53 protein-coding genes and 1 pseudogene (2 of these 54 only partly in view) are annotated in these 56,831 nt (G+C 69.9%); 19 read left to right on the top strand and 35 right to left on the bottom strand.

Going from position 1 to position 56,831, the window contains the following annotated elements; translation table 11 throughout:
* The 3 genes from JOD67_RS17815 to JOD67_RS17805 all read left to right on the top strand — a co-directional run.
* Window positions 1–402 carry the 3' portion of a pyridoxamine 5'-phosphate oxidase family protein gene (locus tag JOD67_RS17815; protein ID WP_205118728.1) on the top strand. 42 nt of this gene lie to the left of the window's left edge, so 402 of the gene's 444 nt are visible here — the last part of the coding sequence; its start codon lies off the left edge, out of view; it ends in the stop codon at window positions 400–402.
* 103 nt (window positions 403–505) lie between these two features.
* Window positions 506–2,203 carry an FAD-dependent oxidoreductase gene (locus tag JOD67_RS17810; protein ID WP_205118727.1) on the top strand — a complete coding sequence of 566 codons (1,698 nt, stop codon included), beginning with the start codon at window positions 506–508 and terminating at the stop codon, window positions 2,201–2,203.
* A gap of 10 nt (window positions 2,204–2,213) precedes the next feature.
* A complete protein-coding gene (locus tag JOD67_RS17805) occupies window positions 2,214–3,110 on the top strand; it encodes a phosphotransferase family protein (RefSeq protein ID WP_205118726.1) in 897 nt (298 codons plus the stop codon).
* A gap of 145 nt (window positions 3,111–3,255) precedes the next feature.
* On the opposite strand, the pseudogene JOD67_RS17800 reads toward JOD67_RS17805, so the two are convergent.
* From JOD67_RS17800 to rimO, 4 genes and pseudogenes are all read right to left on the bottom strand, one after another.
* Window positions 3,256–3,489, bottom strand: a pseudogene (locus JOD67_RS17800) (helix-turn-helix domain-containing protein); the annotation flags it as partial.
* Between the two features lie 125 nt (window positions 3,490–3,614).
* Window positions 3,615–4,094 (bottom strand): CinA family protein, encoded by a 480-nt coding sequence (locus tag JOD67_RS17795; RefSeq protein WP_205118724.1) that lies wholly within the window; start codon window positions 4,092–4,094, stop codon window positions 3,615–3,617.
* Window positions 4,091–4,663: a CDP-diacylglycerol--glycerol-3-phosphate 3-phosphatidyltransferase gene (pgsA, locus tag JOD67_RS17790; protein ID WP_205118723.1), complete on the bottom strand. Its 573-nt coding sequence runs from the start codon at window positions 4,661–4,663 to the stop codon at window positions 4,091–4,093. The genes JOD67_RS17795 and pgsA overlap by 4 nt, the downstream gene beginning before the upstream one ends.
* Entirely contained in the window at window positions 4,660–6,111 is a 1,452-nt protein-coding gene (rimO, locus tag JOD67_RS17785; RefSeq protein WP_205118722.1) for a 30S ribosomal protein S12 methylthiotransferase RimO, read from the bottom strand. The genes pgsA and rimO overlap by 4 nt, the downstream gene beginning before the upstream one ends.
* Window positions 6,112–6,230: 119 nt before the next feature.
* Here rimO and JOD67_RS17780 point away from each other — a divergent pair, with 119 nt between their 5' ends.
* Window positions 6,231–6,815, top strand: coding sequence for a DUF2975 domain-containing protein (locus JOD67_RS17780; RefSeq protein WP_205118721.1), 585 nt, complete (start codon window positions 6,231–6,233; stop codon window positions 6,813–6,815).
* Window positions 6,815–7,039: a helix-turn-helix domain-containing protein gene (locus JOD67_RS17775; RefSeq protein WP_205118720.1), complete on the top strand. Its 225-nt coding sequence runs from the start codon at window positions 6,815–6,817 to the stop codon at window positions 7,037–7,039. Before JOD67_RS17780 ends, JOD67_RS17775 begins: the two co-directional genes overlap by 1 nt.
* 1 nt (window position 7,040) lies before the next feature.
* On the opposite strand, the gene JOD67_RS17770 is transcribed toward JOD67_RS17775, so the two are convergent.
* The 5 genes from JOD67_RS17770 to JOD67_RS17750 form a co-directional block, all read right to left on the bottom strand.
* Complete coding sequence (locus tag JOD67_RS17770; RefSeq protein ID WP_205118719.1) at window positions 7,041–9,578, bottom strand: FtsK/SpoIIIE family DNA translocase; 2,538 nt, start codon at window positions 9,576–9,578, stop codon at window positions 7,041–7,043.
* Between the two features lie 52 nt (window positions 9,579–9,630).
* Window positions 9,631–11,055: an outer membrane protein assembly factor BamB family protein gene (locus JOD67_RS17765; protein ID WP_205118718.1), complete on the bottom strand. Its 1,425-nt coding sequence runs from the start codon at window positions 11,053–11,055 to the stop codon at window positions 9,631–9,633.
* Window positions 11,056–11,384: 329 nt separating this feature from the next.
* The gene (locus JOD67_RS17760; protein ID WP_205118717.1) at window positions 11,385–12,068 is read right to left on the bottom strand and encodes a permease prefix domain 1-containing protein; all 684 of its coding nucleotides are present in this window, start codon (window positions 12,066–12,068) and stop codon (window positions 11,385–11,387) included.
* On the bottom strand, window positions 12,065–12,736 hold the full coding sequence (locus JOD67_RS17755) for a permease prefix domain 1-containing protein (RefSeq protein WP_205118716.1): 672 nt from the start codon (window positions 12,734–12,736) through the stop codon (window positions 12,065–12,067). Before JOD67_RS17755 ends, JOD67_RS17760 begins: the two co-directional genes overlap by 4 nt.
* A complete protein-coding gene (locus tag JOD67_RS17750) occupies window positions 12,733–13,056 on the bottom strand; it encodes a helix-turn-helix transcriptional regulator (RefSeq protein ID WP_205118715.1) in 324 nt (107 codons plus the stop codon). The genes JOD67_RS17755 and JOD67_RS17750 overlap by 4 nt, the downstream gene beginning before the upstream one ends.
* A 172-nt stretch (window positions 13,057–13,228) precedes the next feature.
* Between JOD67_RS17750 and JOD67_RS17745 the strand changes: the two genes are divergently transcribed.
* Window positions 13,229–13,678: a hypothetical protein gene (locus JOD67_RS17745; RefSeq protein WP_239553899.1), complete on the top strand. Its 450-nt coding sequence runs from the start codon at window positions 13,229–13,231 to the stop codon at window positions 13,676–13,678.
* Window positions 13,675–15,228 carry a multicopper oxidase family protein gene (locus tag JOD67_RS17740; protein WP_205118714.1) on the top strand — a complete coding sequence of 518 codons (1,554 nt, stop codon included), beginning with the start codon at window positions 13,675–13,677 and terminating at the stop codon, window positions 15,226–15,228. The genes JOD67_RS17745 and JOD67_RS17740 overlap by 4 nt, the downstream gene beginning before the upstream one ends.
* 86 nt (window positions 15,229–15,314) lie before the next feature.
* Here JOD67_RS17740 and JOD67_RS17735 read toward each other — a convergent pair whose 3' ends face one another.
* Window positions 15,315–17,006, bottom strand: coding sequence for a ribonuclease J (locus tag JOD67_RS17735; protein WP_205118713.1), 1,692 nt, complete (start codon window positions 17,004–17,006; stop codon window positions 15,315–15,317).
* Complete coding sequence (gene dapA / locus JOD67_RS17730) at window positions 17,003–17,920, bottom strand: 4-hydroxy-tetrahydrodipicolinate synthase (protein ID WP_205118712.1); 918 nt, start codon at window positions 17,918–17,920, stop codon at window positions 17,003–17,005. Before dapA ends, JOD67_RS17735 begins: the two co-directional genes overlap by 4 nt.
* A gap of 235 nt (window positions 17,921–18,155) precedes the next feature.
* Between dapA and thrS the strand changes: the two genes are divergently transcribed.
* Entirely contained in the window at window positions 18,156–19,370 is a 1,215-nt protein-coding gene (thrS, locus tag JOD67_RS17725; RefSeq protein ID WP_205118711.1) for a threonine--tRNA ligase, read from the top strand.
* 77 nt (window positions 19,371–19,447) lie between these two features.
* On the opposite strand, the gene JOD67_RS17720 is transcribed toward thrS, so the two are convergent.
* The 3 genes from JOD67_RS17720 to JOD67_RS17710 all read right to left on the bottom strand — a co-directional run bounded on the left by JOD67_RS17720 (window position 19,448) and on the right by JOD67_RS17710 (window position 22,529).
* Window positions 19,448–20,305, bottom strand: coding sequence for an SCO6745 family protein (locus tag JOD67_RS17720; protein ID WP_205118710.1), 858 nt, complete (start codon window positions 20,303–20,305; stop codon window positions 19,448–19,450).
* The gene (thyX, locus tag JOD67_RS17715) at window positions 20,302–21,027 is read right to left on the bottom strand and encodes an FAD-dependent thymidylate synthase (protein ID WP_307782436.1); all 726 of its coding nucleotides are present in this window, start codon (window positions 21,025–21,027) and stop codon (window positions 20,302–20,304) included. Before thyX ends, JOD67_RS17720 begins: the two co-directional genes overlap by 4 nt.
* A 152-nt stretch (window positions 21,028–21,179) precedes the next feature.
* On the bottom strand, window positions 21,180–22,529 hold the full coding sequence (locus JOD67_RS17710) for a glycoside hydrolase family 18 protein (RefSeq protein ID WP_205118708.1): 1,350 nt from the start codon (window positions 22,527–22,529) through the stop codon (window positions 21,180–21,182).
* Window positions 22,530–22,825: 296 nt separating this feature from the next.
* On the opposite strand from JOD67_RS17710, the gene JOD67_RS17705 reads away from it, so the two are divergent.
* The 3 genes from JOD67_RS17705 to JOD67_RS17695 all read left to right on the top strand — a co-directional run bounded on the left by JOD67_RS17705 (window position 22,826) and on the right by JOD67_RS17695 (window position 24,884).
* A complete protein-coding gene (locus tag JOD67_RS17705; protein WP_205118707.1) occupies window positions 22,826–23,953 on the top strand; it encodes a C1 family peptidase in 1,128 nt (375 codons plus the stop codon).
* A gap of 12 nt (window positions 23,954–23,965) precedes the next feature.
* Window positions 23,966–24,424 carry an RAD23 family protein gene (locus JOD67_RS17700; RefSeq protein WP_205118706.1) on the top strand — a complete coding sequence of 153 codons (459 nt, stop codon included), beginning with the start codon at window positions 23,966–23,968 and terminating at the stop codon, window positions 24,422–24,424.
* Between the two features lie 286 nt (window positions 24,425–24,710).
* Window positions 24,711–24,884, top strand: a complete 174-nt coding sequence (locus JOD67_RS17695) for a hypothetical protein (RefSeq protein WP_205118705.1) — start codon at window positions 24,711–24,713, stop codon at window positions 24,882–24,884.
* A gap of 7 nt (window positions 24,885–24,891) precedes the next feature.
* Here JOD67_RS17695 and JOD67_RS17690 read toward each other — a convergent pair whose 3' ends face one another.
* Window positions 24,892–25,848 carry a LacI family DNA-binding transcriptional regulator gene (locus JOD67_RS17690; protein ID WP_205118704.1) on the bottom strand — a complete coding sequence of 319 codons (957 nt, stop codon included), beginning with the start codon at window positions 25,846–25,848 and terminating at the stop codon, window positions 24,892–24,894.
* An 88-nt stretch (window positions 25,849–25,936) separates the two neighbouring features.
* Window positions 25,937–26,512, bottom strand: coding sequence for a CGNR zinc finger domain-containing protein (locus JOD67_RS17685; RefSeq protein WP_205118703.1), 576 nt, complete (start codon window positions 26,510–26,512; stop codon window positions 25,937–25,939).
* Between the two features lie 274 nt (window positions 26,513–26,786).
* Between JOD67_RS17685 and JOD67_RS17680 the strand changes: the two genes are divergently transcribed.
* From JOD67_RS17680 to JOD67_RS17665, 4 genes are all read left to right on the top strand, one after another.
* Window positions 26,787–28,010: a cysteine desulfurase-like protein gene (locus JOD67_RS17680; protein ID WP_205118702.1), complete on the top strand. Its 1,224-nt coding sequence runs from the start codon at window positions 26,787–26,789 to the stop codon at window positions 28,008–28,010.
* Between the two features lie 50 nt (window positions 28,011–28,060).
* Window positions 28,061–28,372 (top strand): protease inhibitor I42 family protein, encoded by a 312-nt coding sequence (locus tag JOD67_RS17675; protein WP_205118701.1) that lies wholly within the window; start codon window positions 28,061–28,063, stop codon window positions 28,370–28,372.
* Window positions 28,373–28,503: 131 nt separating this feature from the next.
* On the top strand, window positions 28,504–29,076 hold the full coding sequence (locus tag JOD67_RS17670; protein ID WP_205118700.1) for a GNAT family N-acetyltransferase: 573 nt from the start codon (window positions 28,504–28,506) through the stop codon (window positions 29,074–29,076).
* A 67-nt stretch (window positions 29,077–29,143) separates the two neighbouring features.
* A complete protein-coding gene (locus JOD67_RS17665; protein WP_205118699.1) occupies window positions 29,144–29,929 on the top strand; it encodes a Calx-beta domain-containing protein in 786 nt (261 codons plus the stop codon).
* On the opposite strand, the gene JOD67_RS17660 is transcribed toward JOD67_RS17665, so the two are convergent.
* The 5 genes from JOD67_RS17660 to rpsO form a co-directional block, all read right to left on the bottom strand.
* Complete coding sequence (locus JOD67_RS17660) at window positions 29,922–31,067, bottom strand: glycoside hydrolase family 64 protein (RefSeq protein WP_239553897.1); 1,146 nt, start codon at window positions 31,065–31,067, stop codon at window positions 29,922–29,924. The genes JOD67_RS17665 and JOD67_RS17660 overlap by 8 nt on opposite strands.
* 134 nt (window positions 31,068–31,201) lie before the next feature.
* Complete coding sequence (gene dapB, locus JOD67_RS17655; RefSeq protein WP_205118697.1) at window positions 31,202–31,948, bottom strand: 4-hydroxy-tetrahydrodipicolinate reductase; 747 nt, start codon at window positions 31,946–31,948, stop codon at window positions 31,202–31,204.
* 4 nt (window positions 31,949–31,952) lie between these two features.
* Window positions 31,953–33,308, bottom strand: a complete 1,356-nt coding sequence (locus tag JOD67_RS17650) for a M16 family metallopeptidase (RefSeq protein WP_307782435.1) — start codon at window positions 33,306–33,308, stop codon at window positions 31,953–31,955.
* Window positions 33,305–35,515, bottom strand: a complete 2,211-nt coding sequence (locus JOD67_RS17645; protein WP_205118696.1) for a polyribonucleotide nucleotidyltransferase — start codon at window positions 35,513–35,515, stop codon at window positions 33,305–33,307. The genes JOD67_RS17650 and JOD67_RS17645 overlap by 4 nt, the downstream gene beginning before the upstream one ends.
* Window positions 35,516–35,843: 328 nt before the next feature.
* Window positions 35,844–36,113 carry a 30S ribosomal protein S15 gene (gene rpsO / locus JOD67_RS17640; protein ID WP_205118695.1) on the bottom strand — a complete coding sequence of 90 codons (270 nt, stop codon included), beginning with the start codon at window positions 36,111–36,113 and terminating at the stop codon, window positions 35,844–35,846.
* Window positions 36,114–36,285: 172 nt separating this feature from the next.
* Between rpsO and JOD67_RS17635 the strand changes: the two genes are divergently transcribed.
* A complete protein-coding gene (locus JOD67_RS17635; RefSeq protein WP_205118694.1) occupies window positions 36,286–36,438 on the top strand; it encodes a hypothetical protein in 153 nt (50 codons plus the stop codon).
* 12 nt (window positions 36,439–36,450) lie between these two features.
* On the opposite strand, the gene JOD67_RS17630 is transcribed toward JOD67_RS17635, so the two are convergent.
* Entirely contained in the window at window positions 36,451–37,179 is a 729-nt protein-coding gene (locus JOD67_RS17630; RefSeq protein ID WP_205118693.1) for a TetR/AcrR family transcriptional regulator, read from the bottom strand.
* Window positions 37,180–37,356: 177 nt separating this feature from the next.
* On the opposite strand from JOD67_RS17630, the gene JOD67_RS17625 reads away from it, so the two are divergent.
* A complete protein-coding gene (locus tag JOD67_RS17625; protein WP_205118692.1) occupies window positions 37,357–37,914 on the top strand; it encodes a hypothetical protein in 558 nt (185 codons plus the stop codon).
* On the opposite strand, the gene JOD67_RS17620 is transcribed toward JOD67_RS17625, so the two are convergent.
* From JOD67_RS17620 to rimP, 11 genes are all read right to left on the bottom strand, one after another.
* Window positions 37,911–38,732 carry a discoidin domain-containing protein gene (locus tag JOD67_RS17620; protein ID WP_205118691.1) on the bottom strand — a complete coding sequence of 274 codons (822 nt, stop codon included), beginning with the start codon at window positions 38,730–38,732 and terminating at the stop codon, window positions 37,911–37,913. The two genes, JOD67_RS17625 and JOD67_RS17620, sit on opposite strands and share 4 nt — an antisense overlap.
* On the bottom strand, window positions 38,732–40,348 hold the full coding sequence (locus tag JOD67_RS17615) for an alkaline phosphatase D family protein (RefSeq protein ID WP_307782434.1): 1,617 nt from the start codon (window positions 40,346–40,348) through the stop codon (window positions 38,732–38,734). The genes JOD67_RS17620 and JOD67_RS17615 overlap by 1 nt, the downstream gene beginning before the upstream one ends.
* A 1,442-nt stretch (window positions 40,349–41,790) precedes the next feature.
* A complete protein-coding gene (locus JOD67_RS17610) occupies window positions 41,791–42,729 on the bottom strand; it encodes a bifunctional riboflavin kinase/FAD synthetase (protein WP_205118689.1) in 939 nt (312 codons plus the stop codon).
* A gap of 54 nt (window positions 42,730–42,783) precedes the next feature.
* On the bottom strand, window positions 42,784–43,890 hold the full coding sequence (locus tag JOD67_RS17605) for a hypothetical protein (protein WP_205118688.1): 1,107 nt from the start codon (window positions 43,888–43,890) through the stop codon (window positions 42,784–42,786).
* A 27-nt stretch (window positions 43,891–43,917) separates the two neighbouring features.
* The gene (gene truB / locus JOD67_RS17600) at window positions 43,918–44,802 is read right to left on the bottom strand and encodes a tRNA pseudouridine(55) synthase TruB (RefSeq protein WP_205118687.1); all 885 of its coding nucleotides are present in this window, start codon (window positions 44,800–44,802) and stop codon (window positions 43,918–43,920) included.
* Window positions 44,803–44,867: 65 nt separating this feature from the next.
* On the bottom strand, window positions 44,868–45,320 hold the full coding sequence (rbfA, locus tag JOD67_RS17595; RefSeq protein WP_205118686.1) for a 30S ribosome-binding factor RbfA: 453 nt from the start codon (window positions 45,318–45,320) through the stop codon (window positions 44,868–44,870).
* A 29-nt stretch (window positions 45,321–45,349) separates the two neighbouring features.
* On the bottom strand, window positions 45,350–45,643 hold the full coding sequence (locus JOD67_RS17590) for a DUF503 domain-containing protein (protein ID WP_205118685.1): 294 nt from the start codon (window positions 45,641–45,643) through the stop codon (window positions 45,350–45,352).
* A 65-nt stretch (window positions 45,644–45,708) separates the two neighbouring features.
* The gene (infB, locus tag JOD67_RS17585; protein WP_205118684.1) at window positions 45,709–48,891 is read right to left on the bottom strand and encodes a translation initiation factor IF-2; all 3,183 of its coding nucleotides are present in this window, start codon (window positions 48,889–48,891) and stop codon (window positions 45,709–45,711) included.
* Between the two features lie 83 nt (window positions 48,892–48,974).
* The gene (locus JOD67_RS17580) at window positions 48,975–49,268 is read right to left on the bottom strand and encodes a YlxR family protein (RefSeq protein ID WP_307782743.1); all 294 of its coding nucleotides are present in this window, start codon (window positions 49,266–49,268) and stop codon (window positions 48,975–48,977) included.
* A gap of 322 nt (window positions 49,269–49,590) precedes the next feature.
* Window positions 49,591–50,598: a transcription termination factor NusA gene (gene nusA, locus JOD67_RS17575; protein WP_205118682.1), complete on the bottom strand. Its 1,008-nt coding sequence runs from the start codon at window positions 50,596–50,598 to the stop codon at window positions 49,591–49,593.
* Between the two features lie 4 nt (window positions 50,599–50,602).
* Window positions 50,603–51,106, bottom strand: coding sequence for a ribosome maturation factor RimP (rimP, locus tag JOD67_RS17570; protein WP_307782433.1), 504 nt, complete (start codon window positions 51,104–51,106; stop codon window positions 50,603–50,605).
* Window positions 51,107–51,234: 128 nt separating this feature from the next.
* Between rimP and JOD67_RS17565 the strand changes: the two genes are divergently transcribed.
* Both JOD67_RS17565 and JOD67_RS17560 read left to right on the top strand, forming a co-directional pair.
* Complete coding sequence (locus JOD67_RS17565; RefSeq protein ID WP_205118681.1) at window positions 51,235–51,750, top strand: hypothetical protein; 516 nt, start codon at window positions 51,235–51,237, stop codon at window positions 51,748–51,750.
* Window positions 51,740–52,234, top strand: a complete 495-nt coding sequence (locus tag JOD67_RS17560; RefSeq protein WP_205118680.1) for a ferritin-like domain-containing protein — start codon at window positions 51,740–51,742, stop codon at window positions 52,232–52,234. The genes JOD67_RS17565 and JOD67_RS17560 overlap by 11 nt, the downstream gene beginning before the upstream one ends.
* A 298-nt stretch (window positions 52,235–52,532) precedes the next feature.
* Here the strand turns inward: JOD67_RS17560 and JOD67_RS17555 are convergent, their stop codons facing one another.
* Entirely contained in the window at window positions 52,533–55,166 is a 2,634-nt protein-coding gene (locus JOD67_RS17555) for an ATP-binding protein (protein WP_205118679.1), read from the bottom strand.
* Window positions 55,163–56,831: the 3' portion of an ATP-binding protein gene (locus JOD67_RS17550; protein ID WP_205118678.1), read on the bottom strand. The gene runs 1,034 nt beyond the window's last position; 1,669 of the gene's 2,703 nt are visible here — the last part of the coding sequence; its start codon lies beyond the right edge, outside the window; its stop codon occupies window positions 55,163–55,165. Before JOD67_RS17550 ends, JOD67_RS17555 begins: the two co-directional genes overlap by 4 nt.

The following is a 56,831-nucleotide window of genomic DNA, read 5'->3' as shown; positions in this document are numbered from 1 at the left end:
CCCCACCGCATCGCCACGATCACGATCGCCCGCACCAGCCGGGCGCCGCTCGCGGTGCCGATCTGGTACGACTACACGCCCGGCGGCGACGTCAGCCTGTGGATGGACCGCGACTCCCGGAAGGACCGGTTGCTGCGGGTTTCGGGCCGGCTCACGGTCGCGGTGCACACCGACGACCTGCCGTACCGGTATGTCACGGTCGAGGGACCGGTGACCTGGAACGAGAACCCGACGTTCGAGGACGGCGTCCGGATCGCCGCGCGATACCTGCCGCCGGAGCTCGTGGACACGTACGTACGGCAGGCGCTCGGGCCGCACTCGCTGATCGTCCACGTCCGCCCTGAGCAGTGGCTGAGCGCCGACCTGACCGAGGACTGGGTCCAGCTTCAGGCGGCCACCTAACCCTGGTTAGGTGCCAAAACCCAACTCTGGGTAGAGGCCAATGAGGCGAATGTCTGGGATCCTGGCATAAGATCACGCAGGGTTACTGGGAGGGCAAACGGGAATGGCCATCACTCGACGCTCGGTGCTGCGGTCTGCCGTGGCCGCTGGGGCGGTCGCCGCGCTCGGCGTCGACCGTTCGGCTGCCGCGTCCGCCATGCCGCAGAAGGTGCCGGGTGTCGACGTCCTCGTGGTCGGCGGCGGCACCGGCGGCGTCGCGGCCGCACTCGCCTTGCTGCAGGGCGGACGGACCGTCGTTCTCACCGAGCCGACCGGCTGGGTCGGTGGCCAGCTGACCTCCCAGGCCGTGCCGCCGGACGAGCACAGCTGGATCGAGGAGGGCATCGGGGCGACCCGGCTCTACCTCGACATGCGCGAGATGGCCCGGCAGTACTTCAAGGACTACTACCCCGTCACGAAGAAGGCGCGGGACGCCGCGCGCCTCGACCCGGGGCAGCACTGGTCGCTGCGGCTGTCGTTGGAGCCGTTCATCTGGCACGAGGTGCTGCGCGGCATGCTCGAGCCGTACCTGGCCAGCGGCCGGCTCCGGCTCCTGCTCAACTCCCGCCCGATCAGCGCGACGCGGTCGGGCAAGGTCGTGACCGAGGTGCGGTTCGCGACGCCGAAGGGCGAGCAGGTGGTCCGGCCGCGGTACGTCGTCGAGGCGACCGAGCTGGGCGACCTGCTGCCGCTCGCGAACATCCCACACATCGTGGGGCGCGAGAAGGGCGGCGCCGGCAACGGCGGGACCGGCGAGCTGCACAACCCGTGGGACTACGCCGACCCGATGTGCCAGCAGGCGTTCACGGTGGTCGCGGCCGTGGGATACACACCGACCCGGCTGGGCGAGCCGGTGCGCAGCCCGCTGTTCAAGGAGTTCGAGCCGATCTATCGCACGTTCGGGCGCAACGGCCGGGACGTGTTCGACCCGAGCCGCAACTGGCTGTGGAACGAGGGCCGCAACTTCTGGCAGTACCGTCGCGCCCGGTACGCGGGGCACCTCGTCGACCGCGGGTTCGGCGACATCACGCTGCTCAACCAGCCGGAGAACGACTGCCTCGACCTGCTGCTGCCCGCCGCGGGGCCGACGGACCCGCGCGCGTTCGCGGCGACGGTCACGCGCGGGGAGGAGCAGACGCGCGGGCTGGTGGAGTACTTCCAGCGGGCGCATCCGCGGCCAGACGGCAAGGGGAACGGCTGGTCGCGGCTGTTCCTCGCGCCCTCGTCGGTGGGCTCGGCGACCGGGCTGGCGCTGTACCCGTACATCCGCGAGTCGCGACGGATCCTGTCGCACCGGCCGATCCTCGAGTTCCACGTGGGCGTCGACGCGCGACAGGCCCGCTTCCCGGGCGCGAAGACCGCGCACACGTTCTCCCAGTCGGTGGGAATCGGCGCCGGCCCGATCGACATCCACACCACGGCGGCTTATCCGCACGGGCTGCACATCCCGACCTACCCGTTCCAGATCCCGCTCGGGGCGCTGGTGCCGCGCGAGGTGACGAACGTGCTGGTGGGCGGCAAGGCGATCGGGACGACGCACATCACGAACGGCTGCTACCGGTACCACCCGGTGGAGTGGAACATCGGCGAGTCCGCCGGCCACGCCCTGGCCTTCGCACTGAACCGCAACCTGCAGCCGACGTCGCTGCTGACGAGCGCGCCGACGTTCGCGCAGTTCGCGACCTACCTCGACCGCCGCGGCGTGCAGCGGAACTGGCCGACCTCGATCCGTCCGAAGCTGGTCGCCTCCCTGGCGGACTGAGCTCTGCCCCATGGCCGACGGTAGCGCCACCGGGGTCGCGGATCAGGTGCTCGCTCGGTTCGGGAGCGGTGTGGACCGGGCCGTGCGGGTCGCGTTCGCCTACTCCAACGAGGTGTGGCTCACCGACGACGTGGTGGTGCGCATCGGCCACTTCGACCGCGAGATCGCCCTGGCACCGCTGATTCCACCCGGTGTGGGCTATCCGGCCCTCGTCGATCATGGCGAGGTCGACGGGTGGAGCTGGATGGCGAGCGAGCGCATCCCTGGCGAGAACCTCGGCCAGGAGGCTTGGCCGCAACTGTCCGACGACCTGAGTACCCGCGCGGTGCTCGACCTGTGGGCGCGAGTACGCGTCCTGCATACGACCGAGCTCGCCGCGGCGCGGCGGGCGGGCTGTACGACCACGCCGTTCTATGCGCTCGACCCGGCCGATGCCGCGCGGCAGCTCGAGGAGGTGGCCGGCGTCCTGGGTGGCCGACTGACGGCGCGGCTCCGATCGATGCTGGACGACCTGTTCGCCGCGATGGCCGGCCAACCTCTCGTGCTCGCGCACACCGACGCGTCCGTGTCGAACGCGGTGTGGACGCCCGACGAGCGAGCCATCCCGGTCGACCTGGAGTTCGCCTGCGTCGCGCCGGAGGATCTCGACCTGGAACACCTGTTCCGCACGCTCGATGAGGTCAACGCTCCGACCACATCCGCGGCGTTGGCTGAGGTCACGTCGGACCTCCTCGCCCGTCCCGGTGCGGGAACCCGGCTACGCGGCTACGCCGTTCTGCGTGACCTGTGGTCGCTGCGGGCCTGGGTACGCAGTACCGACTTCCGTACGGAAGCGGACGCCGGCTTCCCGCTGACCCAGCTTCGCCGGCATGCCGCGGGCACGAGCTGGCTCGAGGAGGTGCTCTAACGTGGCCGGATCAGGCCGCGGCGACGACGTCTTCGGCGTGGCGGTCGGAGCGCTCGGAGCGGACCGGAGTCGGCCGTACGCTGACGCCCACGCCGGCGGGGGTGAGGATCTGGGGCTCGGGCAGGTCTGGAACGGTGACCGGCGTTTCGGCCTCCGCCAGCTCCTCGCTGACCTCGCGCAGCACGCGGGACAGAGGGATGTCGAGCGCCATGCAGATCGCGGCGAGCAGCTCGCTCGACGCCTCCTTCTGACCGCGTTCGACCTCGGAGATGTAGCCGAGGCTCACCCGAGCCTCCGCGGACACCTGGCGCAGGGTACGACCCTGGCGCATGCGCTGGCGCCGTAGGACGCCTCCCAGCAGGTGACGAACCAGGACCATCGAACGCTCCCCTCACGCCAGCTCGTGCGCTCGCGTTCGCGAGCGTCTACCCATACTGCCGGACCGGGTGGCCCGACACACCGACTGCCCCCAACCGTACCCGTCCGGGCGCTTTGATGACGACATCACCGCGCGAGGCACAGCCGCAACAGGTCTAGAGCAGTGTGGACCGTACGGGCACGAATCTGTTCCCGATCGCCGTCCAGCCGCAGCCGCCGCAACACCGGCCCACCAGGCCCAACGCAGGCGATATCCACCGTTCCGGCCGGCTCTCCCCCGTGCGGCAACGGGCCGGCGACGCCGGTTGTGGACAGGCCGTACGTCGCGCCGAGCAGCCGACGCACGCCGGTGGCCATCGCGGCCGCCGTGTCGGGGTGAACGGGTCCGTACCGGTCCAGCAACGCCTGCGGGACGCCGAGCACCGCGGCCTTCACGTCCACCGCGTACGCGATCACGCCGCCGCGGTAGACCGCCGAGATCCCCGACACCGACGTCAGCGCGCCGCCGAGCAGGCCTCCGGTCAGCGACTCCGCGGTCGCCACCGTCTCGCCGCGGGCGAGCAACGACTGGTAGCAGCCCTCGGCGAGCTCGTCCCGTTCGCTCACGGCTTACCGCGGCGGAGCTTGACCGCGCGGATCACGTAGTCGGCGCCGGTGAGCACGGTCAGGGCGACCGCGGCGCCCATCACGATCTGCGCCCCGAGGTGGAACCAGCCGCCGAACGGGAGCAGGTACATCGCGATCGCGATCACCTGCAGCAGCGTCTTCGCCTTGCCGCCGGGGCTCGCGGAGATCACGCCGTACCGGATCACCCAGAACCGCAGCAGCGTGATGCCGATCTCGCGGACCAGGATCACCGCGGTGACCCACCAGGTCAGCTCGCCGAGCAGGGACAGGCCGACGAGCGCCATGCCCATCAACGCCTTGTCCGCGATCGGGTCCGCGATCTTGCCGAAGTCGGTGATCAGGCCGCGTCGCCGGGCCACCTCGCCGTCGAACTTGTCGGTGAGAGCGGCGATGCCGAACGTCACGAACGCGGCGATCCGCATGGTGAGGTCGTCGCCACCCTCGCGGAGGAGGAACCAGCCGAACAGCGGGACGAGCAGGACGCGAAGGATCGTGAGCCCGTTCGCGATGTTCCAGGTACTCGGCTGCGCCACCGGTCCGTCCGTCACCCGCGTGCCTCCGCCTTCGCGATGAGGTCAACCCCGTCCGCATCGATCGCGCGGGCGCGGACGAGGTCGCCGACTGCTGCCGTGGTGTCGAGGATGCGAACGGTGCCGTCGACGTCCGGGCCCTGGTGCTCCGCGCGGCCCTCGATGGTGCCGTCCTCGTCGACGCTTTCGATCAGAACGGAGAGCTCCTGGCCGATCCGGTCCTCGGCCCGCTGCGCGGTGAGCTCCTCGCAGAGCTCGGTCACCCGCGCGTACCGGGCGTCGATCTCGTCCTGGTCGAGCTTGCCGTCGTACGTCGCCGCCTCGGTGCCGTCCTCGTCGGAGTAGCCGAACACGCCGACCACATCCAGCCGGGCCTCGGTGAGGAACCGGCACAGCTCGTCGACGTCGTCCTCGGTCTCGCCGGGGAACCCGACGATCACGTTGCTGCGGATGCCGGCCTCGGGCTGCTGGGCGCGGACCTGCTCGATCAGCGCGAGGAAGCGTTCGGTGTCGCCGAACCGCCGCATCCTGCGCAGGACTGAGTTGCTGGCGTGCTGGAAGGAGAGGTCGAAGTACGGCGCGACGTTCTCGGTCTGGCACATCGCGTCGATGAGACCGGGGCGCATCTCCGCGGGCTGCAGGTAGGAGACGCGGACGCGCTCGATGCCGTCGGTCGCGGCGAGGTCGGGCAGGAGGCGCTCGAGCAGGCGGAGGTCGCCAAGGTCCTTGCCGTACGAGGTGGAGTTCTCGCTGACGAGGAAGAGCTCCTTGACGCCGTGGCGGGCGAGCCAGTCGGCCTCGGTGAGGATGTCGGCGGGCTTGCGGGAGACGAACGCGCCGCGGAATCTCGGGATCGCGCAGAACGTGCAGCGCCGGTCGCACCCGGACGCGAGCTTCAGCGGGGCGAGCGGTCCGGAGCCCAGCCTCCTTCGGTGGACGCGCGGGCCGGCTGCCGGGGCGAGGCCCTCGGGGAGGTCGGGCTCGGCGTTCGCGTGGCCGGGGATCGCCTGGGTGCTGGCGGCGCGGTCAGCCGGGGAGATCGGGAGCAGCTTGCGGCGGTCGCGCGGCGTGTGGGGAACGTGCTGCTGGCCGTTCAGGATCGACTGGACGCGGCTGGCGATGTCGGGGTAGTCGTCGAAGCCGAGGACGGCGTCGGCCTCGGGCAGCGCCTCGGCGAGCTCGTTGCCGTACCGCTCCGCCATGCAGCCGACGGCGACGACGGCCCGCGTCTTGCCGTCCTCCTTGAGGTCGGAGGCGGCGAGGAGCTGGTCGACGGAGTCCTTCTTGGCGGTCTCGACGAAGCCGCAGGTGTTGACGAGTACAGCCTCCGCGTCGGCCGCGTCGTCGACGAGCTGGAACCCGCCGTCGGCGAGGCGGGCCGCGAGTTCCTCCGAGTCGACCTCGTTGCGAGCGCAGCCGAGCGTGACGACGGCGACAGTCGTGGGCGCGGTGGGGGTGGTGGTCATGTCGGTGCCCATCCTCCCGTACTCCCGTGGCAGTGGCGAAATCCGGCTGGGGTCTTGCGTATCGAATTTCGATATGCATATCGTTTCTCGATACGTTCTGTCGAGATCGGGGGATGCGGATGAAGCAGTTCATGGGCCGGCCCGAGACGATGGCGCTGGAATGGTTCGCCCGGCTGGTGTCCCTGGGCGCGGCCGGCGTGGCGGTCGGTGTGCCGATCTACCGGCTGACGCAGCCGGGCAGCACGGTCGAGGCGACGCTCTCGGTCAAGGGGGCGACGCTCGATCCGGGCGTGCACTTCGCGGCGACGCACGCCCCGATCCTGTTGGAGGCGGCCGAGCTGCCGTGGAAGCTGCGCCTGTGGGGCGAGGCGGGGTTCGCGGTGACCTGGCTCGCGATCGGCGTCGGAGCCCTCATGGTCGCGCAGGTGCTGAGCACGGTCCTCGCCGGCAACCCGTTCGACAGCCGCAACCCGCGCCGGATCGCCGTCATCGCGGGCAGCGTCCTCGTCGGCGGAATGCTCGCTCCGCTGATCCAGGACGAAGCCACCTCGGCGATCCTCTCCCACCTGCAGGTCGCCGGCCAGGTCAGCACGCTGGGCACCTTCGAGCTCCTCCCGTTCCTCGTCGCGGCCCTGATCTTCGTGGTGGCGGGGGCTTTCCAACGGGGCAGTCAGCTCACCGCTGACACCGAAGGCCTGGTCTGATGCCCGAGCAGGGCGAACGGATCGTCTGCCACCTCGACAAGCTCCTCGCCGACCGCGGCCTCACCCTGGCCGAACTGGCCAGCCAGGTCGGCATCACCGTCGTGAACCTCTCGATCCTCAAGAACAACCGTGCCAAAGCGATCCGCTACTCCACCCTGGCAGCCCTCTGCGACGCCCTGGCCTGCCAACCCGGCGACCTGTTCTCCTACGACGAGACCCGCTGAGTCACTCGCCGCCGCGGATCATGGTGAGGGCTTCTTCGAGGTCGTCGGCCTTGACGTACACCTCGCGGGGCTTGGAGCCCTCGGACGGGCCCACCACTCCGCGCGACTCGAGGATGTCCATCAGGCGGCCCGCCTTCGCGAAGCCCACCCGCAGTTTCCGCTGCAGCATCGAGGTGGAGCCGAACTGGGTGGACACGATCAGCTCCGCGGCCTGGATCACGAGGTCCAGGTCGTCGCCGATGTCGTCGTCCAGCTCCTTCTTCGGGCCCGCCGCCGCGGTCACGTCTTCGCGGTACGAGGGTGTCAACTGCGTCTTGCAGTGCTCGACGACCTGGTGGATCTCCGCCTCGGTGACCCACGAGCCCTGGATGCGGACCGGCTTGGACGCGCCCATCGGGAGGAACAGGCCGTCGCCCTGGCCGACGAGCTTCTCCGCGCCCGGGCCGTCCAGGATCACGCGCGAGTCGGTCATCGACGACGTCGCCAGTGCCAGGCGGGAGGGGATGTTCGCCTTGATCAGACCCGTCACGACGTCCACCGACGGGCGCTGGGTCGCGAGGACGAGGTGGATGCCGGCGGCGCGCGCCAGCTGGGTGATGCGGACGATGGCGTCCTCGACGTCGCGCGGCGCGACCATCATCAGGTCGGCGAGCTCGTCGACGATCACCAGCAGGTACGGGTACGGCGTCAGCACGCGCTCGCTGCCGACGGGCGGCTTGGCCTTGCCCGTACGCACGGCCTTGTTGAAGTCGTCGATGTGCCGGAAGCCGAACGCCGCGAGGTCGTCGTAGCGGCGGTCCATCTCCGCCACGACCCACTGCAGCGCCTCGGCCGCCTTCTTCGGCGCCGTGATGATCGGCGTGATCAGGTGCGGGATTCCCTCGTACGCGTTGAGCTCCACGCGCTTCGGGTCGACGAGGATCATGCGTACCTCGTCCGGCGTCGAACGCATCAGAATCGACGTGATCATCCCGTTGACGACGCCCGACTTGCCGGCACCGGTCGCACCCGCCACGAGCAGGTGCGGCATCTTCGCGAGGTTCGCGACGACGAAGCCGCCCTCGACGTCCTTGCCCAGCCCGACCACCATCGGGTGGTGGTCCGACCGTGCGTTGTTCGAACGGAGAACGTCGCCGAGCGACACGATCTCCTTGTCCTTGTTGGGGATCTCGACACCGATCGCCGACTTCCCCGGGATCGGCGACAGTAGCCGGACGTCGCCGGACGCGACCGCGTACGAGATGTTCTTCGTCAGCGCCGTGACCTTCTCGACCTTGACCGCCGGCCCGAGCTCGACCTCGTACCGCGTCACGGTCGGCCCACGCGTGTAGCCCGTCACCTGCGCGTCGATCTCGAACTGCTCCAGCACCTCGGTCAGCCGGTCGACGATCGCGTCGGACGCCTTGCTCCGCGGCTTGTGCGGCGAACCGGGCGCGAGCACCTCGTTCGCCGGCAGGACGTATGTCACGTCGCCGGACAACGCGAGCTGCTCCACCCGCTGCGGCAGCGGCGTGTGCGGCGGCGGTTCGATCGCCTTCGGGTCGTCGTCCGGCGCGTCGGCGACCGGCTCAGGAGCCGGGGCGGGAGCCTTCTTGCCCCGCTTGGCGATCTCGCGGTTCTCGAGGATCGGGCTGTCGTACGCGACCGGCCCGCCGTCCTCGTCCGTCTCGTCGGCCTTGCGCATCGACCCGACGCGGCGCCGGGACTTGCCGCGCTTGACGACCACGGTCTCTTCGGCGTCCTGGTCGACCGACGTCTCGTCCGTCGCCTCCGGCTTGTGCAGCAGCTTCGCCCATGCCGAACGGGCCTTCTCCGGGATCGCGTGGATCGGCGTCGCCATGATCACGAGCAGCCCGAACAACGACAGCAGCACGAGCAGCGGCACCGCGACGTACGGCGTCAGCAGATCCGACGGGATCGACGACATCACGTAGCCGATCGCTCCCCCGGCGTCCGCGAGCGACTCGCCCGCCTGGCCCGGCCGCGGAGTGCCGTGCGCGATGTGCACGAGCCCGAGGACGCCGCCGAGGACCGCGACCCAGCCGATGAACTGGCGCCCGCCGGGTCCGTTCTTGTCCGGGTGCCGCAGCGTCCGCCACGCGACCAGCAACAGCAGCAACGGGATCGCCCAGCCGAGGATGCCGACGCTGCCGGCGAGCGCCTTGCGGATCCCGTCGAACACCGCGCCGGGCAGGTCCCACCAGACACCGGCGGCGACGACCACCGCGAGACCGATCAGCAGCAGCCCCACGCCGTCGCGGCGGAGCTCCGGATCGAGCTCCTTCGCGCCGGACCCGATCTTGCGGACGATCGCGCCGAGGAAGTGGGCGATGCCGAGCCAGATGCCGACGATCACGCTGCCGAGGCCGGTGACGGCTCGACCGATCACACCAGGGCCAGTACTCGGCGGACGGCGAGCGGCCGGGCGCCTGGTGGTCGCGCCGGACGCGCGCGAACGGGTCGTCGACGAGCCCTTACCGCGCGTGCTCGTCGTACGCGAGTTCGTCCGCCGCGCGGGGGAAGTCGCACGGGGCGCCATGGTCCACGAGGGTACGGGATCTGGAGGCCCAGGACGGGCCTCCCACGCCGGGCTAGCCCAGCCGGAAGAGTGCGGGCCGGTGCGACGCGATGGACCACGTGGCGCCGTAGACGGCGCCATCTGCCCAGATCAGCCGGCTCTCGTCGACCGCGTAGTTCAGCCCGCTCCCGGCGAATCCGTTCGCTATCGGCGTGACCTTTCCGTTGGCCAGCGACACGCGAACGAGCGGCAGCGGGTCCTCGTCGCTCGCTTTCCGTCCGATCGCGATCACAGATTGTCCATCGATCCCGACGATCACCGGCGCGATGCCCTTACCGAGCGTCGTCTCCCACACCTGCCGCCCGTCGACGAGGTCGAACCCGATCAGCTTCGCCGAGCCGTTCCGTTCCGTCATCGTGGGCGCGACCAGCACCTGGTCGCTCACCGCGACCCGCCGGAACTGGTGTCCGCCGTTGTCGAACGACTGCCACAGGTGGTTGAGGTCGTCGCTCGCCGCCTTGCCGCGGATGATCTTCGCCCGCATGCGGTTCTGGTCGTCGTACACGAGGTACCGGCCGGCGACCTTCGACTGCTCGGCGCGAACGGCGACGACCAGCGGCGAGGACGCGACGATCGTTCCGCAGCAAGGGACGACGCCGGCCACGTCCTTCGGGATGTCGGTCCGGCCGGGAATCCCGTTGTCCGGGATGATCTCGACGACCGACAGCGTGTCCGACAGCCCGCACTGCGCCAGCCCGTACCCGCCGTCGGGGCTGGGCAGGAGGTCGTTGAACACGCACACGCGGTCGGGCCGGCCCGGCACCAGTACCTGGCCCATCCACTTCCGCTTGCCGTCGGCGACCCCGTACCCGACGAGCTGGGTCGTGGTGCGAACGGTGACGTTGGTCCCGGTGATCTCGACCTGCGCGGTCGGCGAGAAGAGCTGAGGCGGCGGGCCGCCGGCGCGCAGGTCGGAGGTCCAGACGGCCTTGCCCGTCTTGACGTCGACCAGCGCGATGCCGGTGCAGGTGAACGTGGTGACCGTGCCCTGCTTCAGTCCAGCGCCGTACGTCACCGCGACCTTGCCGTCCTGCACGGTCGAGCTCGCGCCGCAGACCTTCTGCGTGCCCGTGCCCTTGTCGATCAGCGGTGCGGCGAACCGCCAAGCCTGCTTGCCGTTCTCGGCGTCGAACGCCATGACGTCATAGTCGGTCGCGTGGATCGCGAGGCCGTCGGTGACCCAGAACGCGAGCGTGTTCCTCGGCTTGCCGCGCGTCTTCTGGTCGATCTGCCAGGTGATCTTGCCCGAGGCGTCCGCGGTCGGCGACGGCGACGCGCTGCCGGTGGGTTCAGGGCTCGGATCGGACGGGTCGGAGGTGGGCGCCGTGGTCGGCTGGTCCTTGGGCCCGAAAAGCTTGTCGTAGTTGAGCGCGACTGCCGTACCACCGCCGGCGACCGCGAGGACGACGAGCACGATCGCGAGGACGATCGGAAGCACCGGCGAACGCCGCGGCGGCGGTCCCTGCGGCGGCGGCCCCACTGGACCCCTCGGCCCGCGACCAGGCGGCGGTCCCATGGGCGGAGGACCCTGCGGAGGTGGCTGTTGCCGCGGCGTCCACGGGGGCGGACCTTGCGGCGGCGGTGGCTGCTGCGGCGGCGGCTGCTCGAGCGGCGGAGGCGGCTGCTCCCCCGGCTCGCGGCGCGGCGGACGCCCCCACGGAGGCTCCCGTCGCGGCGGCTGCTGCGGCGGCTCGTTCGGTGTGGTCATCGGTACTTGCTCTCCCCGTCAGACGACCACGGCAGCTTAAGCGGTGCCGACCAGACGGGTTACGCCACCAGGGCGGCGCGTCGCGGCATCGCGGAGTACGTACGCCACAGCGCCCGCGCCTGCAGGACGAGCGCGGCGACCGTGAGCAGCCCGACCACCATGACGGGTGTGCCGACGGTCCGCACGGCGTCCTGGGTCTGCCCGGGGTCGATGAGGTTCATCCAGACCGCCGCCCCGACCGTCCCGGCGATCATGACGGCCTCGGCGCCGACCAGGCCGCGCACGACCCGGTCCGAGTCGCGTCCGCGACGCGCGAACCACACCAGCATCAGCAGGCCGACGATCGCGACACCCCCGCTCGCCAAGCCCAGCAGGTCGACCGTCTCGGACAGGAACCGGTAGAGGGCACCCGGCTCCCAGGTGAGCGAGCCGTCCTGGCGCCACAGCAGGTTCCAGACGAGGTAGTTCGCCGGCATGATCAGCCCGAGCAGCATCGCCATCCGCTTGCCCTGGTCCGCCGCGAGCTCGGCCTGGTAGGCGGGCGCGAGGTCGGCGACCGTTCCCGAGTCGGCGACCGCTCGGCGCTCCGCCTCGTCGGCCGTCAGACCGGCGGCGACGTACGCGGCGGCCGTGTCGTCGAGGCCGTCGCGCAGCTCGCCGAGCAGGTCCGTACGACGGCGACGCGGTCCGCGCAAGGCTGAGTTGACAGCGGCCACGTGGTCGGCGATCGGACCGCGGCTCATGACGGCACCACCTTGATCGAGCGGACCACGGAGAACGTCAACGCCGGCACGGCCAGCAGCGTCGCGGTCATCACCGACAGGCCGATCCAGGAGGACATGAACGCGCCCATCGCCTCAGCGGGGTTGGCGAAACCCATACCGACGGACGCGACCATCGTGAACGCGAGCGCGGCCGCGCCGAGCACGCCCAGCGAACGCGTCACCACAGCGGTAGGGATCGAGAGCCGCGCGCCGAGCGAGAGCCCCAGAACGGCGAGGAGGCCGACGACTCCGACCGAGAGACCAATCCAGGTGACGATGTCGGACAGCAACAAGGTCGCCGGAGGCGTCGCGGTGCTCCACGGACCGCCGATCTTCCACGGTACGTCCCACAACAGCACCAGGCCGGGCATGCCGAGCGCGAGCAGCATCGCCGTGCGGCGGCCCTGCTTCGCGATCAGTTCCGGCTGGATCGCGGCAGCCACCTCGGCGACCGTGCCGCTCTCGGCGACCGCACGCTGCTCGGCGTCGACGCGCGTCAGGCCTGCCTGGCGATGCGCCTCGGCGGCGTCGCGCAGGCCGTCGGTGAGCTCCTCGATCAGGTCGATGCGCGCTCGCCGCGGACCGTGCAGGGAGCGCCGCACCGCATAGACGTACGCGGTGATCGGGCTGGTCTGCGTGCTGATCATGCGTTGCCGCCGAGGACACCGTTGATGGCGGAGGTGAACTGCGACCATTCGGCCCGCTCCCCTGCCAGAGCTTCCTTGCCGGCGCGCGTGAGCTGGTACGTACGGCGCCGCCGGCCACCGACCGTGCTCCACTTGCCGCTGACGTAGCGCGCCCGCTCGAGCCTGCGCAGTGCCGGGTACACGCTGCCGGTCGGCAGGTCGAGTACGCCTCCGCTGCGCGCTTGTAGTGCCTCGATGATCGCGTACCCGTGGAGCGGCCCGTCCTCGAGCGCCGCGAGAAGCAGCGCGTCCAGGTGCCCACGAATGCTGTCGGCCTTCATAGGTAGCGAGCCTATCGATGGGACGGATGGCGCGACAGCGTGCGGAGCAGGTCTGGGGGTCGGTCCCGGGTGACCCTGAGGCAGGTATCCGGGGTCATTCCCGATGGATATGTAGACAGACGACATATAGAGTCGCCATCGGCCGCGAATCGTGCACCGTACTGGAGGAGTCGTGACAACTACTGCCGGCATCGCCGAGTCGGCGCCCCCACCGCCCGTGGCGAGAAGGCCGCGAAAGTCGCTGTGGGCTTTACGGATCCTCGCGCTGCTGCACGCCGTCGCGACGATCATGCAGCCGATCCTCGCCGGCTCGTACCTGTCCGGATCGGTCGACGCACTGGGCTTCCATGAGATGAACGCGCACATCGTCACGTTGTTCGCGATGTCGATGTTCGTCGCGGGGCTGGTCTACGCGATCGCGGGCCGCGGCCGGTGGTGGGTGGCGTTCGCTCCGCTCGGCATGTTCGTGCTGGAGTTCGTGCAGGAGATCTTCGGGTACTCCCAGAGCCTCGCCGTCCACATCCCGCTCGGCGTGACCGTTGTGTTGGTCAACGTGTTCTTCGCGATCTGGACGTTCACGTCGGGCGCTCGCAAGACGCGTCGGGTGAAGGCGAAGTCATGAGCCGACTGTCCCGACGCGGGCTGCTCGGGTTGGCCGGTGCCGCCGCGGTGGCCGGGTCGCTCGCGGGCTGCCAGTTCCTGAACGGGCAGACCGGGCAGGTGCTGCGCAGCGAGGCGCCGCTGCCGAAGCCGTTCACGGTGCCGCTGCCGATTCCGCCGGTGAAGAAGCCGATCCGGACCGACGGCGCCACCGACTACTACGAGATCGTGCAGCGCGAGGCGACCGCGGAGATCCTGCCGGGGCTGAAGACGAAGATCTTCGGGTACGACGGGGTGTTCCCGGGGCCGACGATCGAGGCGCGGAGCGGCCGGAAGATCTCCGTACGGCACCGCAACGACCTGCCTGTTCCGACCGCGGTGCACCTGCACGGCGGTCACACGCCGGCCGAGCACGACGGCAGCGCGATCGACCTGTGCCTGCCGAACGACGGGTGGAAGCCGTCCGTCGGACATGACGGGGAGCCGGCGATGCTCGGCAAGCTCACGACCGGCGAGCGCTCGTACGTCTATCCGTCCGACCAACGAGCAGCGACGCTCTGGTACCACGACCACCGGATGGACTTCACCGCTCCGCAGGTCTATCGGGGGTTGGCGGGCTTCCATCTCGTCCGGGACGACGAGGAGGGCGCGCTGTCGCTGCCGTCGGGCTCGCGCGAGATCCCGTTGATGATCACCGACCGGTCGTTCGACGCCGACGGGACGTTCCTGTATCCCAGCTCGGACGCCTCGCTGCGGGGCGAGCCGGGGATCGCCGGCGCGTACATGGAGGGGCTGCTCGGCGACGTCGTGTTGGTGAACGGCGCACCGTGGCCGGTGCTCGAGGTCGACTCCGCGCGGTACCGGTTCCGGCTGTTGAACGCGTCGAACGCGCGGCGCTACCGGCTGATGCTCAACGCTGGTGGGAAGAACGTGCCGTTCGTCCAGATCGGCTCGGACGGCGGGCTGCTGGCGCAGCCGTCGGAACGCACGTCGATCGACCTCGCGGCGGGCGAGCGCTTCGACGTGGTCGTGGACTTCTCCTCGTTCGCGGTGGGCACGGAGGTCACGCTGACGAACGGGTTCGGCGAGGCGCCGGGGACCGTGAACGTGATGCGATTCCGCGTCGCGAAGAAGGTGCGCGACGACGCGCGGGTACCGGCGCGGCTCAGCACGGTAGAGACGCTCGACCCGGCGAAGGCAGTGCGGACGCGGGAGTGGAAGTTCCAGCGCGGCAACGTCGGGGACCACAAGGGCTGGCGGATCAACCAGCGCTCGTACGACCCTCGGCGGGTCGACGCCGACCCGAAGCTGGGTGAGATCGAGATCTGGCGGTTCGTGTCGGACCTGCACCATCCGGTGCACGTCCACCTCGACCCGTTCCAGGTGGTGAGCCGGCGGGGCAAGGGTCCGGGCGACCTGGACGCGGGGTGGAAGGACACGGTCGACGTGAAGCCGACGGAGATCGTGGACGTGGCGGTGCGGTTCAGCGACTACACCGGCCCGTACCTGATGCACTGCCACAACCTCGAGCACGAGGACATGGCGATGATGGCGACGTTCCAGACCACGTGATCATGTCCGTGATCATGAAGGCAAACCCGGCGTATACGACGGCTACGCCTTCATGATCACGTTCATGATCACCCGCGTCAGGTGCGTCAGACCTCGATCACCACGGGGATGATCATGGGGCGGCGGCGGTGGGAGTCGCTGACCCACTTGCCCATCGTCCGGCGGATCACCTGCTGCAGCTGGTGGGCGTCGTCCACGCCGTCCTTCGCCGCCGTGGCCAGCGCGTCCACGATCCGCGGGCGTACGTCGTCGAACGCCGCGTCGTCCTCGACGAAGCCGCGGGCCTGGATCTGCGGGCCGCCGGTGATCTTGCCCGTCACCGAGTCCATGACGACGATCACCGAGATGAAGCCCTCCTCACCGAGGATCCGCCGGTCCTTGAGGTCGGCCTCGGTCACGTCACCCACCGACGAGCCGTCGACGTAGACGTACCCGCACTCGACCTTGCCGACGATCCGCGCGACCCCGTCGACGAGGTCGACCACGACGCCGTCCTCGGCGACCACGACCTGGTCCTTCGGTACGCCGGTGAGGTACGCCAGCTCGGCGTTCGCGCGCATGTGCCGGATCTCGCCGTGCACGGGCATCACGTTCGACGGCCGGACGATGTTGTAGCAGTACAGCAACTCGCCCGCCGACGCGTGGCCGGACGTGTGCACCAGCGCGTTGCCGCGGTGGACGACCTTCGCGCCCCAGCGGGTCAGGCCGTTGATCACCCGGTAGACCGCGTTCTCGTTGCCCGGGATCAACGACGACGCCAGCACGACCGTGTCGCCCGGCTCCACCCGGATCAGCGGGTGGTCGCGCCCGGCGATCCGGGACAGCGCCGAGAGCGGCTCGCCCTGCGAACCGGTCGAGATCAGCACGACCTCCTCCGGCCGGAGGTTTTCCAGGTCCTTGGGATCGACCAGCGTGTTGCCGGGAACGTTCAGGAACCCGAGGTCGCGCGCCACGCCCATGTTGCGGACCATCGAGCGGCCGATGTACGCGACCTTCCGGCCGTGCGCGACCGCCGCGTCCATCACTTGCTGCACGCGGTGCACGTGCGAGGCGAAGCAGGCGACGATGATGCGGCGCTCGGCGTGGCTGAAGATGCGGTCGAGCACCGGGCCGATGTCGCGCTCGGCCGTGGTGAAGCCGGGCACCTCGGCGTTCGTCGAGTCGACGAGGAACAGGTCCACGCCCTCCTCGCCGAGCCGCGAGAACGCGCGCAGGTCGGTGAGCCGCCCGTCCAGCGGCAGCTGGTCCATCTTGAAGTCGCCGGTGTGCAGCACCAGCCCGGCCGCCGTACGGATCGCGACCGCGAGCGCGTCCGGGATCGAGTGGTTGACCGCGACGAACTCCAGGTCGAACGGCCCGAACGAGGCGCGCTCGCGTTCGCGGACGACGACCTGCGGCACGTCTCGCAGCCGGTGCTCGCGCAGCTTCGCCTCGATCAGCGCGAGCGTGAGGCGCGAGCCGACGAGCGGGATGTCAGGACGTTCGCGCAGCAGGTACGGAACGCCGCCGATGTGGTCCTCGTGGCCGTGCGTGAGCACGATCGCCTCGATCTGGTCGAGGCGGTCCCGGATCGGCTCGAAGTCCGGGAGGATCAGGTCGACGCCGGGCTGGTGGTCCTCGGGGAACAGCACGCCACAGTCGACGATCAGCAGCCGGCCCTCGTGCTCGAAGACCGTCATGTTGCGGCCGACCTCGCCGAGGCCGCCGAGCGGGATGATGCGGAGGCCGCCGGAGGTGAGCTCCGGGGGCGGGCCTAGTTCGGGGTGCGGGTGGCTCATCGAATCAGCCCGGACTCCTGGAGATCGGCACTGAGCTGGCCTATCTGTTCCTCGTTCGCCGGGACGAGCGGCGGACGTACGGACCGGGTCGACAGCACGCCGGTCAGCTCCAGCGCGGCCTTCGCCATGATCGCTCCCTGCGTCCGGGTCATGATCGCCTTGAACGCCGGCACCAGCTTGCGGTCGAGGTCGCGGGCCGTCGCCAGGTCGCCTTCGTCGATCGCGCGCAGCATGGCCGCGTACTCCGGGCTGGCGACGTGCGAGACCACGCTGACGATGCCGGTCGCGCCCATCGCGAGCAGGGCCAGGTTGTTCTCGTCGGAGCCGCTGTAGAAGGCGAGGTTGGTGCGGGCCAGTACCTCGGTGATCCCGCTGAGGTCGCCCTTGGCGTCCTTGACGCCCTGGATCCGCTCGTGATCGGCCAGCTGGACCAGCGTCTCGGTCGCGATCGGGGTGCCCGTACGGCCGGGGATGTCGTACAGCATCACCGGCAGGCTGGTCGCGTCGGCGACCGCGCGGAAGTGCGCGAGCAGGCCCTCCTGCGGCGGCTTGTTGTAGTACGGGGTGACGGTGAGGATCCCGTGCGCGCCGGCCTTCTCGGCCTGCTGGGTCATCTCGACCGCGTGCCGGGTGTCGTTGGTGCCGGCGCCGGCGACGATCGTCGCCCGGTCGCCGACGGCCTCGAGAACGGCACGGAGCAGGGACTCCTTCTCGGCGTCACTCGTCGTGGGCGACTCTCCCGTGGTGCCGGAGACGACGAGTCCGTCGTTGCCGTTGTCGACGAGGTGGGTGGCCAGCCGTTGCGCGGCGTCGAGGTCGAGTGCCCCGTCCGCCGTGAACGGGGTCACCATCGCCGTGAGGACGCGCCCGAACGGCGCTGGCCTCCCGGCTGCGTGCTGAGTCGTGGGAGCCATGGGTGTCACGCTACCGCTCGCGACACGGAGTGATCGACCCTGCTCAAAGACGTCGCGCCGCCGGGGTGTTCTGGCATAGGGTTTACGGCATGTACGCGTTGCAGCAGACGACGACGCCGCCCGCCACTTCCGGCGGAGCGGCTCGCTGACGCTGCCGCACCGACGCCCGGGAGTGACTCCCGGGCGTTTTCTTTGCCCTGGGGTCGCTCCACCCCATTCTTAGGAGCCTTTCGACATGGACGTTCAAGATCACCGCCAGCTGGGCCGCGACCTCGGCATCTACGCCACCGACGAGCTCGCCGGCGCCGGCTTCCCGCTGTGGCTGCCCGACGGCGCCGCGATGGTGTCCGAGCTGGAGCGCTACATGATCGACGCCGAACGACGAGCCGGTTACAAACACGTCCGCACCCCTCCCGTCGGTAAACGAGAGCTGTACGTACGGTCCGGGCACTGGGAACACTTCAGCGAGGACATCTTCCCGCCGTTCCCGGTCGGCGGCGACGAGCTCGTCCTCCGGCCCGTGCTGTGCCCGCACCACATCCTCGTCTACGGCTCTCGCGGACGGTCGCACCGTGAGCTGCCGCTGCGGCTGGCGGAGTACGACCAGATGTTCCGCAAGGAGCGGTCCGGGTCTTTGGGCGGGCTGCTCCGGGTGCGGGGCATCACCCTGAACGACGGGCACGTGTTCTGCACTGTGTCTCAGGCGGCGGAGGAGGCCGCGCTGGCGCTGCGGATGATCCAGGAGGCGTACGCGGTCCTCGGGATCTCGCCCGCGTACGTGCAGGTCGCGGTGCGCGGGCCGGGCAAGTCGTACCCGGGCTCCGACGAGGGCTGGGAGAAGGCCGAGGCTCTGCTGTGGGAGGCCTTGTCTTTGGCGGGCATGGACGCGAAGCGGGTGGAGGGCGAGGCGGCGTTCTACGGGCCGAAGATCGACATCCAGGTGTACGACGCGTCCGGCAAGGAGTTCTCCCTGTCGACCGTGCAGATCGACCTGGTGCTTCCGGAGCGGTTCGACCTGTCGTACATCGCGCCGGACGGGTCGCGGCAGCGGCCCGCGATCGTGCACCGCTCGGTGCTGTCGTCGATGGAGCGGATGGCCGCGTACCTGCTCGAGCGGCACGCCGGCGCCATGCCGCCGTGGCTCGCGCCGGTGCAGGTCGTGGTGGTGCCGGTCGGGTCCTCGCCGTACGGGGCTTCGGTGGAGCGGTCGCTGTTCGACGCGGGGCTGCGGGTGGAGCTGGACGACCGCGACGAGTCGCTCGGGGCGCGGATCCGTTCCGCTCAGCTGCGGAAGGTGCCGTACCTCGCGGTCGTCGGGGCACGCGAGGAGCTGAACTCGTCGGTGGCGGTGCGGCTCCGGGACGGGCGCAAGCTGGACCTCGGGCTCGACGCCTTCGTCTCGGGCGTGTCCGCGGTCGTCCATGCCCGCAGCGGAGCCCTCGACCTCTAGGCCCGGGGTTTGAATGAAGGGCACCTTCATTCAATAGGTTCGAATGAAGGTGCCCTTCATTCAAACGGGCCGGCGGGCTAGAGCTCTAGTGGGTTGGGGAGGCCGACGGGGTTGGGGAACGGGAGAGCGCCGGTCTCGACCACGGCCTGTACCGCTGGCCGCAGGGCCTGGACGAGCTCGGTGACACCGTCCTCGCCGAGTTGGTCCAGGCCGCCGGCCCAGGCGTTCTCGTCGGTGAGCTTCTCGATCTCCGCGACCAGCTCGCGGCCGGTGTCGGAGAGGGCGCCGGCGGCGACCAGGCCGCGGTCGGTGAGCTCGGTCTCGACCGCGTTCCACTCCTCCTCCGACCAGCCACGGGCGGCGCGCTGCTTCTCGTGCGGCGTGCCCTTGGCGTACGTCTGCAGGACGTGCGCCTCCGGTCCGCTGACCCCGCCCGAGACCAGGGCGGCGACGTGGCCGTCGCCGCGGTGCTCGCGGAACGTCGAGGTGAGCTGCCAGAGCGCCTTGAGTGGGTCGCCGTGCAGCTCCTGTGCCGCGTTCGCGGCGCCGAGCGGGCGGCCGGTGAGGTCGAGGCCCGCGACGATGGCGCTGAGTCGTTCGGCACCTGTCCCGGCCGCCTCCTCGCCGACGCCGGCCCGTTCGTACGCCTGGCGGGCGACATCGAGGCGGGCCTCCAGGCAGGCGTACGGCGTGGTGAGCGTCCAGGCGTCCGGGAGCGCGCGGCGGACCAGGCGCGGGTGGAAGCTGGCGAACGTCGCCTCCACCACGCTCGGCGGCACCGGGCCCATCGGGGCGGCGCGGAACGCGAAGTACGTCATCCAGTAGCCCTTGAGCCCGATCGCCTCACCGGCCGCCTTGAACTCGGGCGCGAAGTAGACGATCGCGTGGAGCGCCTCGGTGGTGGCCCAGAACTGCCTGGCCGGATGAGTGCTCATGGCGCCACGCGCCCGTTCTTGTTGAACGCCGCGTACGTGACCGGCATCAGCTTCGCCCACTCGGCTTCCATCTTCTCCGCGACCATCTCGATCTCACGCTGCGGATACGACGGGAAAGCGGAGTCCTCGCGCTTGGTGCGCAGGGAGAGGAAATTCATCAGCGACCTCGCGTTGACGGTGACGTAGAGCGAGGAGTAGATCGTGAGCGGGAGCACGATCCGGGCGACCTCGCGGGCGATGCCGGCCTCGAGCATCCGCTGGTATGAGGCGTACGCCTCCTCACAGACGCGCTTGGTCTCCTCCTCGACGAGCTTGTGCTGCTCGGCCGTGCCGTCGACGAAGTTGTAGTGCCCGGGCTTGCCCTCCTGAACGAGCATCCGATCGGTGCCGGGCACATAGAAAACGGGCCGCAGCTCGCGGTAGCGCCCGGACTCCTCGTTGTACGACGCGATCCGGTGCCGCAGCAGCTCGCGGAAGACGAAGATCGGCGCCTGCACGTAGAACGTCATCGAATTATGTTCGAATGGGGATCCGTGTCTCGCCCGGACGAGGTAGTTGATCAGGCCTTTCGACCGCTCAGCGTCCCCCTCGACGTCCTCCAGGGACTGCTCCCCCTTGGTCGAGACGCGGGCGGCGAAGAGGACGTCGGAGTCGTGGGCCGACGAGCGCACGATCTCGACCGTGACGTCGCTCCGGAACTCGATCTTGTCTACGTCCACCACGGCCGCGTCCTCCTTCACCGCACACTTCCAGGGGTCTGCCGGCCAGCCTAGAGCCGGCGGCCGACAGACCCTGGACGCGGCTCACCGAAGAACGTTGTGCTGCGCTGAATCGATCGTGAGGCTGCTCTGCCGCACCCGACCAGCTCGCGCCACTATCGCTGAGCGATCGGGTTCAGCGCCATGTGCAAGGCCGACATCAGCTCCCCGTCCGGCGTGTCACCGTCCAGCGACCAGATCATCACACCGCCGAGGCGTTCGCGTTCGATGTAGCGCGCCTTGGTGCGCATGACCTGCGGGTCGTCGTAGGTGTAGAACGTCGACCCGTTGTAGCGCCACGCGAAGCCGGCGTCGCGATCCCGGTAGGTCGTGAATCCCGGCAGCGCCTTGATGTCGCGGTAGTTCAGGCTGCCGCAGCCGACCGGGCACAGCGTCGCCGGCTGGAACAGGCCGTGGTTCACGTCCGGTACGCCGGTCCAGCCCTGCCCGTAGAACGGCACGCCGACCACGAGCTTGCTCCGAGGCGCGCCGCGCGAGCGGTACGCGTCCACGACCAGGTCCACGCTGAACGCGCCGGCCGACGTGTCGCCGTCGGGCAGGAAGAGCGCCGACTGGTGGTTGGTCGTCGGTTCCCAGGTTCCGTGCAGGTCGTAGCCCTGGATCGTCGCGAAGTCCATGTACTTGAAGATCTTCGGCACCTCGTAGTCGACGTCGATCTGGGCCGGGTTCGCCGCGAGGAACGAGGTCAGCAGGTAGTGCCGATGCGTCTTCTTGCCGTACGCGTCGAGCTGCTTGCGGAACTCCGCGAGCAGCAACGTGAAGTTGCGCTTGTCCTCCGGCCGCACGATGTTTCCCGGCTCGCCCGGCGTCGACGGCCACTCCCAGTCGAGGTCGATGCCGTCGAAGACGCCGTACCCCGAGCCCGGGCCGCCCTGCGCGGAGTCCAGCGTGGGCAGGTTGCCCTTCAGGTACAGGTCGATACAGCTCGCGACGAACGTACGACGCGACTGCGCGGTGAGCGCGGCGTCGGAGAAGTACGTCGACCAGGTCCAGCCGCCGAGCGAGATCAGCGTCTTCAGCTTCGGGTGCTTCTTCTTGAGCTTCAGGAGCTGATTGAAGTTCCCGTTCAGCCGCTGGCCGGCGACGTCGGCCTTGCCGTCGACGGACTCCTCCGCGCTGTACGGGCGCTGGTAGTCGGCCCACGCGTCGCCGCCGTTCTCCCCCGCCAGGTTGGCCTCGAAGCACTTCCCGTCCGCGGAGACGTTGCCGAACGCGTAGTTGATGTGGGTGAGCTTGCGTGCCGTGCCCGACGTGTGCACGTTCTTCACGAGAAAGCCCGAGTAGTTACTCCACTGGGTGTAGTAGCCAACGGCGCGCGGCCGGTCGTTGCCGTCGTTGCCGTGGTTGCCGTGGTTGCCGGACGCGTTGGCGACGGGTACGAAAGCGACGGGTACCAGCACCGCGGCCGCGACGACCGCTGCGGCCTGACGCAAGCGTGACGACATGACGCTCCCCCCTCGATGGGTGTGTTGCCGACACTCTGTCGGGACGGAAAGCGCTTGTCTAGAAGGGCAATCTTCTTCATTGCTTGCATACAACGCCGCCGTCTGGCGATTACCCTCCGCGCGACTCTTGCAGCGGGTGGTGAACAGGAGTAATCAGAGGGCGGGCCTGGGATACACGTAATGGTGAGGTGACGTCGATGACGTCCGGTATCAGGACCCCCGCGCTCGCGCGGGCTCCTCCGGGACATGGATGAATCCGCCGTCCATCGTCCGACAATTCCCATGGGGGGGAGCCCATGCCTGTCAACGATTCACTCGATCTCACCCAGTTGCGCGCGACGCTCGAGAGCGAAGGCGCACCGTGGGACATGGCGTACACGACGATGACCGCGCTCACCGAACAGGAACGCGTCATCCGACTGGGCGTCCCGTTGCCCGACGGCGATCTCGACGCCCTCGAGGCCGACCGCCACGTCCGCGCGGCCGCCGTCCGTGCGGCCACCGCGGAGACCGTGGGCGCGCCGACCGCGTTCGACGTGCGAAACGTCGGTGGCATTGACTATTCGACCTCCGTGAAGGACCAACGGGGCTGTGGGTCCTGCGTCGCTTTCGGAACGGTGGCCGCGATGGAGCACGTCGCCCGCTACACGCGACGCGCGCCGAACCTGGCTCTCGACCTGTCCGAAGCGCACGCTTTCTACTGCTATGGAAGGGCAGACGGCGCGACCTGCGGTACCGGCTGGTGGGTGCACCGGCTGTTGCCGTCGACGCAGAACAGCGGCGTCACGTTCGAGGACTACTACCCCTACACCGATGTCGACCAGAACTGCTCGAACCTCAACGCCGACTGGCCGAACCGGTTGGCGAAGACGACCGGTTTCGCCAACATCGGTGGAAATGCCGCCGCGATGAAGGAGTACATCTCGACATACGGCTCGATCACGTCGTGCTTCATCGTGTACCAGGACTTCTTCAGCTATCGGTCCGGTGTCTATCGGCACCTGTCCGGCGGCGTCGCCGGCGGGCACTGTGTCGTTCTGATCGGCTACGACGACTCGGAGGGATGCTGGATCGCCAAGAACAGTTGGGGAACTGGCTGGGGTGACGGCGGCTTCTTCAAGATCGCGTACGGCGAGGCGAACATCGAGTCGTACCCGTCGCCCGCCGGCCTGGAGGTCTATGGCATCCAGGGTGTCGCCCTGAAGACCTGGCTGCCCGACCAGCAGATCATCGGCCTGTGGAGCAGCGAGCACGACGCCAACCAGTGGGCGTACGGCTCCACCCGTGGCTGGCTCAAGATCGATGGCGGCAACGTCACGACCAACCAGGCGATGGCCGCGGAGCTCGCCGCTTCGAAGGCACTCGCCCGTCCCGTCGGCCTCTTCGAGGACAACGGGTCGATCAAGCAGATCTACGCCTGGTAAGGGGGCACTGCGATGGCAGGACGTACGAGGTCCACGAACGGGCCGACCCGCACTCGCGCGAACGCCCCTTCGGCGACGGCTCCGACGACCGAGGAGTTCCCCGGTCTCTCGGCGCCGAGCCGGGTGGCCCCGGACGACATCGCCTCCGTGGTGATGGCGCCGGAGACGGCGACGATGCCGACACTGATGCCGCCCACGCTGCGCGATCCGTCCTCGATGGCCGAGGCCGATCTCGCCGCGGTGACGGCGACCTGGCGTTCGTCGCAGTACATCGACGCGATGTGGTCGATCGACCAGACCCGCAACGCGTTCATGCTGGTACGGGGGCTGGGATGGCGGAAGATCTACAACGGCCGCGACGGCGCCTTCACGGCGTTGGTGTCGTTGGCCGCGCAGGCCCGGCAGACGGGGCGTCAGGTCAGCTTCCGTGAGGAAGCGGACGGCATGGTCTACGAAATCTATCTATGGTGACTGTGGCCTGGGTCGTGTCTGGCAAATAGCGCCGGTCATCGCGCGTAGCGCGATGGCGCGCGGCGCCCCGCGCCCGTATGGGCGTGGTGCAGGAGGAACTCATACTGGTTGTATGGGTGACGATGTGCACCGCGGCCAGACGGGATGTGGGGTGTCGCGCGCCAGGCGATCTTTGCCAGACACGGCCGAAGCCATCCACCGGCACGGCCGGGCCCGGGAGAGCTCCAACCCCCCAACTCTCTCCGGACCCGGCCGTCGTCCGTGTCCGTTCGAGGGAGCACCGCTGATGGGACTCTTGGACGTGTTCAAGCGGCGCTCCGGGGTGCTGGATGGCGAGCTCGAGGGCGACCAGCCGGTCGTGCTCGCCGACCGGCTGGTCGACCCACCGACCTCGGGTCAGGTCACGGTGCGGCTGCGTACTCCGGACGCCCTCCGGATCGAGGCGGCCCTGGTCGCCTGATCGGTGCTCACTTCGCCGGCGGGGCCGTCGACTCGCGGACGACGAGCTCGGGCAGCAGGCGGACGGGCGGGCCTGGGGGCTGTTTGTCCAGCCTGCGCTGGAGAACGTGCCACGCCTGCACGCCCAGGTCCACCAGCGGCAACCGCAAGGTCGTCAGCGGCGGACGCAGGAAGCCCGCACTGGGGATGTCGTCGAAGCCCGCTACCGAGATGTCGTCCGGCACCCGGATCCCGAGCTCACCCAACCGCCCCAGCACACCCAGGGCAACCAGGTCGTTGAACGCCACGATCGCCGTCGCCCCGGTCTCCAGTGCGGAGGGCAGCGCCGCGTAGCCGTCGGCCGACGCCGAGCCCGCGGGGATCACCTCCACCTTCAACCCCTCGAACCGCGACAAGGCCAAGCGGCGTTGCTGGTTCGACCACGACGACGCCGGCCCCGCGAGGAACGCGACCTTCCGGTGCCCGAGGTCCGCCAGGTGCGACGCCAGCAACCGCGCCCCGGTGATCCAGTCCGCCGCCACGATGCCCAGCTCCGGCGCCCGCACCACCCGGTTCGTGCACACCACCGGGATCCCGCGGTCCACCAGCGACCGCAACGCAGCCGTGGGCATCCGCGGCGAGCAGAGGATCAGCCCGTCCGTCAGCCGGGCCAGCTCGTCGGCGAGCCGCACCTCCTCGGCGATCCGCTCGTTCGACTCCGCCACGACGATGCGAAACCCCGCCGTACCCGCGGCGAGCCCGATGCCCTTGAGCATGGTCGGGAAGAACGGGTTCGCCAGGTCCGGCACCACGACGCCCACCGCGTGGCTGGTCCCCAACGCCAGGCCCCGCGCGATCGCGTTCGGTACGTACCCCAGCTTCGCGGTCGTCGCCCGCACGCGCTTGGCCAGCGACGGGTCGACCGTTCCGTGGCCGTTGAGCACGCGCGAAACCGTCGCCGGCGACACCCCCGCTGCGCGGGCCACGTCGGCGATCGTGGGCGCGTTGCCGGCAGAGCCCAACCGTCCTCCAAACCGTCAGATGACCGCATGCTATCCGGGCGCGTTCCCAAGGTCAGGGATCTTCAGGCGAACGGTGCCGCGCCCTGTAACTGCGGGTCTTCTGCCGGTTGCCGCAGATCTCCATCGAGCACCACGCCCGCGACCGGTTCTTCGACACGTCGAAGTACGCCCACTGGCACACCTCCGACCGGCACAGCTTCAGCCGCCGCCAGGTGTCGTTGGAACGGCATTCCGCGACCGCCACCAGCAGCAGCCCGAGCCCGCCCGCCACGCCCGAGCCGGCCGAGGTGAGTCGGGGCAGCGACTCGTCGAACGCCACCCGCAGCGGCAGCGCCCGGGCGACCTCGTCCAGCGCGGGAACGGGTGCCAGCACCCGGTCGTGGTGGAGCGCGAACGCCTCCCGCAGGCCGTTCCGGATCGCCAGCGCCCGCGTGAAGTCCCCCGACCGCGCCGCGGCGTCCTCAGGGACGAGCCCGTGCTCCCGCAACCACGCGGTCACCTCGGCGGCACCGGACAGCGTGTCGTACACGTCCACGGCGCCCGGCTCGGGCTCGTTGAACTGCAGCGTGTTGGCGAACGCGCACAGCAGCTCGGTCGACCCCGTCGCCCCGGCCATCCGTGCGGTCACCTCCCAAGTCTCGACACCACCATGCATGGTATGTCGGTTCTGCCCTCGTGGAGGGGAGGGTCCAACCTCGATCGTTCGTTCGGCGATTCGTTCGACCTGTCCGGCTCCACCCTGGGGCCAACGATCATGTTGACATGATCATTGGCCCCTTGACGTGGGGTGGACGCCAGGTAGAGCGGTTGCTGGCCGGGTAAGGCGGCCTCTGCTGACTTCTGGGAGGTGTCGCGCGTCAGGCGATCTTTGGCAGACACGGCCCAACCCGTAGCGTGGCGGGGTGACCTACGACGTGAGCAGGATTCGGGCCAGCTATCCGGCACTCGCCGACGGGAGTGCCTACCTCGACGGAGCCGCGGGCACCCAGGTGCCACAGAAGGTGATCGACGCCGTCGTCGACACCTACCGCGGCGGGATCAGCAACATGGGCGGAACGTTCCCGTCCAGTCACCGCGCGAACGAGCTCGACGCCGCCTGCCGCGAGGCCGTGGCCGACCTCGTCGGCGGCGTTCCCGAGGGCGTGGTCCTCGGCGCGAACATGACCACGCTGACGTACCGCCTCGCCATGACGCTCGCCGCCACCTGGCAGCCAGGGGACGAGATCGTCGTCTCACGACTCGACCACGACGCGAACGTACGGCCCTGGGTCCAGGCCGCCGAGCACGCCGGCGCCACCCTCCGCTGGGCCGAGTTCGACACCGCGACCGGCGAGCTGCCGGCGGAGCAGTACGAGGCGCTGCTCACCGAGCGGACCAAGCTCGTCGCGGTCACGGCGGCGAGCAACGTCCTCGGCACCCGCCCGGACGTTCCCGCGATCGCCGCCAAGGCGCACGCGGTGGGTGCCCTCATGTACGTCGACGGCGTCCACGCGACCCCCCACGGCCCGGTCGACGTCGACGAGCTCGGCGCGGACTTCTACGCCACCAGCGCGTACAAGTGGTCCGGTCCCCACATCGGCACGGTCGTCGCGCGCCCCGCCGTCCTCGAGGCACTGCGGCCGGACAAGCTCGCGCCGTCGCCGAACGAGGTGCCGGTGCGGTTCGAGACCGGCACCCCGCCGTACGCCGACTTCGCCGCCGCGATCGCCGCCGTCGACCATCTCGCCGCCCTCGACCCGGACGCGACCGGCTCGCGGCGCGAGCGCGTGGTCGCGTCGATGACCGCGGCGGAGGCGTACGAGCAGGCGCTGTTCGCCGACCTGTTGAAGGGGATCGAGGCGATCCCTGGCGTCACGACGTACGGGCGCCCCGCCCGCCGTACCGCCACGGCCTTCTTCAACCTCGCCGGCATCGCTCCCCGCGACGTCGCGCAGCGGTTGGCCGACCGCAAGGTGAACGTGTGGAGCGGCATCGCGTACGCCTGGGAAGCCACCGGCGTGCTGGGGATCCGCGACACCGGCGGCGCGGTACGGGCCGGTTTGGTCCACTACAACGACGCCTCCGACGTCGAACGGCTGCTCGCCGGTCTCGCCGAGATCGCCGAAACGCCTTCGGGGGTGGGCTGAACCGTCCTACGCTGGCTTGCGGGTGAGGACGGCGAGGGCGGTGGGGCACCATGTCCGAGATCGAGGTCACCGAGAACGGCACCGTGGCTTCAGTCAAGCCTGGCGACGAGATCGTGCTGCGGCTACCGGAGAGCGCCACGACCGGGTACCAGTGGATGGTCGACAGCATCGCCGGCCCGATCGACGTGGTGTCGTCCGACGTCTCTCACACGTCCAGTCGCCCCGGCGCTGCCAGCGAACGCGTCGTGCGCCTCCGCGCCGCGGGCCCCGGCACCGCGGCGGCGAGGCTCGCGCTCAGTAGGGCTTGGGAGACCGAGCCGGTCGAACGGTTCGAGGTCCGCCTCGACGTCCAGGCCAACTAACGGGTCGGTGTAAGGACGGCCGGGTTCGGAGAGCGTGGGGGAAGGGGAGGAGCGCCCACGGACCCGGTCGTCCCGAACCGTCATCGAGCCCGTAGCGGTGGGCTGCGGAACCGGCCTGGGAGGATGGGGGCGTGACTGGTGCGGACAAGCCGACAGCTGATGCTGAGGTACGGGTGGGGTGGGCGGCTGATGCTGCCCCGATCGCAGCCATCCAGATCGCGTCGTGGCGGCGGACATATGCGGGCGTCTTTCCACAGTGGTTGCTCGAATCGCTCGAGGAGAGCGAGTTCACCGAGCGGTGGCAGCACTCGATCGTACGGCCGCCGGACGCGCGCAACCGGGTGATGGTGGCGCTCGACCACGGCACCGTCGTCGCATTCGCCACCACCGGCCCGGCCGACGACCCGGACTCCGATCCGGGCAAGGACGGCGCGATCGCCGAGTTCCACGTCGACCCTGACCGCACTCGCCAAGGGCATGGCTCCCGGTTGCTCAACGCCTGTGTCGACACGCTGAGGGCGGACGGGTTCCACCTCGCCCAGCTCTGGGTGATCGCCAGCGACGACACCATGCGTACGTTCGTCACCGACGCCGGCTGGGAGCCGGACGGCGCCCATCGCGAGCTCGACCTCACCGGCGACGGCAGCATCCGGGTCAAGCAGGTACGGCTGCACTGCTCGCTCGCCGAGGACGAAGTGCAGTAACACCTACGGACGCGCCGAGCCGCGTCGCTCCCCCACGGTGAAGAGCATCAACCACCAAGGGGGAACCATGCTCAGACGACTCTTCGTCGCAGTCCTCGTCGCCATCGCCGCCGTGCTCGTCGGAGCGGCGCCGGCGTCCGCCGACTGCTGGTACTGCACGGTCAGCATCGATGACAACGCCCGTTCGGAGTACCGGTCCTCGGCGCACGACCTCGGCTGGCTGAGATTCACCGTCAGGCTCGGCTTCGTGCCCAGCACCGACGTCGTCGTCGGCTACCAGACCGCGAACGGCAGCGCGACCGCCGGCGACTACACGGGCAAGACGGACACGGTCACGGTCCAGCAAGGCCAGACCACCGCCAGCATCTACATCACGGTTGCCCAGGACGCCTGGGTCGAGAGCAACGAGTGGTTCCGGGTCAAGCTCACCTCGACCTCGTCCGGCCATGTCGACAACGGCGACCAGCATCACGACGCGTACGGCACCGGCTGGATCCTCGACGACGACCCAGCCCGGCTCAGCATCGTCGACGCCAAGCCGGCGAACGAGTACGCCAACCTCGACTTCACCGTGCGGCTCTCCGCACCCCTCACCAGCGCGGTCACGGTGAAGGCGTCGACCGCCCCCGCGGCGGGCACGGCGTCAGCCGGTGCCGACTACTACCCGACGACGAAATGGCTGACGTTCGCACCCGGCGAGACCACCAAGACGTTCACGCTCGACGTCTTCCACGACCAGTCCATCCACGAGCCCACCGAGAACCTCAGGATCACCCTCTCCAGCGCCAGCGGCGCACCGATCGCCGACAGCCAAGCCTGGGGAACGATCTACGAGGTCGACTTCATCAGCTGAGCGGATCGAGGATCAGCGAGGCGGACTGCGGGTTCCCGTCGTGCACCAGCGACTCGTGGTGGCCCACGTCGTCGAACGGGAACCCGTACGCCTTGCCGTCCACCATCTGCGCGTGGATGATCCGCGAGAAGTGGTTCGTCACCGCGTCCGCGTAGAACGCGCCGGCGTCCGGGTCCGGCTGCGACGCGTTCACCAGCAGCGTCGAACGGTTGAAGCAGGCACACAGCGTTCGCGAGATCGGACCGCGCACCTCGTCGTTCGGCGCGTCCAGGTGCTTGTAGCAGCGCAGCACGCTGTCGGAGTCCGGCTTGACGAACGTCGTCGCCACCCCGCCCGAGGTGTTCCGGAAGACGAACGTCTCCCCCTCCACCCGCCCCGTGTACCGGACGTCCGGCCGGTCACCGAACGGCGTCACGGTCAACGTCGCCGACCGGTAACGGGCCCAGACCCGATCCACGAAGTCCCCCATCACCGAAGCGGGCAGCGCCCCGGTCTCGATCCCGTACCCCGGAGCCAGCGCCCGCAGCACCGTCCCGTCGCCGCGTGTCTGGATGAGCCCGCCCCAGCCACCGGGCTGGGCGCGCAGCCCCGCGTAGACGGCGGAGTACCCACCGGGCTTGAGATGTCCCGTCTCCGCGGTGCTCCCGTCCGCACGTCGCACTCCGACCGCGTACGGCACCGAGTACATGTCGACCTGGGTGCTGTTGATCCAGATCCCGTCGTCGTTCAGCGTGTACTCGGACCAGTTGAACAGGATGTCCCGGTTCGGATCCGACGGGTTCTGCACCGCCGGCTGCACCAGCCCGCCCGGCGCGAGCCGGAAGACGAGCTTCGACCCGTACGAGAAGTAGATCCGCCCGGACATCTTCGGGACCTGGATCGTGGTCGACTGCCCGGCCGCAGGCCCGGGGATCGAGGCGTCCGGCGCCGGCACGGGCGGATCGCCGCCACCTGGCCAGGGATGGAACGTACCCGCCCCGTCCACCCAACCCTGCTGCCCGGTCGCGAGGAAGGTGCCCAGGTTGTAGATGTACACAGGCCCGGACTGCCCGGAGTTGTTGGTGATCGTCAGTGGAATCGTCGCCGGCACAGCTTCCGCGGCAGGCGCCGCGATCACCACCGCGGCAAAGGAGAGCATGGCAAGAAGGCATGATCGTACGCGCATGGCACCGCCCCGTTCCTTCAATGTATGAAGACAATTCGGGCCCTAGACGACGTCTCGCAACGACCATGACACCGCCCAAAGAGCGGTGTCAATGCGTACGGATTCCTTTAAGCGTTGAAGAGAAGATGCTCCAGGCCCACTGTCAACCCGGGCTTGTCAACCACCGCGCGCAGCGCGAGCAGGATGCCGGCGTCGAACGAGGAGTAGCTCATCGAGTCGTGCCGGAGCGTCAGCGTCTCCCCCGTGCCGCCGAACAGCACCTCCTGGTGCGCGACCAGACCGGGCAGCCGCACGCTGTGCACGTGCACGCCCGACACCACCGCTCCACGCGCACCGTCCAGCGACTTCTCCGTCGCGTCGGGCACCGGGGCGAGCCCGGCCTCGGCACGAGCGGCACCGAGCAGCTCGGCGGTCCGCGAGGCCGTTCCCGACGGCGCGTCCACCTTCCGCGCGTGGTGCAGCTCGACCACCTCGACCGACTCGAAGTGCCGAGCCGCCTGCGCGGCGAACGTCATCATCAGGACCGCGCCGAGGGAGAAGTTCGGCGCCACGATCACGCCGATCCGGGGCGCGGCGGCGAGCAGGTCGGCGATCTCCGACCGCTGAGACTCGTTCACGCCTGACGTTCCCACCACCACCGGAACGCCGGCCGAGACGCAGAACGACACGTTCGCCAGCACCGCGTCCGGCCGGGTCACGTCCAGCGCCACGTCGGCGCCGGCGTCAACGACAGCTTGCAGCGAGTCCTTCGACCCGATCCGCGCGACTAGGGACAAATCCGAGGTAGCCTCGATCGCCAAGCAGGATTGGGATCCGAGCTTCCCGTACGCCCCGATGACCGCGACCTTCAGCATCGCGCTACCGGAGAGCGCCGGCGAACCGGTCCGGATCCGCGAACGGCCCGACGACCGCCAACGTCGGCGTCGCGTCCAGGATCTCGCGCGCCACCGAACGTACGTCGTCCAACGTCACGCCGTCGATCCGCTGCAGCACCTGGTCGACCGACAGCAGCTCGCCATAGACGAGCTCCGCCTTCGCCAGCCGCCCCATCCGCGAGCCGGTGTCCTCCAGCCCCAGCACCAACGAGCCACGCAGCTGCCCCTTGCCACGCTCGAGCTCGTCGTCGGTGATGCCGGCGTCGGCCACCTTCGACAGCTCGTCGCGACAGATCGACAACACGTCGTCGACCTTGTTCGGCAGGCAGCCCGCGTAGACGCCGACGATGCCGGCGTCGGAGTAGTTCGACGCGAACGAGTACACCGAGTACGCCAGCCCGCGCTTCTCCCGGACCTCCTGGAACAGCCGCGACGACATGCCGCCGCCGAGGGCCGCGTTCAGCACGCCCATCACGAATCGACGGTCGTCCGTACGCGAGATCCCCGGCACGCCGAGAACGAGATTCGCCTGTTCTGTCGAGCGTTCCATCACCGTCACCGCGCCCTGCGCGGGCACCGGCCCCGGACCGCCGATCCGCGCCGGCACCGGCGCGGCGTCGCTGACGTCGAGCAGGCCGGTCTTCGCCAGCGCCTTCTTGACGAGGCGAACGACCTGCTGGTGCTCGACGTTTCCGGCCGCCGCGACGACCAGCGCGTGCGGACGGTACCGCCGCTTGTAGTAGCCGGCGATCTGCGTCCGCGACAGCGAGCGAATCGAGTCGACAGTGCCGAGGATCGGCCGGCCGAGCGGCGAATCTCCCCACATCTGTTGGGCGAACAGGTCGTGGACCGCGTCGCCCGGGTCGTCGTCGTGCATGGCGATCTCCTCGAGGATCACGCCACGCTCGCTCTCGACGTCAGCCGAGGCGATCAACGACGACGACACCATGTCCGCCACCACGTCGACCGCCAGCGGCAGGTCGTTGTCGAGCACGCGTGCGTAGTAGCACGTGTACTCCTTCGTGGTGAACGCGTTCATCTCCCCGCCGACACCGTCGAGCGCGGCCGAAATGTCCAGGGCACTACGACGCTTGGTGCCCTTGAACAGCAGGTGCTCGAGGTAGTGACTCGTTCCGGCGAGGGCGGGCGTCTCGTCACGAGAGCCGACGGCCGCCCAGATGCCGAACGAGACCGAACGAACCTGCGGCATCGCCTCGGTCACGACCCGCAGGCCGCTGGGGAGAACGGTCTGGCGGACCAGGCCGCCGTCGTTCTCCGTCATCAGCGTGCGGGTCGAGACCTTGCGGGTCGCAGGCCGGGCCGGCGAGGTCGTGGTCACTTCTCCTCGCCGTCGGCACTGCCCTCTTCGACCACCGGAACCAGCGAGAGCTTGCCGCGGTCGTCGATCTCACCGATCTCGACCTGCAGCTTGTCGCCGACCTTGAGGACGTCCTCGACGTTCTCCACCCGCTTGCCACCGGCGAGCACCCGCAGCTTGGAGATGTGCAGCAGGCCGTCCTTGCCGGGAACGAGCGAGATGAACGCACCGAAGTTGGTCGTCTTGACGACCGTCCCCAGATAACGCTCGCCGACCTCCGGCATCGTCGGGGTCGCGATCCCGGCGATGATCGCCCGAGCCGCCTCCGCCGACGGACCGTCGGCCGCGCCGACGTAGATCGTGCCATCGTCCTCGATGGTGATCTGAGCGCCGGTGTCGTCCTGGATCTGGTTGATGACCTTGCCCTTCGGCCCGATCACCTCGCCGATCTTGTCGACCGGGATGTGCATCGTGATGATCCGCGGCGCGAACTCCGACATCTCGCCGGGCTCGGAGATCGCCTTCTCCATGACGCCGAGGATCGTCAGGCGCGCGTCGCGCGCCTGCTGCAGAGCGGCGGCCAGCACCGACGCGGGAATGCCGTCGAGCTTGGTGTCGAGCTGCAGCGCGGTCACGAAGTCCTTCGTACCGGCGACCTTGAAGTCCATGTCGCCGAACGCGTCCTCGGCGCCGAGGATGTCGGTCAGCGCGACGAACTCCTCCTTGCCGTCGACCTCACCGGAGATGAGGCCCATCGCGATGCCCGCGACCGGCGCGCGCAGCGGCACACCGGCGGAGAGCAGGCCCAGCGTGGACGCGCAGACCGAGCCCATCGAGGTGGAGCCGTTGGAGCCAAGCGCCTCGGAGACCTGGCGGATGGCGTACGGGAACTCCTCGCGCGTCGGCAGCACCGGGGCGAGCGCGCGCTCGGCGAGTGCGCCGTGCCCGATCTCGCGCCGCTTCGGCGAACCGACCCGGCCGGTCTCACCGGTCGAGTAGGGCGGGAAGTTGTAATTGTGCATGTAGCGCTTGGTCGTGTCCTCGGCCAGCGTGAGGCCGATGCGACGCTCGAGCGACAGCATGTTCAGCGTCGTGATGCCCAGGATCTGCGTCTCGCCACGCTCGAACAGCGCGGAGCCGTGGACCCGCGGCACGACGTTGATCTCGGCCGTCAGCGGCCGGATGTCGGCCAGGCCGCGACCGTCCATGCGGACCTTGTCGCGCAGCACCCGCTCGCGGACGAGCGTCTTGGTGAGCGAACGGTAGGCCGCGCTGAGCTCCTTCTCGCGACCCTCGAAGTCGCCGGCGAGCCGCTCGACCATGGAGGCCTTGAGCTCGTCGAGCCTCGACTCGCGCTCGGCCTTGCCGGCGATCGTCAGCGCCTCGGCGAGGTCGTTGCGTACGGCCCCGTCGACGGCCGCGAGAGCGTCGTCCTCGTAGTCCTTGTAGACCGGGAACTCACCGGTCGGCTTGGCCGCCTCGGCCGCCATCGCGGCCTGCGCCTCGCACAGGACCTTGATGAACGCCTTGGAGGCCTCGAGGCCCTCGGCCACGATCTCCTCGGTCGGCGCCTGGGTGCCGTCCTGGACGAGCTGCCAGGTCGAGTCGGTGGACTCGGCCTCGACCATCATGATCGCGACGTCACCGTCCTCGACCACGCGGCCGGCGACGACCATGTCGAAGACCGCGCGCTCGATCTCGCTGCGGCGCGGGAACGCGACCCACTGGCCGTCGATCAGCGCGACGCGGACGCCGCCGATCGGGCCGGAGAACGGCAGGCCGGCGATCTGCGTCGACGCCGAGGCGGCGTTGATCGCGAGCACGTCGTACAGCGCGTCGGGGTTGAGCGCCATCACGGTGATGACGACCTGGATCTCGTTGCGGAGACCCTTGACGAAGCTGGGCCTCAACGGGCGGTCGATCAGCCGGCAGGTGAGGATCGCGTCCTCACTCGGGCGGCCTTCGCGCCGGAACACCGAGCCGGGGATCTTGCCGGCGGCGTACCCGCGCTCCTCGACGTCGACCGTCAGCGGGAAGAAGTCGAAGTGCTCCTTCGGGTGCTTGCTGGCCGTCGTCGCGGACAACACCATGGTGTCGTCGTCGAGATAGGCGACCACGGCACCGGCCGCCTGCCTGGCGACCCGACCCGTCTCGAACCGCACCGTCCTGGTGCCGAACGAACCGTTGTCGATCGTTGCTGTTGCTGTGTGAATACCGGGACCCTCCACAGGGCTCCCTCCTCTTGTTTCGGGAGCGGCCGCGACTGCCCTTCCGCGCGGCGGGGAGTGCCGGTCTTCGATCGAGGCCCACGGATCTCGTTGGTGCTGGTGGTGCTGTCCGGGGGCCACTACCGAGGACCGGCGAGCTGCTGCACCGCTTGCTTCGCGCTGCGGTCGCGGGTCGCTCCGATTGGTACTGGTGTCTTACTCGGCGTATTCAGTTGTGAGACCGCCTGAGCAGTGGTCTACCCGGGCGGGGCGAAGGCCAGTCGAAATGGACTGGCCTCACGATATGGAACAGGAGCGGGGCCCTGGTGGGCACCGCTCCCGAAGGGCGCTATCGGCGGAGGCCGAGACGTTCGATCAGCGTCCGGTAGCGCGCGATGTCGTTCTTCATCAGGTAGTTCAGCAGCCTGCGGCGCTGACCGTTCAGGATCAGCAGGCCGCGTCGGCTGTGGTGGTCGTGCTTGTGGAACTTGAGGTGCTCGGTCAGATGCCTGATCCGATGCGAGAGCAGCGCCACCTGGACTTCGGGCGACCCAGTGTCGCCCTCGTCGGTTGCGTACTCGGTGATGATCTGCTTCTTGGTAGCAGCGTCGAGCGACACAGTGCTCCTTTCGGAATTTCCGTTGCGCGGCGCGCCAGGGCGGGTTCACCTGGGCACTCTTGTTCCGCGGCCGGCGGTACGGCAGCAGCAAGGGTACCAGCCGATACCGCTGCGTAACCAATCCGCCCCTGGCCGGGCGCGCGTACCGCCCGAGATGGGGTAAGGAACGGGCATGGAGATCCGGAAGATGACCTCGGACGAGAGTACCCAGTTCCTCGCGCAACCGCTGGTGGCCGTCCTGGCGCTCGACGAGCCCCGCGAGCCCGGTGATCATGTACGTGATCATGACGGCGCGGTGGCGTATGGAGGTGCTCCGGCTTCATGATCACGTACATGATCACGGCGGGGGCTGGCGTTCGTTCAGTTCGGTCAGGCCGGTGAGGATCCGGGCCAGGCCGAACTCGAAGTCCTCGTCGGTGTAGCCGATGCCGGTGGTGAGCTCGTCGTCGGCGAGTACGCGGCAGAACATCGGGTAGCGGTCCGGGGTCATCACCGCGCTGAGCAGCTGGAAATACCCGCCGTCCTCGGCCGCGGGGGCCTCGTCCCTCGCGATGACGGGGTCGGTGGCCAGCCGGGCCTGCTCGCGGGCGTACCCGGTGATCAGCGTGATCGTGCGGAGCTGGTCGGCGTACGTCAACGTCGTCCGCGACAGCGCCCGCAGCAGGTGTTCGCCCCACAGGAGCTGGTTCGGGGTCGTCGGCGGGCCGCTCGGCGGGACGTCCAGCGCCCAGGGATGGGCCCGGTAGAGCTGGAAGATCCGCGACGCGAGGTCGCGCAGCGACCGCTGCCAGTGCAGCGGGTCGGGCGCCGGCAGGTCGGCGGGCGGAGCGGCTGCCGCGTCGCACATGAGGACGACCAGGTCGTCCTTGGCCCGGACGTGCCGGTACAGCGACGTGGTGGCGCACCCGAGGGCGGCGGCGACGCGGGCGAGTGAGACGGCCGCGAGGCCGGCCTCGTCCGCGACCTCGATCGCCGCACCGACGATCCGCTCGAGGGTGAGGGCGGGGCGCGGGCCGGGCTTGGTTCCGCGCGCGGAGCGCCAGGCCAGTTCGACGCCCCGTGGCATCGGGGCCCTGCGCGGCTTGGGCATCTCCCTTGACCTCTCCTCGATTAATGGCGTACGTTCGTCACCATTAAAGCCAACAGCAGTCGCCATCATAGTCTCGGGCAGACCGCGGGGATCGTCGTCGCCGGGGCGGGAGTCGTCTACCTCGGCGTTCTCACCACGATGATGGTGAAGGGCGTGCCGTTCCCGCCGCCCGAGCCCTATTCGACGGTCTTCCACCTTCTGCTGCTCGCGTCGGTACTCGCGATGGTGCCGCTGTGGTGCGCGATCCACCTCGCGGCCGCGCCGAGCCAGCGGATCTACACGCTCGCCTCGCTGATCTTCCTGGCGATCCTGGTCGCGCTGGTGTCCGTCAACCGGTTCGTGGCGCTGACCCTCGTACGCCAGAGCCCCGACCTCGGCCGGACGGAGGGGCTCGACTGGTTCCTGCCCTATGGCTGGCCGTCGCTCATGTTCGCGTTCGAGAGTCTCGGGTTCGGGATCTTCTTCAGCCTCGCCTGCCTGCTGCTGATCCCCGTCTTCCGTACGGGCGGGCTGGAGCGAACGATCGCGGGCACGTTCGCGGTCATCGGCGTGCTCAGCCCCGGCGCCGCGGTCGGGCTCGCGCTCAACTCCACCGACCTGATGGGCCTCGTCGCCCCGGTGGCGTGGGGCATCGGGCCGATCCTCGCGGCTGTCCTGGTCGTCCGCTGGCTGCGGTTCAAGCAGGCCGCACCCGTGCCTGTTCCCGCCTAGCCAGCCGCCGGGCGGCCGTAGAAGACGATCTCCGACGCTGACGCATAGTCGGCCACGCCGACGGTCGCCAGCAGGCGGACGTACCGGGCGCCGGGAGCGCTGAACGTCGCCGCCTTGCGCGTCGCGTCGCCCGCCCACGTCCCCGTCGCCACCTGGGCGAACGTCGTCCCGTCCGTGCTCGCGAACACCGTCCAGGTGGTGATCGTCCCGTTCAGCCCGCCGTCCTGGCGGGGCAGGTACGACAGCTCCGACACGTCGTACGCGCCACCCAGGCCGACCGTGATCGACTGCGGCAGGTGCGAGCGCGGGGCGGGGCTGAAGTGCGTGTGCCAGATCGAGGCCGAACGCCCGTCCAGTGCCAGGACGGCCGCGTTCTCCAGCTGCTCGCTGGTCGTCGTCACCGTCTGCGCGGACCGCGGGATGCAGCGTGCCGTCGCGGGTGCGCTGACGTCCACCGGCACGATCAGCCGCGAGGTCGTCCCGAGGGCCTCGAACCGCACCCGGTGCGTCCCGTCGGCCGTCGTCTCCCCCACGTACACCTCGACGTCCAGGTAGACCGTGGACGACGCCGGTACGTACGAGGAGACGCGCGGGCTCGTGCGGAGCCCCGCCGCTGGGGTGATGCCGATGTCCACGTACCTGGCCGTGGTCGACTGGTTCGTGACGCCCAGCTTGACGAACGCCGACGTGCACTGGCGCAGCGCCAGCCGGGTCGGATTGGCCGAGAGCACGAGGTCGGACGTGGGCGCGGCGGCGACCACACCGGCGGGCACCAGCGCGGCGGCGAGGACCAGCAGCACCAGGAACAACCGCTTCATCACGCGTCCTCCAGTCCCGGGTTGCCCGCCTCGGTCACGAAGCTGCGCCGCGTGGAGATCGGCGCGCCCTGCTCGTACACGAACGGCACGACTCGGTAGTCGGCCTTCCACAGCTCCGGGGTCACCGCGCACTTCACGTAGCCACGCTGACCGTTGAAGAACTTGTAGTGCGGGTTCTGCCGCAACGCGAGCTCGCCGCCGGCGGAGGTGTCCGAGCCGTCGCCCCCGGAGGAGATCGACGTGCCGATCAGCTCGACGCCGATCGTGCGCGAGGCGGGGTCGTCGAAGTTCGCCTTGAGGTTCGCGGCCCAGTTCGAGTGCACGTCGCCGGTGATCACGACGGGGTTGCGGATCTGCTGCTGGGTGATGAAGCCGAGGACACGGTCGCGGGAGCCGACGTACCCGTCCCACTGGTCCATCGAGTACGCCTTCGCGTAGCCGTCCGCGACGTCGCGCTGGGCCATGATCACCTGGTTCGCGAGCACGTTCCAGGTCGCTTGGGAGGCGGCGAGGCCGTCCAGCAGCCAGCGCTCCTGCTCTGCCCCGGTGATGGTGCGCGCGGGGTCGAGGCTCTCCGGGTTCGGCGGGTCGGTCCCGTCGCCGGCGGCCTGGTCGGAGCGGAACTGGCGGGTGTCGAGCACGTTGAACTCGGCCAGGTTGCCGTAGCGGAGCCGCCGGTAGAGCTGCATGTCCGGGCCCTGCGGCATCGACGTACGGCGCAGCGGCATGTGCTCGTAGTAGGCGCGGTAGGCGTTCGCGCGGCGGACCAGGAAGTCGGCGGGGTTCGGGGTCTGGCTGCTCGCCTCGGGGATGCCGGCGGCGTAGTTGTTCTCGACCTCGTGGTCGTCCCAGGTGACGATCCAGGGGAAGTTGCGGTGGACGGCCTGCAGGTTCGGGTCGGACTTGTAGAGCGCGTGCTGGAGGCGGTAGCGGTCGAGCGTGATCGTCTCGCCGGCGAAGTAGATCGGCACACTGCCGGGCTGGTTGCGGCGGCCGCCGTGCGTGGGGATGCCGTACTCGTAGATGTAGTCGCCGAGGTGGACGACGAGGTCGAGGTCCTCGCTGGCCATGTGCTCGTAGGCGGTCCAGAAGCCGTCCGGGTACGCCTGGCAGGAGGCGAACGCGAAGTTCAGCCTGCTGTTGTTGGCGCCTGGGGCTGGCGCGGTCTTGGTGCGGCCGACCGGGCTGACCTCGCGGCCGACGCGGAACCGGTAGAAGTACCACCGGTCGGGGCGCAGGCCGGTCGCCTCGACGTGGACTGAGTGCGCGAGCTCGGGGTGGGCGAACGCGGTGCCGGTCTTGGTGAGCTTGCGGAAGTTCTCGTACTCGGAGATCTCCCAGCGCACCGCGACCTTCTCGTACGGCATGCCACCCGCACCGCCCTCGGCCAGCGGGTCGGGGGCGAGGCGCGTCCACAGCACGACGCCGTCGGGGAGCGGGTCACCGGAGGCGACGCCGAGCGTGAACGGGTCGCTGGCGAACGTCAGGTCGGCGGCCTCGCGGCTCGTGTACGGGCCGAACCCGAACACCGCCGCCACCGCCCCGGCACTGGTCAGCGCCAGGAACTTCCGCCGGTCGAGCTCGCTGGTTCGCAGATCCTTCAGTAGGCGATTCACCGCACTCCCCTCATGGCGCCTCTCGGCCCAGACATCGCGGTCAGCTTGGCGATCCGCGGTGGACGTTACGTGAGCCACGGGGTACGAGGTGGGAAACAGCCCTGACCGGATCCGGCGACGTGCGCGGGTTTGAATGAAGGGCACCTTCATTCAAACCTATTGAATGAAGGTGCCCTTCATGCGAAACGTGGCGGGGTTTGCGCTGGGTCGGGGGCGCCCTGGTCCGAGCTTCGGCCACCTGTCCGTGATCATGAACGTGATCATGAAGGCCAACCCGGCGTATACGACTGGTACGGCTTCATGATCACGTTCATGATCACGGGGCGTTGAGGGCGGCTGGCGGATGGGCCTGGCTTCTTGGATGAAGGTGCCCTTCATCCAAGAACGGCTCGGTGGCTGTTGTCGAAGCGGCCGGTGTGTGGCCGGGGTGGCCGGGCTTGACTGGGTCGGGGGCACCCTCGTCCGGACCTATGGGACCAGGGTGCCCCCGACCCAACCAGCCAGGCACAGATCCTGGTTCCCGAGGGCCGCGCCGGGCTTTGGATGAAGGTGCCCTTCATCCAACGGGGAGCGGGGAGAACGGGGCACGGCGCTTCGAGGTCGCCGCGCCTCCTTGGCCGGCCATTTCCTCGAGCCTCACCGCTGCTCGACCGTCCTCTCGACCGTCCTCTCGACCGTCACCACCGGCCGTCACCACCGGCCGTCACCGCCGGCCGGCGACTCCACCCGCTCGACGGTTGGCCACCTCATCGGCTGTCGGTCACCCATCCCGACCATCGGTCAGCCATCCCCTCGACCCTCACCGCCGGCCGGCGACACCACCCGACCATCGGTTGGCCATCCCCTTTCCCACCAGCTGCGTCTCGCCCATCAGTTGGCCATCCCCTTTCCCACCAGCTGCGTCTCGCCCATCAGTTGGCCATCCCCTTTCCCACCAGCTGCGTCTCGCCCATCAGTTGGCCTTCGTCGATGGCTCAGTGGTGGGCGGATCTTCTGCTCTGTCAGCGGAATGCGGATTGCTGCTGTTCTCGGCGCTTCGAGCTCGATTGCTCTTTCGCGAGCTGTCCGGCCGTTTGGTGCTCGCCGTGGGCTGTTGCGGCGGTCGATTTTGGTGGCCGGTCCGGGGCGCGTCAAGGGCGCCGTTCGAGGGCGCTTCGCGGACGGCGAACGACGTCGCTTCGCGACCGCGTTGCGGCCTTTGACTCGCCCCGGACCGGCCACCTGTTTTTCACGCGCCGCCCCCTCCCCCGGGAACGGGTGCCCGGAGGAGGTTCCTTCTTGCTCGGGTCTCTTGCCGTGCTCGCGTTGCTTGTTGGCCCTCTGCTTCTTGTGGCTCGGATGAAGCCGGGTCGTTCCGTTCCCCCGTTTTTTGAATGAAGGGCACCTTCATTCAATAGGTTCGAATGAAGGTGCCCTTCATACAACTGCGGCGGGGCAAGCTGTCAGCTGGTGAGCAGGTCGCGAGCCTTGTCGACGTCGCGGTTCATCGTCTCGATCAGCTCCTCGATCGAGCCGAAGACCTCTTGGCCGCGGATGCGTTCGGTGAACTCGATCGACACCGGCACGTCGTACAGTTCCAGGTCGGTGCGGTCCAGCACGTACGCCTCGATCACCAGTTCGTGCTCGCCGAACTGTGGCTTCGTTCCCACCGAGATCGCCGCCGGGAGGGGGGTCGGGTCGCCGTCGCGGCGGGTGAGCCAGCCGGCGTACACGCCGTCGACGGGGAGGGCGAGGGCCGCGTCGGCGGGGACGTTCGCGGTCGGGAAGCCCAGCTCGCGGCCGCGCTGCTCGCCGCGCACCACGGTGCCGTCGATGCGGAACTGGTGGCCGAGCACCTCCTGCGCGCCGGCCACGTCGCCGGCGGCGAGCCGTTCGCGTACGGCGGTCGACGACCACGTGGGATCGCCCGCGCCGCGGGTGATTCCCTCGACCTCGAAGCCGAGCTCCGGGCCGAGCCGGGTCAGCAGCGCGACGTCGCCCGCCGCCTTGAAGCCGAAGCGGAAGTCGTCGCCGACCACGATCGCGACCGGACGCAACAGCCCGACCAGCTCGCGGACGAACTCCTCCGCCGGCTGCTGCGAGCGCTCCTTGGTGAACGGCAGCACGAGCACGCCGTCGACGCCGAGCTCCTCGAACAGCTCGAGCCTCCGTTCCAGGCTCGCGACCTTGCGCGGCGTGGCGTCCGGGCGGACGACCGAGATCGGGTTCGGGTCGAGCGTCACCACCACGCTCTTCGCGCCACCCGCCCAAGCCCGAGCCCGCGCGAGCACCTCGCCGATCACGCGCTGGTGGCCGCGGTGTACGCCGTCGAACACACCGATCGTGACCACCGACGGTCCGAGATCGCCCGGGACCTCGGTCACGTCATGCCAGCGCTGCATCGTCGCGTTCCTCCTGTCCGTCTTCTGCTTCGGCTCAAGGGTGCCATGCGACGGCTACCGCGGGCCCATCGAGAGGTACGCGGCGCGTACGGCGAGCGCCTTGTCGAGCTGGCGGCGGATAGGCGAGTAGAACTGGTCGCGGTACGTGCTGTCGGTGACCGCGTACACGGCGAAGTACAGCGCGGAGAACGTCGCCAGCAGTCCGGCGACCTTGAACAGCGCGGTCGGGTCGTCCTCGCCGAGCCAGGCCTCCCGTACCGGCAGGCCGATCGCGAGCAGCCCGAACACCACGAAGAACCCGAAGACCGCCGCCGCGACGAGGACCGACTGGATCAGCTGGCTGACGACCAGAACCAGCACCATGTTCACGCGCTGCCGCCTGGTGAGCGGCTCGATGACCGCCGCGCCCTCGGTGAGATGACCGCGGACCGGCGTGTTCTTGCACAGGTCGACCATCGCGTCGTGGTCGAGCTCCTTGCCGATGTGGTCGAGCTCCTCGCTGAGCCAGACGACCACGAACACCACGGTGACGACGGCGAACAGCGCGAGTACGCCGATCAGCGTGCCCTTCCGCAGGAAGTGCGCGACCTGCCAGACCTCGGTGTTGACGAACAGGAACGTGGTGAACAACAGCAGCATCGGCAGCGCCCGGGTGAGGACGCGCGTGACGTCGCCGAGCTGTCTGGTCACCTGGCCACCGACCCAGGCGATGATCGGCACGATGCCGTAGCTGGCGCCCGCGTACACCAGAACGAGAAGGACCAGCTCGGAGCCGAGCAGGATCAGGGCCGTCCGGATCGTGTGGCCGCCGACGAGCGAGACGGCCGGCGGGATGGCGAGGCCGATCACGAGCTCGAGCACGGTGACGCGGCTCGGATAGGCGAACGGCTTGCGCTTGCGTACCACGTTGATCAGCACCCAGATCGCGGCCAGCCCAACGGAGGTCGCGCCGATCACGGCGGCCTGGGCCCAGCCCTCGAACCGGTCGCCGAACGCGAACACGAGGCTGACCAGCCAGACGAACCCGAGCACCGGCGCCGCGCGGGTCAGGATGTCCTCGCGGGCGCGGTAGTGGTGGATGAAGTGCGGCAAGCCACGATCGAGAAACCAGCGTTCGGTCTCCTCGACCACCGCCTGGCGCTCGTCCGGCTCCCCGTTCACCCGCCCATCCTGCAGGATCGCGGTTCTCTAGGTCGCGAAGACGGCGATGGGGCGGGCGATGGGTGGGTCGCCGGCGAGCTCGTACAGGGCGAGGAAGCGGCCGTCGGGCGCGAACATCGCCACTGGGCCTTCGGCGCCGAGGTCCAGGTCGGGGAGCTTCTGGCCGTACCCGACCAGCCGCGCCATCGCCTCGTCCACGTCGTAGCGGGGGAAGGTCTGTGCCGCGACGGTGGCGATCGGGATGACGTGGAACGACGAGTCCAGCTGCTCCATCGTCGAGGCGTCGGACAGCGTGTACGTCCCCACCCGCGTGCGGCGCAGCGACGTCAGATGCCCGCCGACGCCCAACGACGCACCCAGGTCGCGAGCCAACGCACGGATGTAAGTACCGCTCGAGCACTCGACCCGTACGTCCACGTCGAGGAACTCACCCGAGGGAGCCATCGACACCAGCTCGAACAGAGCCACCTCGACCGGCCGCGGCTCGAGCGTGACCTCCTCGCCGGACCGGACTCGACGGTACGCGCGCTCCCCCGCGACCTTCACCGCCGACACCGACGACGGCACCTGGGAGATTGGGCCCGTCAGCCGGGCGATCCCCGCCTCCACATCGGCACGCGAGAGCCCCGACGGCGAGGCACCGCCGAGCACAGCACCCTCGGCGTCGTCGGTCACCGTCGAAGCGCCGAGCCGTACGGTCGCCTCGTACGCCTTCTCGCGCAGCGCGAGGTGCCCGAGCAGCCGCGTCGCACGTTCGACGCCCAGCACGAGCACGCCCGTCGCCATCGGGTCCAGCGTGCCGGCGTGCCCGACCCGTCGCGTCCGAGCCAGGCGGCGGATCCGCGACACGACATCGTGCGAGGTCCATCCACCCGGCTTGTCCACGACGACGATGCCATCGACGGTGGTCACGTCTACTCCCACGTCAACTCGGCCCCCGTGCGTTCAGTTGTCTGGCCAGTGTCGCGAGAAAGCGGCTACCGCGAGTCGGATTCCTCATCTTCGTCCTCGGAGTCCTCGCGGGGCGCCTTGTACGGGTCGGCCTCTCCCGCGTACGCCGCCGTCGCCGCCTGCGCGGCGACCGCCTCGTCGGACGCCCGCGCGGCGCGGAGCAGGTCCTCGATGTGCTGCGCGGTCTCCGGCACCGCGTCGGGAACGAACGCCAGGCTCGGCGTGTGCCGCAACCCCAGCTGCTTGCCGACCTCCGAACGCACCAGACCCTTCGCGCTCTCCAACGCCGCGGCCGACCCGGTCTGCTCCTCGGGGGAGCCGTACACCGTGTAGAACACGGTCGCCTCACGCAGGTCGCCGGTCAGCCGGGCCTCGGTCACGGTCACGAAGCCCAGGCGCGGATCCTTCACCCGACGCTCGAGCATCTCGGCCACGATGACCTTGATCCGGTCGGCGAGCTGGGTCGCCCGCTGGTTCATGCTGCATCCCTTTCAGGTACGAACAAGCCTCAGTCTTCGGCGGAGAACAGCTGCCGCCGGGTCTGCAGGACCTCGATCTCCGGTCGTTCGGCGATCAGCCGTTCGACCGCGTCGAGAACGTCCCGGCACTGCGCGCTGTTGCCGCTCACGACCGCGACCCCGATCTCCGCCCGACGGTAGAGGTCGAGATGCCCGGTCTCGGCAACGGACACGCCGAACCGCCGCTGGACCTCCGCCACGATCGGCCGGACGACCGATCGCTTCTGCTTGAGCGTGTGAACGTCGCCGAGGCGCAGATCCACACACAACGTCCCAGTGAACATGTTTGGTCACCATCGCGCGAAAACCGCGCCTCCCCGGATCACCGGAGAGGCGCGGCCAGCGCTTGCTAGGTGCGGGGCTTCTCCCGCATCTCGAACGTCTCGATCACGTCGCCGACCTTGATGTCGCTGAAGTTGTTCAAGGTCAGACCGCACTCGTAGCCCTCGCGGACCTCGGTCGCGTCGTCCTTCTCCCGTCGCAGCGACGAGATGTCGGTGCTCTCCACCACCACGGCACCGTCGCGCAACAGTCGCGCCTTGGTGTTGCGGCGGATCGTCCCGCTCTGCACCAGACAGCCGGCGATCACGCCGACCTTGCTGGAACGGAACACCTGACGCACCTCGGCGGTGCCGAGCTGAACTTCCTCGTACACCGGCTTGAGCATGCCCTTGAGGGCCGCCTCCACCTCGTCGATGGCCTGGTAGATGACCGAGTAGAAACGGATCTCCACGCCTTCGCGCTCGGCCAGGCGTTCGACCGAACGGCCCTGCGTGCGGACGTTGAACGCGATGATGATCGCGTTGTCGACCGCCGCCAGGTTGACGTCGTTCTCCGTGACTCCACCGACACCGCGGTCGAGGATGCGCATGTCGACCTCGTCGCCGATGTCGATCTTGGCGAGCGCGTCCTCCAACGCTTCGACCGAACCGGAGACGTCACCCTTGATGAGCAGGTTGAGCGTCTGCCGCTCGTCGATCCAGGTCGACAGGTCGTCGAGGCTGATCCGCTTGCGCGGCCGCCCGGCGAACTGCGCGTTGCGGTGTGCCGCCTCGCGCTTCTCCGCGATCTGGCGGGCCATCCGGTCGTCGTCGACAACGATGAAGTTGTCGCCGGCGCGCGGTACGGACGACAGACCGAGCACCAGCACCGGGCGAGACGGGGTCGCCTCGTCGAGCTGGTTGCCGTTCTCGTCGAACAGCGCCCGGATCCTGCCGTACGCCGGACCCGCGACGATCGAGTCGCCGATGTGCAGCGTGCCGCGCTGCACCAGCATCGTGACGACCGGGCCGCGACCCTTGTCGAGGTGTGCCTCGATCGCGAGCCCCTGGGCCGGCTGGTCCGGGTTGGCCCGCAGGTCGAGGGCGGCGTCCGCGGTGAGGACGATCGCCTCGAGCAGCCCCTCGATGTTGATCCTGGACTTCGCGGAGATGTCGACGAACATCGTGTCGCCGCCGTACTCCTCGGGGACCAGGCCGTACTCGGTGAGCTGACCGCGCACCTTGGACGGGTCGGCGTCGGGGACGTCGATCTTGTTGACCGCGACCACGATCGGAACGCCCGCCGCCTTCGCGTGGTTGAGCGCCTCGATCGTCTGCGGCATCACACCGTCGTCGGCCGCGACCACGAGCACCGCGATGTCCGTCGCCTGCGCACCGCGGGCACGCATGGCGGTGAACGCCTCGTGACCCGGGGTGTCGAGCAACGTGATGCGACGTTCGTTGCCGTCGACCACGGTCGCCACCTGGTAGGCACCGATGTGCTGGGTGATGCCACCCGCCTCGCGGGCTACCACGTCGGCGTCACGGATCGCGTCCAGCAGCTTCGTCTTACCGTGGTCGACGTGACCCATGACGGTCACGACCGGCGGACGTGCGGCGAGGTCCTCCTCGTCGCCCTCGTCCTCGCCGAACTCCAGCGAGAACGACTCGAGCAGCTCGCGGTCCTCGTCTTCCGGCGACACGACCTGGATGTCGTAGTTGAGCTCGGCGCCCAGCAGTTGCAGGGTCTCCTCGCTCACCGACTGGGTCGCGGTCACCATCTCGCCGAGGTGGAACATCACCGTCACGAGCGACGCCGCGTCGGCGCCGATCTTCTCGGCGAAGTCCGACAGGCTCGCGCCGCGCGGCAGCCGGATGATCTGGCCATCGCCGTGCGGTACGCGCACGCCACCGATCGTCGGGGCCTGCATGTTGTCGAACTCTTGGCGCTTCTGCCGCTTCGACTTCCGGCCACGTCGGGCGGGTCCACCCGGACGCCCGAAGGCACCGGCCGTACCGCCGCGACCACGACCGCCGGCACCAGGCCGACCGCCGCCACCACCGAAACCGCCACGCGCGGGTGCGCCTGTCGGAGCACCGGCGCCGCCACCGGGACGCGGACCGCCGAAGCCGCCGCGACCTCCGCCGCCACCGCCACCGGGGCCACCACGACCGCCGCCGGGACGACCTCCGCCGCCACCGCCGGGACCACCACGGCCAGCCGGGCCACCGCCGGGGCCGCCACGACCGCCGCCGCCACCCGTACGGCCGGGCATCATGCCCGGGTTGGGGCGTGCGCCGTCGGGCCGGCCCGGCATCATGCGCGGGTTGGGCCTCGGAACGCCGGGAACGCCCGTACCCGCGCCGCCACCGCTGGCCGCGCGGTCACCGCGCTCCGGACGGTCGCCACGCTCGGGACGGTCGCCGCGCTCGGGACGCGGGGCGTCGCCGTCGCGCGGGGGGCGACGGTTGGACGGACCCTGCATGCCGGTCGTCGACGTGAACGGGTTGTTGCCAGGACGCGGCGCGCCACCACTGCGCGGAGCCGCCGGACGAGGCCGGCCGGGCACCTGCGTGGGCGACGGGCCAGGACGGCCGCCACCCGGACGGCCACCGCCGTCGCGGCGATCGGTCGGCCGGTCGGAGCTCGGTCGGTCCGAGCTGGGCCGATCCGAGCTTGGGCGCGGGCCGGGACGCGGACCACCTGGGGCACCACCGGGGCCACTCTGGCGCGGGGTGTCCTGGGCAGGCTGCTGCCGGGCCGCGGGCTGCTGCACCTCGGGCTGCTGCTCGGGCTCGGGCGCCGCGGGCGTGCGCGGGCCGGGACGCGGGCCAGGAGCGGGACGCGTCCGGTCACCTTCGCCGCGGTCGGTGACCGCGGGTGCCACGGGTGCTTCCGGCGCGGCTGCCGATGCGGCCGGCTTCTCGGAGAAGACCGCGCTCTCGACCGCGGGCTTCGCGGGCGCCGTCTTCGCCACGGGCTGCTCGACGACCACCTCGGGCGTCACCTCCGCCTTCGCGGCGGGCGCCTCGGCGACCGGCGGGGCCGGTGCGGGGCGCGGGCCCGGCTTCGGCGCCGACTTCTTGGCAGCCTTCTTACCGGCACCGTCACCCTGTGCCGAGAACTGTTCCTTCAGTTTGCGTACCACCGGCGGCTCGACCGTCGACGACGCGGAACGTACGAACTCCCCCAGCTCCTGGAGCTTGGCCATGACGACCTTGCTCTCTATTCCGAACTCTTTCGCGAGCTCGTATACCCGGACCTTTGCCACTGCTCTCCTTTGCCGGCCCGGGCCCCTCCTGGGTCCAGGCGCTAGTTCCTAGGCGTGCTCATCGCTCGGTTCTCATCGAGTGCTCATGAGCCGCTCGACCCACTTTCTTTCTCGGTGGTGCTGCTGGCTGAAACTGCTTCGACGTACCGCCGGAGCGCGTCGAGGTCTACCGGCCCGTTCGCGCGCAAGGCGCGGGTGAAAGCCCGTCGACGCTCGGCGAGGTCAAGACAGGCTCGGGTGGGGTGAAGATGCGCCCCACGCCCTGGCGCGCGTCCCTGAGGGTCGGGGGCGAGCGTCGCTGACTTGTCTTGGACCAGAACGACACGTAGCAGGTCGTGCTTTGCCACACGCTCACGGCAGCCTACACACGTCCGCACCGGGTGAGGACGTGTGTTTTGTGTCGGAACCGTGCGGGTCACTCTCGAAGAGTGTACCCAGAGTGAGGTTCGCACTCCTAGGTGGTGCGGCCTGGGTGCGCGTCCTACGGCGGGCAAGGCCGCGGCCCGCCGGAGGACTGCGCGTCCGGCGAACCCCTACCCCTCCCACGCCTGGCCCAACCTCGTTGTGCCGAACCGATCACCGCTCGCCCGCTCGAGCCGTGATCATGTACGTGATCGTGAAGGGAAACAGGCGTATACGACCACTACGGCTTCATGATCACGTACATGATCACGGGGCGAGGGCGGCTTGGGCGGGAGGTCAGGCGGGGGTCGTGGGTTGGGCGGAGGCCGAGGCCGTGGGCTGCTCGGTGTCGGGGCGGATGTCGATCCGCCAGCCGGTCAGCCGGGCCGCCAGTCTGGCGTTCTGGCCTTCCTTGCCGATCGCCAACGACAGCTGGTAGTCCGGCACGATCACCCGCGCCGACTTGGCCTCGGCGTCGACGATCTCGACCTGCGACACCTTCGCCGGAGACAGCGCGTGGGCGACGAACTCCGACGGCTCTTCCGACCAGTCCACGATGTCGATCTTCTCGCCGTGCAGCTCGGTCATCACGTTCCGGACCCGCGCGCCGACCGGGCCGATGCAGGCGCCCTTCGGGTTCACCGACGAGTTGCGCGAGAAGACCGCGATCTTCGTCCGGTGCCCCGCCTCGCGCGCAATGCCCGCGATCTCGACGGTGCCGTCGGCGATCTCCGGGACCTCCAGCGCGAACAGCTTCTTCACCAGGTTGGGGTGCGTCCGCGACAGCGTGATCTGCGGTCCGCGGAAGCCCTTGCGTACGGCGACCACGTAGCACTTGAGCCTCAGCCCGTGCTCGTACCGCTCCCCCGGCACCTGCTCCTGCGGCGGCAGCACGCCCTCGACCTTGCCGAGGCTGACGTACACCAGCCGGGTGTCCTTGCCCTGCTGCACGACGCCGGACACGATGTCGCCCTCACGCCCAGCGAACTCGCCGAACATGTGGTCCTCTTCGGCGTCCCGCAACCGCTGCAGGATCACCTGCTTCGCCGTCGTCGCCGCGATCCGGCCGAAGCCCGAGGGGGTGTCGTCGTACTCGCGAACGGTGTCGCCGGCCTCGTCGACCTCGCGCGCCAGCACCGTCACGTGCCCGGACTTGCGGTCCAGCTGCACGCGGGCCTGCTGCTGGGCGCCTTCGGTGCGCTGGTACGCGATCAGCAGTGCCTGCTCGATGGCCTCGACCACAGCGTCTTCGGGGATGTCCTTCTCGCGCTCGAGGGCACGCAGGACGGCCATGTCGATGTCCATCGGGTCACCCCTCTCCGGGGGCGTCGGCGCGATCGGAGGGTCGCGCGAACTCGATCTGAACCTTGGCCCTGGCAACGGTGTCGAACGTGATCCGGCCAGGAGCCGCGGACTTGGGGTCGGCGGCGTCGAGCTCGGCGCCGGTCTCGTCGGCTTCGGTGATCCGGCCGGTGACCTCTTCGCCTTCGGCGGTGGTGACCTTGACCAGCCGGCCGACGTTGCGCCGCCAGTGGCGCGGGGCCGTGAGCGGGCGGTCGACGCCGCGCGAGGTGACTTCGAGGGTGTACGAGCCGGCGCCCATCGGGTCGTCGGCGTCGAGCAGCTTCGCGATCTGGTTCGAGAGCTCGGCAATCCGGTCGAGCAGGACGCCACCGTCGGCGTCGACGACCACGCGGAGGACGGTGCGGCGGCCCGCGGGCTTCAGCTCGACGTCTTCGAGGTCGAGCCCCTCGGCAGCCAGGACCGGAGTGAGGAGGTCGACGACGCGATCGCGCGTGGCGGTGCTGGGCACGATCGAGCACCTCCTCTGTCCTTGAGTTATGAAGGCCTGGTCCGACCAGGCCTTTTAGCTTGGGGGGCAAGCGTACCTGCCGCCCGAAAAGTCGATCAATCGCCACTCATGCGGTAACGTCCCGAGCCGTGAGCCGCCCCACCCGCCGTACGTTGTTGGCGGGTTCGCTCGCTGCCGGCCTCGTCGCTGGATGCACCCCGTCGCCTCCCTCGTCGGGTGGACGTACGCCTGCCGCGACGCCTTCTCGGACTCCTCCGCCGCCGCCTGATCCCGACCTGCCGGCGCTGCGCCTTGCTTTGGCTGCGGAGCGGCTCCTCGCCGCCACTCTCGTCGCGACCGGCCTGAAGTATCCGGCGGTCGCGAAGGCGTTGGCGCCGTACGCGGCCCGCCACCAGCAGCACGTCACGGCGCTCGCGGTGCCTAGCCCTCCGGCTTCTCCGGCCCCGCCGACGGTTCCACCCAAGCAGCCCGCTGCTCTCGCCGCGCTGGTCAAGAGCGAACGGGACGCCCAGGTCGCCCACCACGCTTTGCTGCAGACGGTCAAGTCGTCCGACCACGCGCTGCTGCTCGCCTCACTCGCCGCCTGCGCCGCCGCCCACGCCGCCGCTCTCTCGGATCTCTCGGAGCTCGCCGATGCCGACTGAACAGCAGGAGCTCGACGCGCTGCAGGCGGCACTGGAGGGCGAGCACGCCTCGGTGTGGGCGTACGGCGTCCTCGGTCCGCGGCTCGGCCGCAAGTCGGAGGAGGCGCTCGCGCTGTCGATGTACGGCGCGCACCGCGTTCTGCGCGACTCCCTGGCGGCGCTGGTCCAGGCCCGCGGTTCGGAACCCGCGGCGGCCGCGGCGAGCTACACGCTGCCGTTCGAGGTCGACGACCGGGCGTCCGCACGGACGCTCGCGTTGCGGATCGAGGAACGGTCGGCCGACCTGTACGGCGACCTGGTGGCGGCCGCGACGACACCCGAGCTGCGCGCCAAGGCCGCGACCGCCCTTGCCGGCGCCGAACTCCGCCGCCTCCAGTGGGGCGGCACGCCGCACGCCTTCCCGGGCATGCCCGAACGCCGCACCGCACCACCCACGACGCCTCCCCCGACCCCCACCTCGCCGCCCCCAACGCCGCCACGCTGATCGCCTGCCCGGGGTGCTCCTGGACGGCTCTCCGGCGACTCCCGGCGACTCCCGGCGACTCCCGAGCGACTCCCGAGCGACTCCCGAGCGACTCCCCTGTGAGGGCAATGATCATGTTTACATGATCATTTGCCGCTCTACGTGGGATACACCCCGCGTAAAGCACCCACTCGCCAGGTAAAGCGGCATCGGCGCCCCTCCGCCAGCACCCCCGACTTACGCAACAGGTCCTAGGCGAGTTATTACGGGCGTAACACGACCCGGGTTCTTTGACGGCCGTAAGAAGACCCGAGGGTGGCTACGCGAGCCAGGGGGTGAGGACGTCGGCGAGCGGATACGCGGCCACCAGGTCGGCACCTCGGGCGCGGGCAGCGGCGTACGCCTCTTCACCCAGCACCTTCTCCACCTCCGCCAGCAGGTCCGCGTACCGCGCCGAGCTCAGCGGAGGCAGAACGGCGCCGATCCGTTCGAGCAACGCCGTGCGAGCGCCGAGCAGTTCCCCCGCCAGCGACGATGACCCCGACAACAAAGCCACGTGCGCCATCCCCTCCAGGCACCACGGCACGAGCAGCGGGTTCCCCAACTCCTGCAGCCGCCGAGCGCTGTCGGCAAAGTACTCAGAAGCACGCCGCACGTCGCCCCGAGCCAGCTCCGCGTGCCCGAGGAACGACAGCGTCACCGCGATGCTCCACCGCTCGTCGAACCGCTGCACGATCTCCAAGCTCTCCCGCAACACCGGCAACGCGGCGGAGATGTCGTCGCGGTCCAGCGCCAGCATCGCCACGTGCTGCAGCGACTCCGCGACCCCGAGTTCGTCGCCCCGCTCGCGCAGCAGCTGCAGCGCCTCCTCGTGCAGGGCGGAAGCCCGCTCCGGCTGCCGCAGCGCGTACGCAGACGTCCCCAGCACCCGCAGCACCTCGGCCACCCGCCCCGTGTCACCCATCGCGCGGTAGTGCATCAACGCCTCGGCGCCGTACTCGTTCGCGACCCCCGGCCGGCCCTCGTACGACGCGAACAACGCCAACCCCAGCAGAGCCGAGGCGATCCCGAGCCGGTCGTCGAGCGCACGCATCACCGCGAGACTCTGCTCCGCCAGCCGGGTGGCCTCGCGGAGCGAGCCGAGCAGGTACCGAACGGTCGCCAGCCCGATCAGCGCCGTCCCCCTCGAAGCATCGTCGCCGAGCCGATCGGCGACCGCGAGCGCCTCGGAGTACGCCGCCAGCGCGTCCTCGTACCGGTCGCGCATCCGCGCCAACATGCCCTGCACGTTCAGCACCTTCATCAGGTCCGCGTCGGAGCCCTCGGAACGGGCAAGCCCCAAGGCCAACGAGCAAAAGCGGTGCGCCGCGTCGTAAGCCCCGTGGTCCAGCGACAGCATCGCGGCGCCGACGAGCGCCTCCACCCGCAGCGCGGCAGGCACGGTCTCGAGGCCGGGCAGACCGAGCGTCTCCGCCAGCCGCTGCCGCCCCTCGCCGAGGAAGCCACGGTCGAACCAGAACGTCCACAGCGCCACGCAGAACCGCACAGCCATCGCGACGTCCAACGACTCGGCGCAGAACCGCAGCGCCGCACGGAGGTTGTCGTGCTCGCGCTCGAGCACCTCCCAACCGTCCCGTTCCGCCTCGGCCAACGCGAGGAAGTACGTCGCGTGCCGCCGCCGGAACTCGTCAGCCTCGCCGGCAGCGCGCAGCTGCTCGAGCCCGAACTCGCGGATCATCTCCAGCCCCGTCACCCGCTCGGTGCCGTGCCGCAGCAGGCTCTTGTCGACGAGCGCACCCAGAACGTCCAGCGAACCACCCCCGACGGCGAGCGCCGCGTCGACCGTGCAGCCACCGGCGAACACGCTCACCCGCCGGAAGAGGGACTGCTCGGAAGCATCCAGCAGCTCGTAGCTCCAAGCGATCGCGTCCCGCATCGTCTGCTGCCGCGCGGGCAGGTCGTGCGGTCCGCGGACGAGCATCGGCAGCCGCTGGTCCAGCCGGTCGAGCAGCGCGCGCGGCGGGAGGACGCTGACCCGAGCCGCGGCCAGCTCGATCGCGAGCGGCAGCCCGTCCAGCCGGCGGCAGATCTCCGCGACCATCGGCGCGTTGTCCGGCGACGCGAGGACGTCGGCACCCATCGAGCGCGCCCGTTCGACGAACAGCTGCACCGACGGTGCGGCCGCGGCCACCTCGGCGGAGTCGGCGGGGCCGGGGACGGCGAGCGGCGCGATCCGGTACTCCCGTTCGCCCCGGATCCGCAGCGGGATGCGGCTGGTCACGACGATGACGAGGTCCGGATACGCCTGCAGGAACGGCGCGATCATGTCGCGCGCGTCCAGCACCTGCTCGAAGTTGTCGAGCAACAGCAGCAGCCGCCGCGAGGACTCGGCGGCAGGCAGCCGTTCGGCGAGCGCGGCGGCCTCGCGTTCGTCCAGGCCGAAGCGTGCCGCCACGGTCGGCAGGACGAGTGTGTGGTCGGTGAGCGGCGACAGGTCGACGAACACCACGCCGTCGGGGAACTCGTCCGCCACCAGGGAAGCGACCTCGACCATCAGCCGGGTCTTGCCGACGCCACCCGGCCCGGTCAACGTCAGCAGCCGGACCTCACCGCGCCGGATCAGCTCCGACACGGCGGACGCGACGCCGGCCCGACCGATCAGCGGGGTCAGCGGCCGCGGCAACGCCTCCCCCACCAGCACGGGACCGGACGGGAGCGCGGGTTCGGCGCGGCCGGGACGCGCCGCCGCGCGCAACCGGCCGCGCTGCTCGTCGTCCAGCTCCAGCGCGGTGGCAAGCAGGTTGACCGTGTCGAGGCGAGGCGTACGGCTGGGGTCGCGTTCGAGGTCGCTGATCGCCTTCGCACTGACTCCCGCTCGTTCGGCGAGCCCCTCCTGGGTCAGTCCGGCCGCGACCCGAAGCTCGCGCAGCAACGCGCCGAACGGAACGCTCATGCCAGCATCGCCCGCGCGGCGCGAACGGTCTCCGCGGCCAAGTCCGCGATGCCGAGCTCGCGCATCGAGCCGACCGCCGCCGCGTACGCCTGCTTGCCGAGCGCCTCCTCGACCGCGGACACCGACGCCTCGTACCGCTCCCTGGCGAGCGGCGGCAGGTTCAGCCCCGTCCGCGCGAGCAGCGCCTCGCGTAGGCCGACCAACCGGGCCGCAAGCTCGTACGCGCCGCGAGCGGCGGCCAGCTGCGCCAGCCCCTGGATCGGCCACGGCAGGTGCACCGGATTGCCGATCGAGGCGTGGATCTGGGCACTCGTCGCGAACAGCTCGGCGGCGCGCCGATGCCGGCCCCGTGCCACCTCGAGCTGCCCGAGCAGACTCGTCGTCACCGCGATCCCCCACTGCTCCCCGTACCGCTGGACGATCCCTAGGCTCTCGTCCAACACCGACCACGCCCTGTCGTGATCGCCTCGGTCCAAGGCCATGATGCCCAGATGCTGGAGTGATTCGGCCACCCCGAGCTCATCGACGCGCCCTCGGACCAGCGACAGTGCCTCCTCGTGCAACCGGTCGGCCCGCGCCTCGTCGCCGGCGTAGTGGGCGACCATGCCGACGATGCGCAGGAGCTCCGCGAGCCGCCCGGTGTCGCCGAGCCCGCGGGCGAGGGCGATGCCTTCCGCGCCGTACGCCTCGGCCTGCTCGTACCTGCCGCGGTAGCACGCGACGATCGTCGCGATCAGCAGCACGCCACCCAGCCCCGGCCGGTCGCCGAGGTCGCGCATGCTGACGACGCCACGGTCGGCCAGTTCGGCCGCCTCGCCGAGGTGCCCGGACGCGTACTTGGTCCAGGCGAGACCGGCCCAGGCCAGCCTCGCGTAGACGAGATCGCCGCGCGCGTCGGCGCGGCTGTACGCCTCGGTGAGCGCGGCGGTGGACGCTTCGTAGTTGTCGCGAAGGCGTTCGAGGACGCCGAGCACGTGCAGGATCACGACCAGCCAGTGCTCGTTGCCGGCGTCGCGGGCGAGCGCGACGCCCTCGGCGCAGGCGGCCGCAGCATCGTCGTACGCGCCGAGCTCCATCGAGTGCATCGCGACACCGGTGAGAGCGCGGAGCCGCACCGCCGGCGCAACGGTCTCGACGCCGGGCATCGCGAACGCCTCGACTAGGTGGGCCTTGCCCTCGGCGAGGTCGCCGCGGTCGTACAGGAACTTCCACAGGGCGCCGGCGAGCGCGATCGCCGTGCCCACGTCGCCGTCGGACTTCGCCCAACGCAGCGCGGCGCGGAAGTTGTCGTGTTCGAGCTCGAGCTGGGCGTAGACGGCGGTGCCGGCCTGGCCGCCGTAGACGACGTACACCTGGTCGGCGAGGTCGCGGAAGTACGCCGCGTGCCGGCGGCTGACGGTGGCGGTCTCGCCCTCGGCGAGCAGCCGCTCGCGGCCGAACTCGCAGATCACCTGCAGGCTGCGGATCCGCAGCTCGCCGTTCGGGCCTTCCTCGTTCATCGTCAGCAGGCTCTTGTGGGCGAGCTCGCTGACGATGTCCAGGAGGTCCACGCCTCCGCAGACGGCCTCGGCCGCCTCGAGTGTGCAGCCGCCCTGGAACGCGCAGATCCTTCGCAGGACGGCCTGTTCAGCAGGCTCGAGCAGCTCGTAGCTCCAGTCGATCGCG

The organism is Tenggerimyces flavus, assembly GCF_016907715.1.
In the GTDB taxonomy this organism is placed as follows: domain Bacteria; phylum Actinomycetota; class Actinomycetes; order Propionibacteriales; family Actinopolymorphaceae; genus Tenggerimyces; species Tenggerimyces flavus.
Note: the sequence above shows the minus strand (reverse complement) of the source record. Positions and strands in the feature narration are given on the sequence as shown.

Excerpts from the sequence above, each read along its gene's own strand:
- JOD67_RS17810 (WP_205118727.1), top strand. The coding sequence starts at position 506 with ATGGCCATCACTCGACGCTCGGTGCTGCGGTCTGCCGTGGCCGCTGGG.
- JOD67_RS17805 (WP_205118726.1), top strand. The coding sequence starts at position 2,214 with ATGGCCGACGGTAGCGCCACCGGGGTCGCGGATCAGGTGCTCGCTCGG.
- rimO (WP_205118722.1), bottom strand. The coding sequence starts at position 6,111 with ATGACCACCACCCCCACCGCGCCCACGACTGTCGCCGTCGTCACGCTC.
- JOD67_RS17780 (WP_205118721.1), top strand. The coding sequence starts at position 6,231 with ATGAAGCAGTTCATGGGCCGGCCCGAGACGATGGCGCTGGAATGGTTC.
- JOD67_RS17775 (WP_205118720.1), top strand. The coding sequence starts at position 6,815 with ATGCCCGAGCAGGGCGAACGGATCGTCTGCCACCTCGACAAGCTCCTC.
- JOD67_RS17770 (WP_205118719.1), bottom strand. The coding sequence starts at position 9,578 with ATGGCGCCCCGTGCGACTTCCCCCGCGCGGCGGACGAACTCGCGTACG.
- JOD67_RS17760 (WP_205118717.1), bottom strand. The coding sequence starts at position 12,068 with ATGAGCCGCGGTCCGATCGCCGACCACGTGGCCGCTGTCAACTCAGCC.
- JOD67_RS17755 (WP_205118716.1), bottom strand. The coding sequence starts at position 12,736 with ATGATCAGCACGCAGACCAGCCCGATCACCGCGTACGTCTATGCGGTG.
- JOD67_RS17750 (WP_205118715.1), bottom strand. The coding sequence starts at position 13,056 with ATGAAGGCCGACAGCATTCGTGGGCACCTGGACGCGCTGCTTCTCGCG.
- JOD67_RS17740 (WP_205118714.1), top strand. The coding sequence starts at position 13,675 with ATGAGCCGACTGTCCCGACGCGGGCTGCTCGGGTTGGCCGGTGCCGCC.
- JOD67_RS17735 (WP_205118713.1), bottom strand. The coding sequence starts at position 17,006 with ATGAGCCACCCGCACCCCGAACTAGGCCCGCCCCCGGAGCTCACCTCC.
- dapA (WP_205118712.1), bottom strand. The coding sequence starts at position 17,920 with ATGGCTCCCACGACTCAGCACGCAGCCGGGAGGCCAGCGCCGTTCGGG.
- thrS (WP_205118711.1), top strand. The coding sequence starts at position 18,156 with ATGGACGTTCAAGATCACCGCCAGCTGGGCCGCGACCTCGGCATCTAC.
- JOD67_RS17720 (WP_205118710.1), bottom strand. The coding sequence starts at position 20,305 with ATGAGCACTCATCCGGCCAGGCAGTTCTGGGCCACCACCGAGGCGCTC.
- JOD67_RS17710 (WP_205118708.1), bottom strand. The coding sequence starts at position 22,529 with ATGTCGTCACGCTTGCGTCAGGCCGCAGCGGTCGTCGCGGCCGCGGTG.
- JOD67_RS17705 (WP_205118707.1), top strand. The coding sequence starts at position 22,826 with ATGCCTGTCAACGATTCACTCGATCTCACCCAGTTGCGCGCGACGCTC.
- JOD67_RS17700 (WP_205118706.1), top strand. The coding sequence starts at position 23,966 with ATGGCAGGACGTACGAGGTCCACGAACGGGCCGACCCGCACTCGCGCG.
- JOD67_RS17695 (WP_205118705.1), top strand. The coding sequence starts at position 24,711 with ATGGGACTCTTGGACGTGTTCAAGCGGCGCTCCGGGGTGCTGGATGGC.
- JOD67_RS17675 (WP_205118701.1), top strand. The coding sequence starts at position 28,061 with ATGTCCGAGATCGAGGTCACCGAGAACGGCACCGTGGCTTCAGTCAAG.
- JOD67_RS17665 (WP_205118699.1), top strand. The coding sequence starts at position 29,144 with ATGCTCAGACGACTCTTCGTCGCAGTCCTCGTCGCCATCGCCGCCGTG.
- JOD67_RS17660 (WP_239553897.1), bottom strand. The coding sequence starts at position 31,067 with ATGCTCTCCTTTGCCGCGGTGGTGATCGCGGCGCCTGCCGCGGAAGCT.
- dapB (WP_205118697.1), bottom strand. The coding sequence starts at position 31,948 with ATGCTGAAGGTCGCGGTCATCGGGGCGTACGGGAAGCTCGGATCCCAA.
- JOD67_RS17635 (WP_205118694.1), top strand. The coding sequence starts at position 36,286 with ATGGAGATCCGGAAGATGACCTCGGACGAGAGTACCCAGTTCCTCGCG.
- JOD67_RS17630 (WP_205118693.1), bottom strand. The coding sequence starts at position 37,179 with ATGCCACGGGGCGTCGAACTGGCCTGGCGCTCCGCGCGCGGAACCAAG.
- JOD67_RS17620 (WP_205118691.1), bottom strand. The coding sequence starts at position 38,732 with ATGAAGCGGTTGTTCCTGGTGCTGCTGGTCCTCGCCGCCGCGCTGGTG.
- JOD67_RS17610 (WP_205118689.1), bottom strand. The coding sequence starts at position 42,729 with ATGCAGCGCTGGCATGACGTGACCGAGGTCCCGGGCGATCTCGGACCG.
- rbfA (WP_205118686.1), bottom strand. The coding sequence starts at position 45,320 with ATGAACCAGCGGGCGACCCAGCTCGCCGACCGGATCAAGGTCATCGTG.
- JOD67_RS17590 (WP_205118685.1), bottom strand. The coding sequence starts at position 45,643 with ATGTTCACTGGGACGTTGTGTGTGGATCTGCGCCTCGGCGACGTTCAC.
- nusA (WP_205118682.1), bottom strand. The coding sequence starts at position 50,598 with ATGGACATCGACATGGCCGTCCTGCGTGCCCTCGAGCGCGAGAAGGAC.
- JOD67_RS17560 (WP_205118680.1), top strand. The coding sequence starts at position 51,740 with ATGCCGACTGAACAGCAGGAGCTCGACGCGCTGCAGGCGGCACTGGAG.
- JOD67_RS17555 (WP_205118679.1), bottom strand. The coding sequence starts at position 55,166 with ATGAGCGTTCCGTTCGGCGCGTTGCTGCGCGAGCTTCGGGTCGCGGCC.